General features: G+C 54.1%; 60 protein-coding genes, 1 tRNA gene and 1 pseudogene (1 of these 62 only partly in view). 40 read left to right on the top strand and 22 right to left on the bottom strand.

Annotation, left to right across the window (positions count from 1 at the left end):
- Positions 1-60, bottom strand: the 5' portion of a protein-coding gene (gene fabD / locus Q0683_RS00630) for an ACP S-malonyltransferase (RefSeq protein WP_298612235.1). The gene continues 831 nt to the left of window position 1, outside the view; 60 of the gene's 891 nt are visible here — the first part of the coding sequence; the start codon lies at positions 58-60; its stop codon lies beyond the left edge, outside the window.
- 106 nt (positions 61-166) lie between these two features.
- On the opposite strand from fabD, the gene rpsP reads away from it, so the two are divergent.
- From rpsP to Q0683_RS00610, 4 genes are read left to right on the top strand one after another with little or no spacing between them, the layout of a single operon-like run.
- The gene (gene rpsP, locus Q0683_RS00625; RefSeq protein WP_298612238.1) at positions 167-418 is read left to right on the top strand and encodes a 30S ribosomal protein S16; all 252 of its coding nucleotides are present in this window, start codon (positions 167-169) and stop codon (positions 416-418) included.
- A 3-nt stretch (positions 419-421) separates the two neighbouring features.
- Positions 422-775, top strand: a complete 354-nt coding sequence (locus Q0683_RS00620) for a KH domain-containing protein (RefSeq protein ID WP_298612241.1) — start codon at positions 422-424, stop codon at positions 773-775.
- Positions 776-778: 3 nt separating this feature from the next.
- Entirely contained in the window at positions 779-952 is a 174-nt protein-coding gene (gene rpsU / locus Q0683_RS00615; RefSeq protein ID WP_298612244.1) for a 30S ribosomal protein S21, read from the top strand.
- Between the two features lie 9 nt (positions 953-961).
- Positions 962-1,984 carry a PhoH family protein gene (locus Q0683_RS00610; RefSeq protein WP_298617229.1) on the top strand — a complete coding sequence of 341 codons (1,023 nt, stop codon included), beginning with the start codon at positions 962-964 and terminating at the stop codon, positions 1,982-1,984.
- On the opposite strand, the gene Q0683_RS00605 is transcribed toward Q0683_RS00610, so the two are convergent.
- From Q0683_RS00605 to Q0683_RS00590, 4 genes are all read right to left on the bottom strand, one after another.
- Positions 1,926-2,651, bottom strand: coding sequence for a superoxide dismutase (locus Q0683_RS00605; RefSeq protein WP_298617231.1), 726 nt, complete (start codon positions 2,649-2,651; stop codon positions 1,926-1,928). The genes Q0683_RS00610 and Q0683_RS00605 overlap by 59 nt on opposite strands.
- Positions 2,652-2,697: 46 nt before the next feature.
- Positions 2,698-2,853 (bottom strand): hypothetical protein, encoded by a 156-nt coding sequence (locus Q0683_RS00600; RefSeq protein ID WP_298975706.1) that lies wholly within the window; start codon positions 2,851-2,853, stop codon positions 2,698-2,700.
- Positions 2,854-2,882: 29 nt separating this feature from the next.
- The gene (gene ruvA / locus Q0683_RS00595; protein WP_366142498.1) at positions 2,883-3,530 is read right to left on the bottom strand and encodes a Holliday junction branch migration protein RuvA; all 648 of its coding nucleotides are present in this window, start codon (positions 3,528-3,530) and stop codon (positions 2,883-2,885) included.
- Between the two features lie 41 nt (positions 3,531-3,571).
- A tRNA-Thr gene (locus Q0683_RS00590) sits at positions 3,572-3,643 on the bottom strand.
- Between the two features lie 142 nt (positions 3,644-3,785).
- Between Q0683_RS00590 and Q0683_RS00585 the strand changes: the two genes are divergently transcribed.
- The 3 genes from Q0683_RS00585 to Q0683_RS00575 are packed head-to-tail and all read left to right on the top strand — an operon-like array spanning position 3,786 to position 6,976.
- Complete coding sequence (locus Q0683_RS00585) at positions 3,786-5,129, top strand: adenylosuccinate synthase (protein WP_298612261.1); 1,344 nt, start codon at positions 3,786-3,788, stop codon at positions 5,127-5,129.
- A 23-nt stretch (positions 5,130-5,152) separates the two neighbouring features.
- Positions 5,153-5,458: a 50S ribosomal protein L25 gene (rplY, locus tag Q0683_RS00580; RefSeq protein ID WP_298612264.1), complete on the top strand. Its 306-nt coding sequence runs from the start codon at positions 5,153-5,155 to the stop codon at positions 5,456-5,458.
- A 51-nt stretch (positions 5,459-5,509) separates the two neighbouring features.
- Positions 5,510-6,976, top strand: coding sequence for a TldD/PmbA family protein (locus Q0683_RS00575; protein WP_298612267.1), 1,467 nt, complete (start codon positions 5,510-5,512; stop codon positions 6,974-6,976).
- 230 nt (positions 6,977-7,206) lie between these two features.
- Here the strand turns inward: Q0683_RS00575 and ftsH4 are convergent, their stop codons facing one another.
- The gene (gene ftsH4 / locus Q0683_RS00570) at positions 7,207-9,063 is read right to left on the bottom strand and encodes an ATP-dependent zinc metalloprotease FtsH4 (RefSeq protein WP_298612270.1); all 1,857 of its coding nucleotides are present in this window, start codon (positions 9,061-9,063) and stop codon (positions 7,207-7,209) included.
- Positions 9,064-9,256: 193 nt separating this feature from the next.
- Here ftsH4 and prfB point away from each other — a divergent pair.
- A protein-coding gene (gene prfB, locus Q0683_RS00565; protein ID WP_298612273.1) for a peptide chain release factor 2 occupies positions 9,257-10,370 on the top strand; the annotation gives its coding sequence in 2 pieces (ribosomal slippage) (positions 9,257-9,331 and positions 9,333-10,370; 1,113 coding nt in all).
- 64 nt (positions 10,371-10,434) lie between these two features.
- Here prfB and atpC read toward each other — a convergent pair.
- From atpC to Q0683_RS00550, 3 genes are all read right to left on the bottom strand, one after another.
- Complete coding sequence (atpC, locus tag Q0683_RS00560; RefSeq protein WP_298612276.1) at positions 10,435-10,851, bottom strand: ATP synthase F1 subunit epsilon; 417 nt, start codon at positions 10,849-10,851, stop codon at positions 10,435-10,437.
- Between the two features lie 69 nt (positions 10,852-10,920).
- On the bottom strand, positions 10,921-12,369 hold the full coding sequence (atpD, locus tag Q0683_RS00555; RefSeq protein ID WP_298612279.1) for a F0F1 ATP synthase subunit beta: 1,449 nt from the start codon (positions 12,367-12,369) through the stop codon (positions 10,921-10,923).
- A 227-nt stretch (positions 12,370-12,596) separates the two neighbouring features.
- The gene (locus Q0683_RS00550; RefSeq protein ID WP_149817325.1) at positions 12,597-12,791 is read right to left on the bottom strand and encodes a DUF2862 domain-containing protein; all 195 of its coding nucleotides are present in this window, start codon (positions 12,789-12,791) and stop codon (positions 12,597-12,599) included.
- Positions 12,792-12,863: 72 nt separating this feature from the next.
- Between Q0683_RS00550 and Q0683_RS00545 the strand changes: the two genes are divergently transcribed.
- The 8 genes from Q0683_RS00545 to Q0683_RS00515 all read left to right on the top strand — a co-directional run bounded on the left by Q0683_RS00545 (position 12,864) and on the right by Q0683_RS00515 (position 20,110).
- A complete protein-coding gene (locus Q0683_RS00545; protein ID WP_298617236.1) occupies positions 12,864-13,895 on the top strand; it encodes a D-alanine--D-alanine ligase family protein in 1,032 nt (343 codons plus the stop codon).
- A 208-nt stretch (positions 13,896-14,103) separates the two neighbouring features.
- Positions 14,104-14,196 carry a 4Fe-4S binding protein gene (locus Q0683_RS10985; protein ID WP_366142710.1) on the top strand — a complete coding sequence of 31 codons (93 nt, stop codon included), beginning with the start codon at positions 14,104-14,106 and terminating at the stop codon, positions 14,194-14,196.
- On the top strand, positions 14,180-14,302 hold the full coding sequence (locus tag Q0683_RS00540) for a hypothetical protein (RefSeq protein ID WP_298975697.1): 123 nt from the start codon (positions 14,180-14,182) through the stop codon (positions 14,300-14,302). Before Q0683_RS10985 ends, Q0683_RS00540 begins: the two co-directional genes overlap by 17 nt.
- Entirely contained in the window at positions 14,303-14,533 is a 231-nt protein-coding gene (locus Q0683_RS00535) for a 4Fe-4S binding protein (protein ID WP_298975694.1), read from the top strand.
- A gap of 32 nt (positions 14,534-14,565) precedes the next feature.
- Positions 14,566-15,060 carry an isoprenylcysteine carboxylmethyltransferase family protein gene (locus Q0683_RS00530; protein WP_298612289.1) on the top strand — a complete coding sequence of 165 codons (495 nt, stop codon included), beginning with the start codon at positions 14,566-14,568 and terminating at the stop codon, positions 15,058-15,060.
- An 85-nt stretch (positions 15,061-15,145) separates the two neighbouring features.
- Positions 15,146-17,899, top strand: coding sequence for a CBS domain-containing protein (locus Q0683_RS00525; RefSeq protein ID WP_298975690.1), 2,754 nt, complete (start codon positions 15,146-15,148; stop codon positions 17,897-17,899).
- Positions 17,896-18,831, top strand: coding sequence for a DNA polymerase III subunit delta' (locus Q0683_RS00520; RefSeq protein WP_298612295.1), 936 nt, complete (start codon positions 17,896-17,898; stop codon positions 18,829-18,831). The genes Q0683_RS00525 and Q0683_RS00520 overlap by 4 nt, the downstream gene beginning before the upstream one ends.
- 25 nt (positions 18,832-18,856) lie before the next feature.
- The gene (locus Q0683_RS00515) at positions 18,857-20,110 is read left to right on the top strand and encodes an efflux RND transporter periplasmic adaptor subunit (protein WP_298975686.1); all 1,254 of its coding nucleotides are present in this window, start codon (positions 18,857-18,859) and stop codon (positions 20,108-20,110) included.
- A gap of 8 nt (positions 20,111-20,118) precedes the next feature.
- On the opposite strand, the gene Q0683_RS00510 is transcribed toward Q0683_RS00515, so the two are convergent.
- A complete protein-coding gene (locus Q0683_RS00510; protein WP_298975683.1) occupies positions 20,119-21,633 on the bottom strand; it encodes a pyruvate kinase in 1,515 nt (504 codons plus the stop codon).
- A gap of 389 nt (positions 21,634-22,022) precedes the next feature.
- On the opposite strand from Q0683_RS00510, the gene Q0683_RS00505 reads away from it, so the two are divergent.
- The 5 genes from Q0683_RS00505 (at position 22,023) to Q0683_RS00485 (ending at position 25,498) form a co-directional block, all read left to right on the top strand.
- A complete protein-coding gene (locus tag Q0683_RS00505) occupies positions 22,023-22,355 on the top strand; it encodes a hypothetical protein (protein WP_298975680.1) in 333 nt (110 codons plus the stop codon).
- Between the two features lie 112 nt (positions 22,356-22,467).
- On the top strand, positions 22,468-22,764 hold the full coding sequence (locus tag Q0683_RS00500) for a hypothetical protein (protein WP_298612307.1): 297 nt from the start codon (positions 22,468-22,470) through the stop codon (positions 22,762-22,764).
- Between the two features lie 80 nt (positions 22,765-22,844).
- Positions 22,845-23,915 (top strand): Fe(3+) ABC transporter substrate-binding protein, encoded by a 1,071-nt coding sequence (locus tag Q0683_RS00495; RefSeq protein ID WP_298617359.1) that lies wholly within the window; start codon positions 22,845-22,847, stop codon positions 23,913-23,915.
- Between the two features lie 38 nt (positions 23,916-23,953).
- Positions 23,954-24,949: an adenosylcobinamide-phosphate synthase CbiB gene (cbiB, locus tag Q0683_RS00490; protein ID WP_298975675.1), complete on the top strand. Its 996-nt coding sequence runs from the start codon at positions 23,954-23,956 to the stop codon at positions 24,947-24,949.
- 102 nt (positions 24,950-25,051) lie between these two features.
- Positions 25,052-25,498, top strand: a complete 447-nt coding sequence (locus Q0683_RS00485; RefSeq protein ID WP_298975672.1) for a hypothetical protein — start codon at positions 25,052-25,054, stop codon at positions 25,496-25,498.
- 29 nt (positions 25,499-25,527) lie between these two features.
- Here the strand turns inward: Q0683_RS00485 and Q0683_RS00480 are convergent, their stop codons facing one another.
- The gene (locus tag Q0683_RS00480; protein WP_298614864.1) at positions 25,528-25,725 is read right to left on the bottom strand and encodes a DUF2949 domain-containing protein; all 198 of its coding nucleotides are present in this window, start codon (positions 25,723-25,725) and stop codon (positions 25,528-25,530) included.
- A gap of 320 nt (positions 25,726-26,045) precedes the next feature.
- Here Q0683_RS00480 and Q0683_RS00475 point away from each other — a divergent pair, with 320 nt between their 5' ends.
- Positions 26,046-26,879: a fatty acid desaturase gene (locus Q0683_RS00475; RefSeq protein WP_298617363.1), complete on the top strand. Its 834-nt coding sequence runs from the start codon at positions 26,046-26,048 to the stop codon at positions 26,877-26,879.
- 6 nt (positions 26,880-26,885) lie between these two features.
- The gene (locus Q0683_RS00470) at positions 26,886-27,752 is read left to right on the top strand and encodes an SDR family oxidoreductase (RefSeq protein WP_298614862.1); all 867 of its coding nucleotides are present in this window, start codon (positions 26,886-26,888) and stop codon (positions 27,750-27,752) included.
- 42 nt (positions 27,753-27,794) lie between these two features.
- On the opposite strand, the gene ftsZ is transcribed toward Q0683_RS00470, so the two are convergent.
- Both ftsZ and Q0683_RS00460 read right to left on the bottom strand, forming a co-directional pair.
- Positions 27,795-29,057: a cell division protein FtsZ gene (gene ftsZ / locus Q0683_RS00465; RefSeq protein WP_298975667.1), complete on the bottom strand. Its 1,263-nt coding sequence runs from the start codon at positions 29,055-29,057 to the stop codon at positions 27,795-27,797.
- A 74-nt stretch (positions 29,058-29,131) separates the two neighbouring features.
- Positions 29,132-29,977: a metal ABC transporter permease gene (locus tag Q0683_RS00460; RefSeq protein ID WP_298614858.1), complete on the bottom strand. Its 846-nt coding sequence runs from the start codon at positions 29,975-29,977 to the stop codon at positions 29,132-29,134.
- 22 nt (positions 29,978-29,999) lie between these two features.
- Here Q0683_RS00460 and Q0683_RS00455 point away from each other — a divergent pair, with 22 nt between their 5' ends.
- The 12 genes from Q0683_RS00455 to Q0683_RS00400 all read left to right on the top strand — a co-directional run bounded on the left by Q0683_RS00455 (position 30,000) and on the right by Q0683_RS00400 (position 43,569).
- Entirely contained in the window at positions 30,000-30,782 is a 783-nt protein-coding gene (locus Q0683_RS00455) for a TIGR00297 family protein (protein WP_366142497.1), read from the top strand.
- Complete coding sequence (locus Q0683_RS00450) at positions 30,769-31,824, top strand: glycosyltransferase family 10 domain-containing protein (RefSeq protein ID WP_298975663.1); 1,056 nt, start codon at positions 30,769-30,771, stop codon at positions 31,822-31,824. The genes Q0683_RS00455 and Q0683_RS00450 overlap by 14 nt, the downstream gene beginning before the upstream one ends.
- Before the next feature lie 15 nt (positions 31,825-31,839).
- Positions 31,840-32,724 carry an alpha-1,2-fucosyltransferase gene (locus Q0683_RS00445; RefSeq protein ID WP_298975660.1) on the top strand — a complete coding sequence of 295 codons (885 nt, stop codon included), beginning with the start codon at positions 31,840-31,842 and terminating at the stop codon, positions 32,722-32,724.
- A 4-nt stretch (positions 32,725-32,728) separates the two neighbouring features.
- The gene (locus tag Q0683_RS00440; protein WP_298975658.1) at positions 32,729-33,634 is read left to right on the top strand and encodes a glycosyltransferase family 2 protein; all 906 of its coding nucleotides are present in this window, start codon (positions 32,729-32,731) and stop codon (positions 33,632-33,634) included.
- A complete protein-coding gene (locus Q0683_RS00435; protein ID WP_298614843.1) occupies positions 33,625-34,584 on the top strand; it encodes a glycosyltransferase family 2 protein in 960 nt (319 codons plus the stop codon). Before Q0683_RS00440 ends, Q0683_RS00435 begins: the two co-directional genes overlap by 10 nt.
- A 14-nt stretch (positions 34,585-34,598) precedes the next feature.
- Positions 34,599-35,636: a tRNA dihydrouridine synthase DusB gene (gene dusB / locus Q0683_RS00430; protein ID WP_298614840.1), complete on the top strand. Its 1,038-nt coding sequence runs from the start codon at positions 34,599-34,601 to the stop codon at positions 35,634-35,636.
- Positions 35,637-35,949: 313 nt separating this feature from the next.
- The gene (gene pflB / locus Q0683_RS00425; protein WP_298614838.1) at positions 35,950-38,205 is read left to right on the top strand and encodes a formate C-acetyltransferase; all 2,256 of its coding nucleotides are present in this window, start codon (positions 35,950-35,952) and stop codon (positions 38,203-38,205) included.
- A gap of 15 nt (positions 38,206-38,220) precedes the next feature.
- Entirely contained in the window at positions 38,221-39,069 is an 849-nt protein-coding gene (locus Q0683_RS00420) for a carboxylesterase (RefSeq protein ID WP_298975655.1), read from the top strand.
- 24 nt (positions 39,070-39,093) lie between these two features.
- Positions 39,094-39,315: a sulfurtransferase TusA family protein gene (locus tag Q0683_RS00415; RefSeq protein ID WP_149817527.1), complete on the top strand. Its 222-nt coding sequence runs from the start codon at positions 39,094-39,096 to the stop codon at positions 39,313-39,315.
- On the top strand, positions 39,312-40,358 hold the full coding sequence (gene rsgA / locus Q0683_RS00410) for a small ribosomal subunit biogenesis GTPase RsgA (protein WP_298975652.1): 1,047 nt from the start codon (positions 39,312-39,314) through the stop codon (positions 40,356-40,358). The genes Q0683_RS00415 and rsgA overlap by 4 nt, the downstream gene beginning before the upstream one ends.
- Positions 40,358-41,536 carry a glycosyltransferase gene (locus Q0683_RS00405; protein WP_298975648.1) on the top strand — a complete coding sequence of 393 codons (1,179 nt, stop codon included), beginning with the start codon at positions 40,358-40,360 and terminating at the stop codon, positions 41,534-41,536. Before rsgA ends, Q0683_RS00405 begins: the two co-directional genes overlap by 1 nt.
- A gap of 692 nt (positions 41,537-42,228) precedes the next feature.
- On the top strand, positions 42,229-43,569 hold the full coding sequence (locus Q0683_RS00400) for a hemolysin family protein (protein ID WP_298975645.1): 1,341 nt from the start codon (positions 42,229-42,231) through the stop codon (positions 43,567-43,569).
- A gap of 12 nt (positions 43,570-43,581) precedes the next feature.
- On the opposite strand, the gene Q0683_RS00395 is transcribed toward Q0683_RS00400, so the two are convergent.
- The 3 genes from Q0683_RS00395 to thrC all read right to left on the bottom strand — a co-directional run bounded on the left by Q0683_RS00395 (position 43,582) and on the right by thrC (position 47,678).
- Positions 43,582-45,861 carry a DUF3488 and DUF4129 domain-containing transglutaminase family protein gene (locus Q0683_RS00395; protein WP_298613315.1) on the bottom strand — a complete coding sequence of 760 codons (2,280 nt, stop codon included), beginning with the start codon at positions 45,859-45,861 and terminating at the stop codon, positions 43,582-43,584.
- Positions 45,862-46,059: 198 nt separating this feature from the next.
- A complete protein-coding gene (locus Q0683_RS00390) occupies positions 46,060-46,335 on the bottom strand; it encodes a MoaD/ThiS family protein (protein WP_298613318.1) in 276 nt (91 codons plus the stop codon).
- Between the two features lie 44 nt (positions 46,336-46,379).
- Positions 46,380-47,678, bottom strand: a complete 1,299-nt coding sequence (gene thrC / locus Q0683_RS00385; RefSeq protein WP_298975641.1) for a threonine synthase — start codon at positions 47,676-47,678, stop codon at positions 46,380-46,382.
- A 215-nt stretch (positions 47,679-47,893) separates the two neighbouring features.
- Between thrC and Q0683_RS00380 the strand changes: the two genes are divergently transcribed.
- Positions 47,894-48,454 (top strand): 5-formyltetrahydrofolate cyclo-ligase, encoded by a 561-nt coding sequence (locus Q0683_RS00380; protein WP_298613324.1) that lies wholly within the window; start codon positions 47,894-47,896, stop codon positions 48,452-48,454.
- A 99-nt stretch (positions 48,455-48,553) separates the two neighbouring features.
- Here the strand turns inward: Q0683_RS00380 and Q0683_RS00375 are convergent, their stop codons facing one another.
- On the bottom strand, positions 48,554-48,739 hold the full coding sequence (locus tag Q0683_RS00375) for a hypothetical protein (RefSeq protein ID WP_298613327.1): 186 nt from the start codon (positions 48,737-48,739) through the stop codon (positions 48,554-48,556).
- 209 nt (positions 48,740-48,948) lie between these two features.
- Here Q0683_RS00375 and metK point away from each other — a divergent pair, with 209 nt between their 5' ends.
- Positions 48,949-50,199, top strand: a complete 1,251-nt coding sequence (gene metK, locus Q0683_RS00370) for a methionine adenosyltransferase (protein WP_298617208.1) — start codon at positions 48,949-48,951, stop codon at positions 50,197-50,199.
- A gap of 31 nt (positions 50,200-50,230) precedes the next feature.
- Here metK and Q0683_RS00365 read toward each other — a convergent pair whose 3' ends face one another.
- Positions 50,231-50,554 carry a hypothetical protein gene (locus Q0683_RS00365; RefSeq protein ID WP_298612473.1) on the bottom strand — a complete coding sequence of 108 codons (324 nt, stop codon included), beginning with the start codon at positions 50,552-50,554 and terminating at the stop codon, positions 50,231-50,233.
- Between the two features lie 183 nt (positions 50,555-50,737).
- Here Q0683_RS00365 and Q0683_RS00360 point away from each other — a divergent pair, with 183 nt between their 5' ends.
- Genes Q0683_RS00360 through Q0683_RS00350 form a run of 3 tightly spaced genes read left to right on the top strand, consistent with a single transcriptional unit; the run spans position 50,738 to position 53,215 of the window.
- Entirely contained in the window at positions 50,738-50,983 is a 246-nt protein-coding gene (locus Q0683_RS00360; RefSeq protein ID WP_298612470.1) for a DUF3134 domain-containing protein, read from the top strand.
- A 45-nt stretch (positions 50,984-51,028) separates the two neighbouring features.
- Entirely contained in the window at positions 51,029-52,147 is a 1,119-nt protein-coding gene (gene mraY, locus Q0683_RS00355; protein ID WP_298612467.1) for a phospho-N-acetylmuramoyl-pentapeptide-transferase, read from the top strand.
- An 18-nt stretch (positions 52,148-52,165) separates the two neighbouring features.
- Positions 52,166-53,215 carry a zinc-binding dehydrogenase gene (locus Q0683_RS00350; RefSeq protein ID WP_298975634.1) on the top strand — a complete coding sequence of 350 codons (1,050 nt, stop codon included), beginning with the start codon at positions 52,166-52,168 and terminating at the stop codon, positions 53,213-53,215.
- Here the strand turns inward: Q0683_RS00350 and Q0683_RS00340 are convergent.
- From Q0683_RS00340 to Q0683_RS00325, 4 genes and pseudogenes are all read right to left on the bottom strand, one after another.
- Positions 53,216-54,388: pseudogene (locus tag Q0683_RS00340) on the bottom strand (MltA domain-containing protein).
- 5 nt (positions 54,389-54,393) lie between these two features.
- A complete protein-coding gene (locus Q0683_RS00335) occupies positions 54,394-54,648 on the bottom strand; it encodes a hypothetical protein (protein ID WP_298612458.1) in 255 nt (84 codons plus the stop codon).
- A gap of 74 nt (positions 54,649-54,722) precedes the next feature.
- A complete protein-coding gene (locus Q0683_RS00330; protein WP_298612456.1) occupies positions 54,723-55,319 on the bottom strand; it encodes a tetratricopeptide repeat protein in 597 nt (198 codons plus the stop codon).
- A gap of 285 nt (positions 55,320-55,604) precedes the next feature.
- Positions 55,605-55,770, bottom strand: a 166-nt coding sequence (locus Q0683_RS00325) for a triose-phosphate isomerase (RefSeq protein WP_298975720.1), incomplete at its 5' end; no start/stop codon positions are given.

The following is a 55,770-nucleotide window of genomic DNA, read 5'->3' as shown; positions in this document are numbered from 1 at the left end:
CGCCATCATCTCTGGATGTTGCGACCCTTGGCCGGGAAATAACCATGCTGTCTTCGTCATCGGCAGTGCTCAACTCGAACCGCAATCTACTTTACCCGATTTGGCATGTCCGTTATACTGGAAAATTGTCGAGAAAAAGCTGCCCCTTCTATCTCCATAGGCTGACATGATTAAACTGCGTCTTAAGCGCTACGGCAAAAAACGGAACGCCACCTACCGAATTGTGGCCATGAATAATAGCGATCGCCGCGATGGGCGTGCCCTTGAGGAATTGGGCTTCTACGATCCGATCCGGGATGAAGTGCGCCTCAACGAAGAGGCGATTAAGCGGCGTTTGGCGCAGGGCGCACAGCCCACAGATACCGTGCGGCGGCTCTTTGTCAAAGCTAATCTTCTCCCCGAAACTGCCAAAAAATAGGCAATGACCGAGTCGGCTGCTCCCAACTACGCTGCCCTCATTCGTTTCCTGCTTGAGCCGTTTATGGAGGCTCCAGAAACTCTGAGGCTGCATGCAGAGTTTTCCCCTGCCAATTCTCGCATTTGGGTACGCCTTGCCTTTGCCGGTGAAGACAAGGGGCGGGTCTATGGCCGTGGCGGTCGTAATCTCCATGCCGTTCGAGCAGTTCTCCAGGCTGCCGCTCAAGCTGCCGGTCAGCAGGTTTACCTAGATGTTTACGACGATGCCAAAAGTACGCCTAAAATAGATCATCAAGGGGGCGATCGCCCGCGGCGATCCCGTCGTCGTTCCTATCCATCATCAAGGAGGCAAAGTTAGCGCGTGACTGAAGTGCGTTTAGGTGAAAACGAATCCATTGAGTCCGCCCTACGGCGATTCAAGAAAAAAATCCAAAAGGCGGGCATTCTTTCGGAAGTCAAACGGCGTGAACGTTACGAAAAACCCAGCCTACGCCGTAAGCGCAAACAGGAGGCCGCCCGCAAGCGCAACCGCTAAGTTTGAGGTATGACCACGAGGGAAAGCCTCACGATTGATCTTCATAGCCCGGAGAGCGCGATCGCCCTTGTCGGTGAGCAAGAAGCCAATTTACGCATCTTTGCCGCTCAAACAGGGGCGACCCTCGTGTTAAGGGGGCGCGATCTGTGCATCACGGGCACCCCTGCACAAATCCAACTCTGCCAACAACTCATTCAAGACCTCGGTACCCTCTGGCGTGAGGGACGGCCAGTGTCGGGGGTAGATATTCTCACCGTCCGCCAGGCCTACGATACCCAACAGCGGGAAGCCCTCCAAGAGCTGCAACAGGATATTCTGGCTCGCACCCGTCGCGGTGATATTATTCGCGCCAAAACCTTTCGCCAGCGCCAGTATGTGCAAGCGATTCGCAGTCATACGCTGACCTTTGGCATTGGGCCGGCGGGAACCGGCAAAACATTCTTGGCCACCGTCTTGGCGGTTCAGGCGTTGCTCGCGGGTACCTATGAGCGGTTAATCTTGACGCGGCCTGCAGTGGAAGCAGGGGAGCGACTGGGCTTTTTGCCGGGGGATCTGCAGCAAAAAATTGATCCCTATTTGCGCCCTCTCTACGATGCCCTTTACGAACTGGTGGAGCCGGAGAAAATTAGTAACCTGATGCAGCGAGGGGTGATTGAAGTGGCGCCCTTGGCCTACATGCGGGGGCGTACCCTGAATAATGCCTTTGTCATTCTTGATGAGGCACAGAACACCACCCCTGCCCAAATGAAAATGGTATTGACCCGCATTGGTTTTAACTCCTGCTTGGTGGTGACCGGAGACCTGACGCAAACGGATTTACCAGACCATCAAACCTCCGGCCTCAGTGTGGCCACAAAAGTTCTCAAGGACGTAGAAGGGGTTGCCTTTTGCTATTTAACCAAGGGGGATGTGATTCGCCATCCCCTTGTGGAGCGGATTATTGATGCCTACGATCGCCATGAGCAGGCCTTGCTCACGAAGCCAAAAGAGCGCGCATCTGGGCGTAGCGATCGCTCAACCAAGGCCAATTAACCACCTGCCACCAAGCCTCTAGGTATTGATCGCGGCGGTTGCGATACGTTAGGTAGTAGGCATGTTCCCACAGATCATTGCCCAAGATGGGCAGTTGCCCCTGCATCAGCGGAGAATCTTGGTTCAGCGTGGTGGTAATTTCTAGATTCCCTTGGGGCGTGAGCACAAGCCAGACCCAGCCACTGCCAAAGTGCCGCAGACCCGCCTCCTGAAACTGAGTTTGAAACTCCGAGAAAGAACCAAATGTGGCCGCAATTGCTGTGGCCAAGTCCCCGGTGGGTTCACCGCCACCCTGCGGCGCCATACTTTGCCAAAAGAGGGAATGGTTGGCATGGCCACCCCCATGGTTGCGTACGGCTTGTTGGATGGCAGTGGGTAGTTGGCGAATGCGGCGTAGGAGGTCTTCAATAGCCAGCCCATGCCATTGGCGGTAGGGTGTCAGGACCTTGTTCAGTGTCTTCACATAGGCCGCATGGTGTTTATCGTGGTGCAGGTGCATCGTCTCCGCATCAATGACCGGCTCCAGGGCGTCGTAGGCATAGGGCAAGGGGGGCAGCCCATAAATTTCTAACGGCTCACCTTGAGCCACGGCGGGACGCGATCGCAACCAGAGGGTAGCAGCACTGCCGACAAGGAGGCCGAGGGTTTGACGACGGGTTAGGGGCATACTGAGTACGTGAGATGTTCCCGCTAATAGTTTAAGCCCCTCAGAATTATCTTTGGCACAGCAGCAGTTGTTGGGCTTGACGGGGGGGTAGTCCCTCCAGGAGCGATCGCAAATCATTCCCTTGGAAACCTTGGGTCAAAAGCTGCAAGCTGTATTGTCTCAGATGACGGCGGGGAGGATGGCTCTTTGACAGTGTGGTCACTCATTACAAAGCCTTTATTAGCCCTATCTTCAAATTGAATTGGTATAGGTATTAGCACTTAGCCAGGTGATGGTTTCCCGCAGCCATGCCTCTGGATCACTACTGTTGGCGAGAGTACCCATTTGACCGACGGCGGTGAGGGCAGCTTCAATTTCGCGATCGCTATAGCCCAGAGCCAAAAGAGTCAACTCCAGTTCTTCACGCAGCGCTGCGGTGGGCACGCCAGCGGGAGCGGTTGTTAACCCTGTTTCCTCTCGCCAAGCACTCAATGCAGCTTTGAGTTCAAGGGCAATCCGTTCAGCGGTTTTATTGCCCACCCCTGGCGCGCGGCTTAGACGACGGGCATTACCACTCACGATTGCCTGCACTAGTTCCGGCAGAGGCAGGGTATCCAGCAACGATAGCGCCATCTGCGGCCCAACCCCATTGACACGGATTAAACGCCCAAAGAGATCCCGCTCCGCTGCCGAGGCAAAGCCATAGAGGAGCATCTGGTCTTCACGGACACTGAGATGGGTAAAAATCTGCACCACCTCAGCACTTGGTGGGTATTGCCGCAAAAGATGGGAGGTGACTAGCAAGCGATACCCCACCCCATTTACCTCTAGGATGAGGGCAGAGCGATGACCACCCTCGGATTGATGGGCAACAACAGTTCCTTTGAGGTAGGCAAACACAGTCGGTTTCTGCTCGCGGATTCTTGGCAATAGAGTAGCCAAGCCGATGATGAGATTCGAACTCATGACCGCTCGATTACGAATCGAGTGCTCTACCGCTGAGCTACATCGGCATTCAAGGCATTACTTATGCTAGCACGATCGCCCCGAGAACGGGCAGGGCAGTGGAAAAATTTTTGCGATTGCGCGCTTGTGTCCATCTGCCCCAAGGGTTACAATAGACGATTGTGTTAATTAACGAGTTAAGAAAATCACTTGGCAAACGTCGTCGTTGTTGGTGCCCAGTGGGGCGATGAAGGTAAGGGCAAAATCACCGATCTCCTGAGCAAGTCTGCCGATGTGGTAGTTCGCTATCAGGGCGGTGTTAACGCAGGTCACACGATTGTCGTCAAGGACCAAACCCTGAAATTGCACCTGATTCCGTCGGGGATTCTCTACCCCGATACCCAGTGCATCATTGGGGCGGGAACAGTGGTAGATCCCAAGGTACTCCTTGAGGAACTGGAGCAACTGGAACAGTTGGGGGTGAGCACGGAGAATCTGCTGATTGCAGAAACCGCCCATGTGACGATGCCCTACCACCGCCAGTTGGATATTGCCGCTGAGGAGCGGCGGGGCGCCCACCGCATTGGTACGACGGGACGGGGAATTGGCCCCACCTATGCCGATAAATCGGAGCGCGTGGGCATCCGTATGCTGGATTTGCTGGATGCAGAGCAGTTGGCTGCCAAGCTGGAGTGGGCGATCGCCCAAAAGAATTTGATCCTCGAAAAACTTTATGGACTTGCTCCCCTCGAACCCCAGCCGATCATTGAAGAATACTGTGCCTACGGTGAGCGCCTGCGATCGCACATCGTGGATGGTTCCCTCGTGCTCGATGATGCCATCCGTCGGCGGCGCAACATTCTCTTTGAAGGTGCCCAAGGTACCCTCTTAGACCTCGATCACGGCACCTATCCCTACGTCACCTCCTCAAACCCTGTGGCCGGGGGTGCCTGTGTCGGAGCCGGCATTGGGCCGACGATGATTGACCGCGTCATTGGTGTGGCCAAAGCCTATACCACTCGGGTTGGCGAAGGGCCTTTTCCAACAGAACTCTTGGATGAGGTGGGCGAACTCTTGGGCAATCGCGGTGCTGAATTTGGCACCACGACTGGGCGACGCCGTCGCTGTGGCTGGTTTGATGCAGTAATCGGCCGCTACGCTGTGCGCATCAATGGTCTGGATTGCTTGGCCATTACAAAGCTGGATGTTTTGGATGAATTGCCAGAAATCAAGGTGTGCGTTGCCTACGATATTGACGGTGAGCGGTGCGAACACTTTCCCAGCAATGCCCTCAAGTTTGCCCGCTGTCGTCCCATCTATGAAACCCTGCCGGGGTGGCAGCAATCCACCCGTCATTGCCGCTCCCTCGATGATCTGCCCAAGGCGGCATTGAACTATCTGAAGTTTTTGGCTGAAATTATGTCTGTTCCCATTGCAATTGTCTCCTTGGGAGCAGAGCGCAGCCAAACCATCATTGTTGAGGATCCGATTCACGGCCCCAAACGGGCACTCCTCAAAGATGATGGCACCCAAGTCCATCCCGTTTTATCTTAGTAATCCTAGTTGGAGTTGCAGCAATGTCTCGTTCCTTAACCATCGAGGGGCAACTACGCCCTGCCAATGCTAAGCCCAATGCCCTGCGGCGTGAGGGCAAAACCCCTGCTGTCCTCTATGGCCCTGCCATTGCATCCTCCGTTGCCTTGGTGGTGGATAGCCATGCCGCCGAACTTTTGGTGCGGGATGCTCGTCCTCAGAAAACCCCCATTCAGCTTTCCGTGCCCGAGCTGCCGTGGCAGGGAACAGTGGTGCTTCAGGAGGTGCAAACCCACCCCGCCAGGGATACCCTCTACCACCTCTCCTTTTTAGCCAAAGCTGAAAACTAGTCTCTGAGGGGGAATTTGCTATAGTGGGGATATGTTAAGTGATTGTTAACAATGCCAGCCACGCTACTTCGTTCTGCGGATTTTGCCCATCTTAACTATTCCCCCCAAGGCGATCGCTTTGATGGCTCTTGGGAATCTCTCCTAGCCACTCTCTTGGGACTGGGACGGGCGGCTGGCGCTGATTTTGTTGAGATTTTCTTAGAGCGCAACCACTACCTCAGTACCCTTGTGGAGGACGATCGCCTCACGAGTGTCTCGCCTCGCCTGAGTTTAGGGGCAGGGATTCGCGTTTTTCGGGGTACCAGCGATTGCTATGTGAGCACCAATGACCTGAGCTTCCAAGGGCTGCGGGCGGCTCTCGAGAAAGCCCTTGGCCTAATGGGCTTGCTCTTACCCAGTCCCCAAGCCTATGTGCCTGAAGTTCACCTTGAACCACTGCGGGACTATGCCCAAGGCCGCAAGGAAGGCTGGCTGGCCACCTGTAGTTCGATTGCTGAAGTGGCAGATATTCTCCTGGCGGGGAGCGATCGCCTGCGCCAGAAAACTCAGCATCTGCAATCCCGTCGTCTCAGTTATTTTCGCGATTGGCAAGAGGTGATGGTGGCCGCCAGCGATGGCACGTTTGGGCGCGATATTCGCCTCACCCAGTCGGCAGTGGCCTCGGTTCTCTGTGCCGACGGGGAACACCGCGCCTCCATTGGTGAGCGCCATGGCGATACCAGTAACCCCGACTTTTTGCGCCAGTGGGACTACACTGCCTTGACTGACACTGTTGCTGAAGCAGCCGGCAAAATGCTCTATGCCGACTACGTGGAATCGGGTACCTATCCCGTAATCATGGCCAACCAATTTGGCGGTGTGATCTTCCATGAAGCCTGTGGTCACCTCTTGGAAACCACCCAAATTGAGCGGGGCACCACCCCCTTTGCCGACAAAAAAGGGGAAAAAATTGCCCATGAAAACTTGACGGCCTGGGATGAGGGCATGACCCCCGGCGCCTTTGGCAGCATTGACATGGACGATGAGGGGATGCCGGCACAGCGCACATTGCTGATTGAAAATGGCGTCCTCAAGAATTTCTTGAGCGATCGCGCCGGTTCGATGCGTACAGGGCACCCGCGCACGGGCAGTGGCCGCCGCCAAAGTTATAGCTATGCGGCCGCTTCGCGGATGCGCAATACCTATATTGCTCCCGGCGAGTACACAGTTGAGGACTTAATTGCTTCTGTGGATCGCGGCATTTACTGCAAACGCATGGGAGGTGGCAGCGTCGGCGCCACAGGTCAATTTAACTTTGCCGTTGAGGAGGCCTACTGGATTGAAAATGGCCAACTCAAACACCCCCTCAAAGGAGCCACACTGATTGGCGAAGCCAAAGAAATTCTGCAGCGAATTTCTATGTCTGCTAACGATCTCGCCCTTGCCCCCGGCTTCTGTGGCTCGATTAGTGGTAGCATTTACGTCACTGTCGGTCAGCCCCATATCAAAGTGGACGCTATTACCGTGGGTGGCCGCTAAACTGATTACCTGCGGTTATGGGTTTGAGTAGAAATACCTAAAGATTTTATATGTGAATTTTTGTGACTTTGGCTACATTATCATAGAAAAAGAAGGGAAGGAAAGGCAGTGCAGCTTTTTAATCGCCCTCACCGCCTGGTGGGTGCCTTAACTTCTCTTCGGAGACAAAACATTGGACTGAATGACCAGTGCTTACTGGTCTTTTTTTTGCTTTTTTAAGCCGCCCTCGCCTAGGCGGCGGCTGGAGTTTTCACTTGAGCAAGAAGTTCCTGGAGTTCTTCACCCTCAATTACTTCTTTCTCTAGGAGTTTTTGGGCGATCGCTTCGAGAAGGTCACGGTTTTCCTTGAGAATGCTGAGCGCCTGCTGGTGGGCTGACTCGACAATTTCCTTGACCTCGCGATCAATGGCTTGAGCGGTTTCTTCACTCACTGCCCGCAACATCATGCCATTGGTCGTTAAAAAGCTGGACTGTTTTTGCTCAAAGGCAAGGGGACCCAGGACTTTGCTCATACCGTAACTGCGCACCATCCGCTCCGCCAAATCCGTTGCCCGTTGCAGATCATTGGCTGCCCCAGTGGTGATGGTGCCAAAGACAATCTCCTCTGCCGATCGCCCCCCCAGCAATGTGGCAATTTGAGCACGCAACTCCTGCTCATCAAGAAGGAAGCGATCCTCTGTTGGCAACTGCAACGTATAACCAAGGGCGGCCATGCCACGGGGCACAATCGAGATTTTCTCTACACGACCGCTCCCCGGCAGGGCACAGCCAACAAGGGCATGCCCCACTTCGTGGTAGGCGACAATTTTCTTCTCCTTCTCGTTGAGGACGCGGCTTTTCTTCTCAAGACCGGCCACAATGCGTTCAATTGCTTCGGCAAAGTCCTGTTGGGTCACCACTTCCCGTTGATTGCGAGCCGCGAGTAGGGCGGCCTCATTGACCAAGTTGGCCAAATCTGCGCCGGCAAACCCCGGTGTACGGGCGGCGATCGCGTGCAGATCCACTTCAGGGGCTAGTTTTACCTTTTTGGCATGGATTTTCAAAATTGCCTCCCGCCCACTCAAATCGGGGCGATCCACCAACACTTGGCGGTCAAACCGTCCAGGTCGCAGTAGGGCTGGATCAAGGGTTTCCGGTCGGTTGGTTGCTGCTAAAACAATGACCGTTGCCCCTGTGGCATCAAAGCCATCCATTTCCGTCAGCAGTTGGTTCAGAGTTTGTTCCCGCTCATCATTTCCGCCATAGAAGCCAGCGCTGGAACGCGATTTACCAATGGCATCCAACTCATCAATAAAGACAATACAGGGGGCTTGCTTTTTCGCCTGCTCAAAGAGATCCCGCACACGGGCAGACCCTACACCCACAAATAGCTCCACAAATTCCGATCCGGAAATTGAGAAAAAGGGCACATTGGCTTCGCCGGCAACCGCTTTAGCCAGTAGGGTTTTCCCTGTTCCCGGTGGCCCGACGAGCAGCACGCCTTTGGGAATGCGAGCACCAATTTGAATATAACGCTGGGGATTTTTTAGGAAATCAACAATCTCGACGAGTTCAGCCTTGGCTTCCTCAACCCCGGCGACATCGTCGAAGCGAATTCCTGTGTTTGCACCTTCAACGTAAACCTTGGCACGGCTTTTACTGATGGAGAGAACGCCCTGTGGCCCGCCCGCTTGGCGACTGGCAAAGAATTGAAAGATTAACACAAACACAATCGGGGGAATTACCCAGCCGAGGATGTTCAACACCCAACTATTGCGGGGTGGGGGTGCCGCTGCAAATTCCACTCCCTGAGCTTCCAGTCGCTTGGGTAGCTCTAAGTCAAAGATGGGGGTGGTGGCCAACACTTGGGCAGGGCGATCGCCTTTGGGTTTGAGTTGGTAAAGAATCTCGTCTTGACTGATATAGACGCGGTTCACCTCCCCTTCTTCCACTTGGTGGATAAACACACTATAGGGAACTTGAGGTGGGCGCGGTGAGAACAACTGCGGGAAGAACAGATTCAGTAGAAGAAAGCCTACCCCCAGCAATAGTAAAAAATTACCAATTTGACGGCTCCGCGGTGCTTGCGGTGAGTCTTTAATGGCCATAACAAACGCTCCCCAGCGGGTACTTACTGTCCATAGTGACACTTGGGAGGAATGGAGGGCAAGGGTCAGAACTTTAAGATTAATTCACCTCCGCCGTTGGCGAGTTGAGCAAGGCCCAGTAACCTCGGAAAGATGGTTAAGCTTTTGCTATACTAGAGTATTGTCCTTTGATCTAACCTTTTTGCATCGTAGCATGGTTGACCTAAGTAGCCTCAGACGCGATTTTTCCCTCTTGCGCGATCGCCTGGGTCATGCCCAGGACTATCTTTGACCCGGCTGCATTGAGGGCAAAAATTCATGACCTTGAGCACACGGCGGCTCAACCCGACTTCTGGAATCATCCGGCAACCGCCCAAGCTACGCTACAGCAGCTCACTGAAACTAAGGACACCCTCAGCCAACTCCAGGATTGGCAAAAAAAACTTGAGCACGTGGAAACTGCTCTGGAGCTTCTTGAATTAGAAGCAGATCAATCTTTGCTAGCAGAAGCCACAACCCTGCTGAAAGACCTAGGAACCCAGTTGAGCCGCTGGGAACTGGAGCAGCTCCTGAAGGGACCCTACGACAAAAATAACGCCATCCTAACAATCAATGCCGGCGCCGGCGGCACTGACGCTCAAGACTGGGCAGAAATGTTACTGCGCATGTACACCCGCTGGGCAGAACGTCACGGTTACCAAACCCATCTGGCGGAACTGTCGGAAGGAGAGGAAGCGGGTATAAAGTCGGCCACCCTAGAGATTCGCGGCCGCTATGCCTACGGTTATCTGCGCTCGGAAAAGGGCACCCACCGCCTGGTGCGCATTTCTCCCTTTAATGCCAATGGTAAGCGGCAGACGAGTTTTGCCGGCGTGGATGTGATGCCAGAGCTAGATCAATCCGTTACAGTGGAAATTCCCGAGAGCGATTTGGAGATTACCACCTCCCGCAGTGGCGGCAAGGGCGGCCAAAACGTCAACAAGGTGGAAACGGCAGTGCGCATTGTCCACAAGCCAACAGGCTTAGCCGTCCGCTGCACCCAAGAGCGATCGCAACTGCAAAACAAGGAAAAAGCCCTTGCCATTCTCAAAGCAAAGCTATTGGTGATTGCCCAAGAGCAAAAAGCAAAGGAAATTGCCGATATTCGTGGCGATGCCGTTGAGGCGGCTTGGGGGAACCAAATTCGTAACTATGTCTTCCATCCCTACCAACTGGTGAAAGACCTACGCACCGACGTGGAAACTACAGCCGTTCAGGACGTGATGGACGGTGACCTCGATCCTTTTATCCAGGCCTATCTCCGTCAGCAAACAGAGGAGTCCCGCTAAATAAAAAACCTCCCCCTAAAGGGTTGGGGAGGTCTTGACAAAAGTTCAGCCAATGAAAGAGAACCTAAATCTCCACCACACCCCCTGCAGCCTGCAGGCGAGCACGGGCACGGCGAAAGGCTTGGGTGGCTTGAATTTTGGCTTGTTTGGATTCTCCCTGTTCAGCTTTGGCAAGGGCAGCCTGGGCTTCAGCAAATTCGGCCTTGGCTTTTTCTAGGTCAATTTTGTCGCCGCGCTCAGCCCCGTTGACAAGGATGGTCACTTCGTTGTTTTCCACCTCCGCAAAGCCCCCCATGAGGGCGATCGCCACCCATTCGCGGTTCTGGCGCACCCGCATGACACCTATTTCTAAGGCAGTTAAGAGGGGGGCATGATTGGAAAGAATGCCCAACTGCCCCGTCGTACTGGGCAAAATGACTTCTTCGGCGGGGGCATCCCAAACAGTTTTATCGGGCGCAATTACCCGAACAGTCATCACCATAACGCTTCCTTTGCCACTCAATCGGAATCTCAGGGTGGGTTGCCCCACCCTCTATTACTTCTGCAAAACCTAGGCTTTCAGTTTTTCAGCTTTGGCTTTTGCTTCTTCGATATTGCCCACCATGTAGAAGGCTTGCTCTGGCAGATCATCCAGCTCACCGCTGAGGATCATCTGGAAGCCTTTGATGGTTTCTGGAAGGGGGACATACTTCCCAGGGGCACCGGTAAAGACCTCGGCCACAAAGAAGGGCTGCGACAGGAAACGCTCAATTTTCCGTGCCCGTGCCACCGTGAGGCGGTCTTCTTCAGAGAGTTCATCAAGACCCAAAATGGCGATAATGTCTTGCAGCTCTTTGTAGCGCTGTAGTGTAGCTTGGACGGCGCGTGCTGTTTGATAGTGTTCTTCACCGACAATGTCTGGCTGCAGCATATTGGAAGTGGAGCCAAGGGGATCTACCGCAGGGTAAATCCCTTTAGCAGCCAGACTGCGGGAGAGCACGGTGGTACCATCCAAGTGAGCAAAGGTGGTTGCCGGCGCAGGGTCAGTTAAGTCGTCCGCAGGCACATAAACCGCTTGAATTGAGGTAATCGAACCTTCGGTGGTCGAGGTAATCCGCTCCTGCAGTGCCCCCACATCTGTACCAAGGGTAGGCTGGTATCCCACCGCAGAGGGCATCCGACCCAACAGTGCCGACACCTCTGAACCTGCCTGGACAAAGCGGAAGATGTTATCAATAAACAGCAGAACATCCTGCTTGTTGACATCGCGGAAGTATTCGGCCATTGTCAACCCCGACAGACCTACGCGCATCCGGGCACCGGGGGGTTCGTTCATTTGACCGTACACAAGGGCAATTTTTGATTTGCTGGGATCGTCTTTATTGATGACACCCGATTCAATCATCTCGTTATAGAGGTCATTGCCTTCGCGGGTACGCTCACCCACCCCGGCAAACACTGAGACACCGCCGTGTTGGGTGGCAATGTTGTTGATAAGCTCCATCATGATCACGGTCTTGCCCACACCGGCACCACCAAAGAGGCCGATTTTACCGCCACGGCGATAGGGGGTGAGTAGGTCAATCACCTTGATGCCCGTTTCAAACACCGAGGGCTTAGTTTCCAATTGCGTAAAGCTGGGGGCAGGACGGTGAATAGGCAGGGTTTCAGTGGCATTGACGGCACCTTTTTCGTCCACGGGTTCACCCAGCACATTGAAGATGCGGCCAAGGGTAGCCGTCCCGACGGGCACGCTGATGGGGGCACCGGTGTCAACAACTTCCATTCCCCGCACTAAGCCATCGGTGCTGCTCATGGCAACGGCACGGACGCGGTTATCGCCTAGCAGTTGTTGCACTTCGCAGGTAACTGCCACGTCTAGGCCGGCCTCGTTTTTGCCTTGAATCCGCAGGGCGTTGTAAATGGCGGGCATTTTGCCGCTGGGAAATTCAATGTCAACGACAGGGCCAATGACCTGAGTAATAAAGCCTACATTGGTTCGTTCTGCTGATATGACCATGGACGTTTGCCTACTGTCTAGGTAAATTCATTTGCGTTTTTTAGAGGGCGATCGCTCGCCAAGGGGCACAACGATCGCGATTGAAAGTGGAATGCAGCGCTTGGTGCAAGCGCACCACAATACAACGTACCACTAATGCGGCCTTTTTCTATCGGATTCGGTCGGATCCAAGTTTGGAGTCTCATTGACCCAGCGCAGTTGCTGCGAAAAAGGCGGCAGGGCAGAAATTAGCCAACGACTTCAATTTCGTCCTCAAAAAACCAAGTGCTGGAGCGGTCGTCAAAGGTGACAATAACGCCAACCCCACTGCCATCGGTCATCTTAAAACCGGTAATTTGACCCACTTGGCCGAGTTTTTGAATGATGTCTTGGGCGACGCGATCGCGAATTCGACAGACGCGCACTTTTTGCCCCACGTCCATAGCAACTCCCAAACTTTGTATAATCCTTGAAAATCCTACCAAGAAACCGTCACATTCACACGGGTTTACACTATGGGTCGTCTGCGGGTTGGGCTACTGTTTGGGGGACGCTCACGGGAGCATGAGGTTTCAGTGGCCTCGGCAGCAGCGATCGCCCAAGCCTTTGCCGAAGGCGACAATCGCGATCGCTATGAAGTGGTGCCCATCTATATTCAAAAAGATGGTTACTGGCGCTTGACAGACCGCGTTGGCATCCCCGCTGAGCCAGCACCAGAGGCGTCCCTCTGGCAATTTCCTACGGTTGCTGAAACCATTGACGTTTGGTTCCCAATGCTCCACGGCCCCAACGGTGAGGATGGCACCATTCAAGGCCTGCTGCAATTGATGCAACGCCCCTATGTGGGTTCAGGGGTGGCCGCCTCGGCCATTGGTATGGACAAAATTCTGATGAAAACGGTCTTTGGCGCGGTGGGCTTACCCCAGGTGCGCTACGTAGCCCTTCAGCGCAGTGACCTCTGGTCGGATCCCTGTCGTTACCACCATTTGTGCGATCGCATTGAAACCGAACTGGGCTATCCCTGCTTTGTGAAACCCGCCAACCTTGGTTCCTCAGTGGGCATTACCAAGGCAAAAAATCGCCAACAACTCACAACTGCCCTTGAGGCCGCTGCTGAATTGGATCGCCGCATTATTGTTGAAGCAGGTGTAGTTGCCCGTGAGCTAGAATGCGCTGTGCTCGGCAATGACAAACCCCAAGCCTCGGTGGTGGGGGAAATTACCTACAACAGTGAGTTTTACGACTACGAAACGAAATATACCGAGGGTCGCGCCCAACTCCATATCCCTGCGGACATTCCCCCCGCAGTGAGTGAGCAGATCCGCAGCCTGTCCCTACAGGCTTTTCAAGCCCTTGATGCCGCCGGCCTTGCCCGCTTTGATTTCTTCTATCTCCCAAGCACAGGGGAAGTGTTGATGAACGAAGTGAATACCCTGCCGGGGTTTACAGCCCTGAGTATGTACCCGCAACTGTGGGCGGCCAGTGGCGTGCCTTTTCCAGAGTTAGTTCATCGCTTGGTGCAGTTGGCGCTAGAACGGCACGGCTAGGGACTTCCCCCTTATGTGAAGAACAATAAAGGCAGCGAATCAAGGTCTTGACTTATTCCACTAAATAACTCTATAGCCATATAAGACTATATGGCTAGGCATGTTATGAAACAATCCTTGCGGAGCAAGTCCAGTCAATGGGCAACAATTTGGCTATTTTTTCTTGATTGCGATTGGGGGTCTTTGGTAGCCGTGGCTCGGCTACCTCATGCTGGGTATTCCCGTGCTGGCCTATTTTCGTAGCCGCTACTGGTGTAGTAACCTCTGCCTTCGGGGCGCCTTCTTTGATTTATCACTTTAGCCCCCACCGTCCCTATCCCAAACTCTTCAAAAAACAGCGTTTCCGCTGGGCTGTCTTTCGCTTGACCATTTTTGCCATTCGCATGACCTTGGCATGGAGCAATTAGATGGCGGTGGGGGGTCTCTTTGTGAATCTGTGTGTCGTCACATCCATTGTGGCAATTCTCTTAGGGGTGATTTTTAATCAGCGGGCGTGGTGTGCCATTTGCCCCATGGGAACTCTCCAAGAATCACTGGGCAAGCTCGGCAGTGGGCGAACGAAAGCCAAAAAGCCAGTGCTAAAGCCACAAAATTATTGCTGCCTGTGGAGTAAGCAGGCGATCGCTAGCATTCACTAGAATTAAGGTATCCACCGAAGACAGCAACCAACGTGAGTAAACTGCAGGAGTGGGGATTCAGTAAAGACTGGTGGCGCAACCAACGGGGAGAATTTTGGGTCATTGGCCAAGCGGTGCTCAGTATTGGCTTTATTCTCTTGCCGGTGGTACGAGTGGTGAGCTTGCCCTTGTCGGTGCGCCTAGGACTGACCCTTGGCTTGGGGCTGATTGGCCTTGGCCTGGGGATTGCTGGCCTGTTTCACCTAGGGAATAACTTGACGCCCCTCCCCCATCCTAAGGAAGACAGTCAATTAGTGACCACGGGGGTTTATGGGTGGGTGCGCCATCCGATCTATAGCAGTGTCATCTTTTTGGCCTTGGCTTATACGGCTTGGCAAATGAGCCTTTCCCACGGGCTGGGGGCGATCGCCCTCTTCATTTTCTTTGACCGCAAGGCGGCTCAAGAGGAGCAGTGGCTAGCGGCTAAGTTTGAGGACTACGCCAGTTATCGGCAGGCGGTGAAAAAACTGATTCCCTTCCTTTACTGATTTCCGTTCTTTTGCTGGTTTGGCTGGAACACAACTTGCCGCAGACTGGATACAGGGTAGCTACCGTCCCCTTATCGAAGCTCTCATGGATGTTGTCCTTTGCCATCAAATTGCCGATTTTGATACCCTAGGGGCAGCCGTAGGTCTGGCGCGTCTGTATCCGGGTACCAAAATTGTCCTGACGGGGGGGACGCACCCCAAGGTGGGGGAGTTTTTGGCCTATCACCGCGATGAGTATCCCCTCATTGAAGCAAGAGCCGTTGACCCTAGCCAATTGCGGCAAATTTGGGTAGTGGATACGCAGTGGCGCCGCCAGTTGGGGCAAGCCGCAGGATGGCTAGACCAGCCCCACGTCCGAATTGGTCTATACGATCACCATTTAGAGGTAACAGGGGACATTGTGCCGCAGCAGCAATGGTTAGAACCCGTTGGCGCCACCAGCACGATTCTCTGTGAACAGTTGCAGGCTAAAAAAATTACCCTTTCCCCGACAGAAGCAACGGTGCTGGCGTTGGGCATTCATGCCGATACGGGTTCTTTGACCTTTGAGCAAACCACAGTGCGGGATGTGCAGGCCCTGGCTTGGCTGTTGAACCAAGGGGCAAATCAGCGGGCGATCGCCACCTATTCCGAGGCTGGCTTGAGTGCAGAGCTGCAACCCTATCTGCGGCAGGCGTGGGCGAATCTCCAGCAAGTAGTTCATCACGGCTACCGACTGGGCTGGGTACTGCTGCACACAGCGGACTATCTCCCTGGACTCTCACGGTTAGTCAGCCAATTGGCGGATCTCAGTGAGTGCGATGCCCTGCTCCTTGGGCATCAGTATCGGCAACATCATCTTGCGATTATTGCCCGCAGCCGCATTCCTAGGGTCAATGTTGCCCATTTGCTGACTCCCCTGGGGGGGGGTGGCCATGCCCAAGCTGCCGCAGTAACCGTTACCACAGACCATCCAGAGGCGCTGCTCGAAAAGCTGTTTGAGACCCTCAAAGAACAAATTCCCCGTCCGCCAACCGCAGCAGAACTCATGTCCTCGCCTGTGCGCACTGTCCGCCCAGAGACCTCCATTGCCGATGCCCACCGCATCTTGCTGCGCTATGGCCATTCCGGGCTGTCGGTGGTGAGTGCAGAAGGGGAACTTCAAGGGATCATTTCACGGCGGGATTTAGATGTGGCGCTGCACCATGGGTTTGCCCATGCGCCGGTCAAAGGCTATATGAAAGCACCGGTGCGCACGGTTTCGCCCACGACACCGTTACCGGAGATTCAAGCCCTGATGGTGCAGTACGATATTGGGCGGTTACCCGTGGTGAATGATCAGGGTGACCTTGTGGGGATTGTTACCCGTACCGATGTGTTGCGCCATCTCTATGCCCTTAGCCGCGAAACGGAAACCGTGTGCCCTTTGCCAGCCTTAAATCTTTACGAAGCTTTACAGGAACGGCTGCCGGAGGCACTGTGGGCACTGCTACAACGGGCGGCGGCGATCGCCAAGGAACAGGGCTGGCAACTTTACCTTGTGGGAGGCGCCGTGCGGGATCTGCTGCTGGCGATCGCCCAGGGGAATTGCCCCTTACCCACACGGGAGTTTGATTTAGTTGTAGATGGGGTGCAACAGGAGGAGGCGGCCGGGGTGCATTTGGCGCAAGCGCTCCATGACCTCTACCCCGAGACGGATTTACAGATCTACGGTCAGTTTCAAACCGCTGCGCTCCACTGGCCGAAGACGTCGGCCCTGGCAGGGTTTGCCGTAGATATTGCCACTGCCCGCAGTGAGTTTTATCCCTATCCGGCAGCGCATCCGGAAGTGGCAGCCAGTTCGATTCGCCAAGATCTCTACCGCCGCGACTTTACCATCAATGCCCTGGCCATGCGCCTTACCCCACCGCGCCACGGCGAGATTCTGGATTTCTTTGGGGGGCAGGAGGATTTGCAGCGGCGGTTGATTCGGGTGCTTCACCCCAACAGTTTTATTGAAGACCCGACACGGATTTTTCGGGCGGTGCGTTTTGCGGTGCGCCTTGGCTTTGACCTAGAGCCGCAAACCCGCCAGTACATCGAATATGCCCTGACAAGCGGTGTTTTTGCCGGCCGCGATCGCCATTTAGGCGCGCCCCGAGGGGGCGATCGCTCCACCTCAAAACGGCCTTCCCTCCAGAGTCGGCTGCGCAATGAACTGCGCTATATTCTGGAACTCCCCCTTGCCCCTGGCGAACACTTTGGCGGTGAGCGTGCCTTAACAATGCTGGCGGAGTTGGGTGCCCTCGAGTGTTTAGATCGCCAAGTCACCTTTGATGCAGCAGCTAAAGAACGCCTAAAATTGGTTTGGGAGTGGTGGCCAGAGGTTCCTGAGCGGCGGGAGTGGCAAAGCTTTCCCCTGTGGGAGCTAGAACTCTTGGCACTGATTGTGACGGTTCCCACCGCAGGGGCGATCGCCCGTCAACTGCAACTGGGGGAGCAGATCTGGGAGTGGCTCGACACTTTTCCTAACTTTCAAGAGACATGGCAGACATTGCGGCAGAGCCAGCAACCCCGCAGTTGCTACTGCAACTTTTTAGAACATCAGCCCCTCCCTCTAATTGTGCTGTTGGCAGCGGTGCAGCAGGCAAAGGGGAGTGAAGCAGCGTTGTCGGATGTGACCCTCTTGCGGGAATATCTCTGGCAGTGGCGGTTGCAAAAGCCCCCCTTGAATGGCCACGACCTGCAGCAGTTGGGCTATGCCCGTGGACCGCAATTACGGCAGATTCTCCTTGCCCTGCGCTCAGCAATGCTCGATGGCCTTGTCAGCGATCGCCCCAGTGCCATTGCCTATGTTGAAGCCCATTTTCCGAGGTCATGAATTGGTTTCAACCGGTTATTGGTCAGCCAACCGCCGTACAACTGTTAACCCATGCCCTTGAGCGCCAGCGCCTAGCACCCGCCTACCTTTTTGTGGGTCCTGAAGGCGTCGGCCGTGCCCTCACTGCCCGCTGCTTCCTCCACGCCATTCTCGAAGAGGACAGTGACCTTAGCAACCACCCCGATGTCCTCTGGCTAGAACCCACCTACAGTGTGCAAGGGACGCTCTACACCCGTCGCCAACTGCTTGCGGCAAATAAGGAGATTCCCCGCAGCCCGCCTCAACTGCGCTTGGAGCAAATTCGCCAACTCAGCCGTCACCTCAGCCAACCGCCTATGCGCGCCCCGCGATCGCTGGTGGTTTTAACCCAAGCCGAAACCATGAATGAAGCCGCTGGCAATGCCCTGCTGAAAACCCTTGAGGAACCGGGGCGTGCCACGCTAATTCTCATTGCCCCCAGTCCATCGGCTTTATTGAATACAATTGTTTCCCGCTGTCAGCACATTCCCTTCTATCCCCTTAATCGTCAGGATATGGAACAGGTACTGGCACAGGTGGCTCCCCCTGAGTTTTGGCATCAAGTCACTCCCGCCCTGCTGGCTTTGGGAGCAGGGTCGCCGGGGGCAATTCTGCAAGCCTGGCAAACATGGCAAGAAATTCCTGAGGCGTTTCGCCACCTTGGTGAACAACTGACTGCCCCCCTACCTCTACAAACTGCTTTGGAATTGGCACGGGACATCAGCCAGTCCCTAGATGTGGAACGGCAGCTGTGGCTTCTGAGTCTAATGCAGCAGCAACTGTGGCAAGGGGGAGAGTTTCCCCGGTGTGTTTCAATGCTTCAGGAATTGGAGCGTGCCCGCCAGTATTTGCAGCAGTACGTTCAGCCTCGCCTTGTTTGGGAGGTATTACTAATGCAGTGGGGGAGAGTGTGATAGGCTATCAGCAGCAGTTGGAAAAATGACAGGGTCAATCATGGTAAAGCACCAATGGCTGGGAGCCATCGCGATCGCGGTGCTCCTAGGGGGATGCCGGTCGGCCATGGGTCGCTTAGAATCACCGGCAGTTGCCCGTCCAGACCGTGAAGGGGTCAACGCCGATGTGGCTGTGGCACGGTTGGCGCCCTTGGAAGCGGGGGCAACTCTGACGGGTACCACACGCCCCTATCGTGAAGTGATGCTGCGTTCTCAAGTAGAAGGTCAAGTGATTCGCCTTGGGGTCGATGTGGGCGATCGCGTGCAATTGGGGCAATTGCTGGCGGAGGTGGATCCGGTTGTCCTCAAAAACGCGGTTTTTCAAGCAGAGGCTGAACTTGCCGCCCGCCGCAGTGAAGTGATTCAAGCCCAAGCCGCCGTCAACCGTGCCCGTACCGCCGTCGAAGAAGCCCGTCTTACCCTCCAGCAAGCAGAAAGCGATGCCCGCCGCCTTGAAACCCTAGGGCGGGAGGGTGCCGTCTCAGCGCAAGCAGTGGAACAAGCCCGCACAACGGCCCAAAGGGCACGGCAGGTACTGCGCTCCCGCGAAGCAGAAGTGGTGACCGTTCAACAGGGGGTGGCCGTTGCCCAGGGACGGGTGCAAGCCCAAATAGCCCTTGTTCAACAGGCACGGGCACGCCTAAATCAAGCCCTTGTGCGATCGCCCCTGAATGGGGTGGTGCTGGAGCGACTCACCGAAGTGGGCAACCTGCTGCAGCCGGGGGGAGAGATCCTGCGCCTTGGGGATATTCGTCAACTTAAGGTGGTGGTGGAGGTCTCAGAACGGGAACTGGCCAGATTAGCCCCCGCTCAAGGGGCAACCATCACCTTTGATGCCGTTCCCAATCGCACCTACCAAGGTCGGATTATCCGCATTTCACCCGCTGCTGCCGCTGCTCGCCTGATTCCTGTGGAAGTGGGGATTGACAATGCCGATGAACGCTTAGGCAGCGGTTTGCTGGCACGGGTAACTTTCCAAAGAGCCGATGCACCACGCTTGATAATTCCTCAGTCGGCTCTCAGTGGCTTTGAAGAAGGGCGGCTGTCCTCACGCCAGGGCAGTGTTTTTGTGGTGGTGGGCGATCGCGTGCAAGAACGGCCGGTTACTCTCGGCCAACGGCGCGGGGACAAGGTGGAGGTTCTCGGGGGGTTGAACCCCGGCGAGCGCTATGTCGTGCGCGCCAGTCGCCCCCTGCGGGACGGCGATAAAATTCGCCCCAGTATCCTCTCGGAGGGTTAATTGCAGGTTTATTGGCGCACGATCGCCGCTGTTTCATAGGGCTGCCACGAGTGCAATGCCCGCAGCTGGGGGGTTTTCTTCTGCTGGTGAGCTTCCATGCGGACAAGGACATCGTCGAGAATATCCACTGCCAATCCCACATAGGGACCTTTGTTGAGCATGACGCATTCCGCTCGCTCAGCCATGGCCGCATCGGTAATTTCCGCCCGCGAGGGCACGCCTTTTTTCACCAAGTTTTCAAGGACTTGGGTGGCCCACACCACCGGCACATGGGCAGCTTCACACAGCCAGAGGATTTCCTCCTGCATTTCCGCCAAACGTTGGTAGCCGATTTCAACGGCGAGATCCCCCCGCGCAATCATGACCCCAAAGGGTTGCTGCCCCGCTGCTTGGATGATCATTTCTGGCAGTGCCCGAATGGCTTTCGGAGTCTCAATTTTGGCAATGATGCCCATCTGGTCGGCGCGATCGCCACAGTAGTTTTCCAACGCCCGTTGCAGTAGCACAATGTCCTCAGCAGACTGAACGTAGGAGTAGCCAATGATGTCGGCATGGCGGCAAGCAAAGGCCAGATGCGCGCGATCGCTTTCCGTTAGAGGACACAGGCGCAAATCACTGTCGGGGAAGTTCAAGCCCTTGGCCACTTTGAGGCGTTGCCCCTCCTTGCAGTGGGTAACCGTGAGTTCAACCCCTTGCTCATCTTTGTGAATGATTTGGCCGCCAATGTGGCCATCGTCAATCCAGACCCGCTGTCCCACCGCCAACTGGGGCAAAATTTCCGGCAAGGAGCAGGTAAATTGCGGGATTTCTGTGGCTTCAAGGCAAATTTGCCTCGTCAAGCGCAGGCGATCGCCCCGATGGAGACGCACCATTTCAGGGGCAATTTCCGCAATGCGCGGTTTGGGACCGCCTAAATCCATGAGAATCTTACAGGGTTGACCCGTTAGCTGACTGGCCGCTCGCAGGTGGCCAATCATTGCCTCCCAAGTGGCGGGGTCATCGTGGGCACAGTTGATGCGCGCACAGTTCATCCCCTTGCGCAGGAGTGTAATACTCCATTGCGGATCCGTGGCCGCCTGCGTGGGGAGGGTCACCATAATGCGCACATGGCGTTTGCCGCGAATGGGACCAAAGAGTTCCTCGGTCTGGCGGCGCAGTTGGCGATCGCCCGCAAAAAAAGCCTCTAGGGGGGGGCGAGGGGGCAATGCCTCATGGGTATGGCAAAGGGCGCCTAGGGTGTTAATCACCGCATCCAAATTGGGTAACACCCGTGACTCAATGCGTCCCAAGGAGGATAGTCCCCAGGGCATCAACGCCATTTGAATTGCCCGCAGATCCCGCCAGCGCAAGGCTAAATAGTAGGCAAGATTGCGGGCACTAGGTATAAATTCGGATCGCTTAATTTTTGAGTACCACTGTTGAAAACGGGCTTCCCCCTCTTTAGTAATTTCCTGCCGCAGTTCTAATAGGCTATGGAGCAAGGTAAGAGGTGAAATTGGTACCGTCGGTGCCTCCAGCAACATGACCGCCTCCTGGATAGTTTTTAAGGGATTTCATGATTGGGTTAGGCTCATTGCCCAGCAAGGTTTCATAAGGGTTTGCAGGAATTTTAATGATTGTTGAAAACCCTGGATTGGTGGCTTAACAATACTCCTCACCGAAAAATCTAAATAAACACTTCTTTACATTAACGAGCTGCAATCGAGCTGAAATGAGTAGTTGTGTAGGAACCCTCGTGTTTTCTGACGCTACTCTATCTATTTTCCAGTATATCTACCGACTTCTTTAGGAGAATCTTAATTTTCTCTGAAGCTAAAGGATTAAGAGTTACTACAAGCGTTGCAAACAGATTTCTCAGTTCTGTTATGTTCTCAATAGAGATGTTGATTGTCTTGCCCTGACCAGTGCCCCTATGGATCGTTATCCCTCGTTACAGTTAGTCAAATACTCCTATGAGTCCGCAGTGGCCTGGTGCCAAGAGCACGGCTGGACAGATCTTTTTATTGAGCAGTACCAGTATTGGGCATTTCCACCGGGGGGAGCGATGCCCTTGCCTTTGCCTGCTGAGGGGCTGCAATTCATCGAACTGCCGGTTGCCCTATCAGCACAGCAACGCCGCCTGCAGATGTTGGCTCTGGCGATCGCTTTGATGACCACAGGCTTGAGTGGCTGGCTTCAGTCTTTGTTTCCACTTGTCGTTGGCTTTAGCTGCTGTACCCTTTTGATGGCGGCACAGGAACCCTAAGGAGAATTCCTGATACACTAAAAAGCCGGCCTGCATGCTAGCGCATCCCTTTGATTCATTCAAGCGCATCCCTTTGATTCATTCATCTTTAGCAATAGAACCGCCACCTGTTTTGGCAAGCGGGACTCAACTTCACAGTCCCGGTTACTCCTTTAGCTACGAAGTGGTGGGCCCCTGTTGTCGCCTTTTTGATCGCGAGCAGTTGCCGTGGCCCTGTTGTCGCATTGCGTGGCGCAGCAAAGAACCCAGTTGGCGGCGCATTGGCCGGCGGCTTGTCCTCGATAACGCCACAAAACGGCATCCCAGCTATTGGGTACGTCACATTGAAACGGGCGCCATGATGGTAATCACCCTCTATTGGGTGGAGTTAAGCCCTAGCGATCGCCGGTGGTGGTACGGTAAGGGCTAAACTTATTGGGAAGAAATTGCAAAAGCTGACTTGTGGTTTTAGAATATTTGTCAGCTTGAAATTAGGAGAAATTCTCAACTATGCAGAAAGTAAGTCGCCGTGTTTTCCTGGGCATGGGCGCTGCAGCGACCGCCTATGTTGCCCATTCCCTCTGGAATCAAGACGCCGAATCCAGCTATGCTCAGCAGAGACAAACAGGGGAGGTCATCAATGTCTATTCGGCGCGACACTACGACACCGACAAAGCCCTCTACAGCGGCTTTACCCAGCAGACGGGCATCCGGGTGAACATTATTGAAGCGGAAGCGGATGCTCTAATTGAACGGATTCGCAGTGAAGGCAGCCGAACTCCTGCTGATGTGTTAATTACAGTGGATGCAGGTCGGCTGTGGCGCGCCCAAGAGGCAGGAATTTTACAGCCCATTCAGTCCAGGGTTCTCAACAGCGTTGTGCCGGCCAACCTACGGGAGCCGCAAGGACATTGGTTCGGCCTTTCGCGGCGAGTACGGGTTCTCATTTACGATAAAGCCAAAGTGAATCCCGACCAACTCTCCAGCTATGAGGATCTCGCTAATCCCAAGTGGCGGCGGCAGATTCTGACTCGCAGTTCCAGCAATATCTATAATCAATCCCTGACAGGGTCATTGTTGGCGATTCACGGGGCCAAGAAAACGGAAGAATGGGCGCGGGGGCTGGTGCAGAACTTTGCCCGACCGCCGGAGGGAAATGATACCGCACAAATTCGCGCTTGTGCCGCAGGAGTGGGCACTGTCGCAATTGCAAATCACTATTATTTAGCACGCTTAATTGCCTCAGATAAAGCAGAAGACCGGGCAGTTGCTGAGAAAGTGGGCTTATTTTTCCCCAATCAGCGCGATCGCGGTGCCCACGTGAATATCTGTGGTGCCGGTGTGGTGGCGGGGGCCCCCAATCGTCAGGCAGCCATCCGCTTTTTGGAGTACCTCGTCAGTCCCAAGGCTCAGGAAATGTTTGCTATGGCCAACTTTGAGTATCCCGTGCGCTCAGGGGTACCCTTGCATCCGATTGTGCAGCGGTTTGGCAACTTCCGGGGACAGAATGTCAATGCAGCGGTTTTTGGCCGCAATAATGCCGAGGCCCTGCGGATTATGGATCGGGCTGGGTGGCGCTAAGGCTCTAAAATGAGCGATCGCCGCCGTTGCTCCTGCCTGTGTCCTGTCAAGTTATTGCCTACACAATTCTTGTTGGTGCTGCTCTCCTTGACTTTGGCCTTGGCGATCCGTGGGGCTGGCCGCATCCAGTGCGCTGGATGGGAGCGTATATTCAAACCCTCAGCAACACATTCAACTATGGCCAAGGCTGGCCCTTCTGGGGACAACGGTTGGGGGGGGCAGTCCTTGCACTCAGTTTAATCACGGGGTCTGCCCTCATTAGCTGGGGATTGGTCACCTTGGGAATGAGAATCTCGCCCCTTTTGGGCTGGGGAATTGCGGTGGTGGGCACTGCCAGTGGCTTTGCCGGTCGCAGTTTGCGGGATGCAGCAACGGAGGTACTTGAACCTTTGGCTGCTGGCAATCTTGAGGGGGCACGCCAGTCCTTGGCTAAATATGTGGGACGTGAGACTGCTCAGCTAGAGGCGCCGGAGATTCTGCGGGCGGTTCTGGAAACCGTGAGTGAAAATGCCACCGATGGCATGATGGCGCCGCTTTTTTATGGGGCGATCGCCACCCTTATGAGTCCTCAACTCACGCCTCTGCCCCTTGTCATGGCCTATAAAGCCGCCAGTACACTGGATTCCATGATTGGTTACCGCGAGCCGCCCTATACTCATTGGGGCTGGTTTGCTGCCAAAACTGAGGATGTTCTCACCTGGTTGCCCTGTCGGTTGTTAGTTTTTCTGGTTGCCCTCTGTTCCGGGCAGTGGCAGCGGGTATGGCAGTGGTGTTGTCGGGATGCCCCCAAAGATCCCAGTCCCAATTCCGGCTGGAGTGAGTGTGCCTATGCGGCTGCTTTGGGCATCCGTTTGGGGGGCACAAATACTTATCGCGGCACGGTGAAAGTGAAACCCTTTTTGGGAGAACCGCTGCAACCGATTGATCAAACCACCGTGAGGACTGCCCTTCATTTGAGTCGTTGCGTATATTTAATCACTCTCATGATCACAGGGGGGCTGGCTTTGGTGATGAGCGTCATCTATTGCCGGTGAGAACCACTACAGGAGTCCTTAGTCAGCTCCTCTACGATAAGAGTATTCAGCCCATAGGGGCTAGAGAAAACTGTTCTCTCCACTCACACCAAGGGCACCTAAATGCTAAATCAAAAAGGTTTACTCCTCGCTGTTGCTCTCAACCCCGCTGTGGGTCGTGCTGTACCTGTAGCTTCCACCCCGATCAGGCAATTACAATCCCCAAGTAATGTACGGGTGCGCCCTACGATTATCGGTAAGGTCAATAAATCTCCTTCCATCTCCTGCGATGAGATTGTAATTAATGCCACACTGCATCCCCCCGGCGGCTTTCCAATGGGTGGTGCTACCGCTACTCTGTCCTCTGCTGGTAATAAGGGTTGTAGTTATAAAATTACCGTTCCCCCTGAGCTACTGGGTAAGAAAGTTTACCTCTGGGGAACCTTCAAAAATCCTTCGCCCCTGTTGTCAATTCAATCCGTGGGATGGCAAAGTCCAATCTCTTTACCTCAGCAGTTAGGAATTTCCCAGAGTTATGACTTTGTAGCTAAGGAAACAGTCATTCATTAAGTCTTAATAAAAGAATTCTGAGAGCGTCACTAGAACTGAGTGGTTTCTAGCCAGTCGAAGATGCGGTCAAGCTGTTCGAGGCTGACCAAGCCATACTGCCAGAGAACAACGGGTAACAAGTTCACCTGCTTATCGCAGTGCTTGAGGCCAAAGTCAATGGCAGCGGTGGGCAGTGCCATCTCCCGCTGCAGGAAGTCAATGAGTCGTGTCCAACGTGGCGTTTTCATAATTCCTAATATCTACCACCCCTTACCCTATATCCTAGGGATTAATCTGAGAAAATGCAACATTTCGTTACAAAGCCACAGAAAACGAAATAATCAGCCTGCTATTCGGTATCCTACCCGGCATTTTGGGGGACACTCTTCCAAAAGACTTCCCCCGCCCGAGGGAACTTAGAGAGCGGATTGCTGAATTATTCGTCGTGGGAAAAACACGCTAAGTAAAGATACTCAACCATCGCTCGCTATACTAAACTCTGATGATTGTTGTTCAAGCTCAGCCCAGAGAGAACAGCAGCCTACTCAGTTGTTTTGCGGATGTGTTCATGACCCAAGCCACCGTTGCCAAACCCCCCATTGCCTGGCCTACGGCGACCTTTATTATTTTTGTTCACCTCGGTGCCCTCCTTGCTTTTTTACCCGGTATGTTTAGCTGGAAAGCAGTCCTGCTGGCGCTTGTGCTTCACTGGCTGACTGCGGGGATTGGGATTACCCTTGGCTGGCACCGTCTTGTCAGTCATCGCAGCTTCCAAGTGCCCAAATGGTTAGAGTATTTCTTGGTTTTTTGTGGCACGCTCTCAATGCAAGGGGGGCCGATTTGGTGGGTTGGACTGCACCGCCATCACCATCTCTACTCAGATCAACCGAATGATCACCACGATTCCCGTAAGGGCTTTTGGTGGAGTCATATTGAATGGATGTTTCGTGAGGTGCCGGCGGAGGCTGAGATTCCCCGTTTCACCAAAGATATTGCCGGGGATCCTGTCTATCAGTTTCTTGACAAGTACTTTCTGCCGATTCAGGTGGTCTTGGCCATTGTCCTTTACCTCTGGGGCGGCTGGCCATTCGTGATTTGGGGCATTTTTGTGCGCCTTGTAACGGTCTATCACACCACTTGGCTGGTCAACAGTGCCACCCATACCTTTGGCTATCGCACGTTTGAAACTACGGATCACTCAACCAATTGCTGGTGGGTAGCTCTGTTAACCTTTGGGGAGGGTTGGCACAATAACCACCATGCCCATCAGTACTCCGCACGCCATGGCTTGCAGTGGTGGGAATTGGATCTAACGTGGCTCACGATTCGCTTTTTGCAAGTGCTGGGCTTGGCCACAAAGGTGCGTTTGGTGGATGCACCGGCAGCCTCTTCCCAAGACTAGAGGGCAATGCGGGTTCTCATTCTCGGTTGCGGTTATACGGGAACGTGGTTGGCGCGATCGCTCCAAGCCCAAGGCATTGATGTGGTCATCACCAATCGTCGGGGAGAGGCGCCACCAGAACTCAGCACTGTTCCCTGTTTTCCCTTTGCATGGGAGCAGCAGGGGGAGCAAGTTCCCTTAGCCCCGATCGCCCTTGAGGGAGTCACTCACATCCTCCACAGTATTCCTCCGGATCGCCAAGGGGAGGATGCGGTTGTGCTGGCACTGTTGCCCCAGTTAGAGCAACTCAATCTGCACTGGTTTGGTTATCTTTCGACCACAGGGGTCTATGGCGATCGCCAAGGGGGTTGGGTGGATGAAACCACGCCGGTCAATCCCCAAAATTTGCGCTCACAACACCGCGTCAGAATTGAGCAAACCCTTCTCAACTCGAATCTGCCCACCCATATCTTTCGACTTCCCGGCATCTATGGCCCCGGCGAAGGGCGCAATCCCCTCGCTCGTATTCTCAAGGGCGATGTCCAACTCATTGACAAACCGGGGCACTACTTTTGCCGAATTCATGTGGCGGATATTGTCCAAACCCTCCAGCGATCGCTGGTTCAACCCACGCCCGGCGAAATTTACAACCTCAGTGATGATCAGCCTTCAGAGTCGCTTCCTGTTTTCCTTGAGGCCTATCGTCTTTTGGGTCGCCCCGCCCCGCCAGCTATCCCCTTAGAGGCCGCCAACTTAAGTCCCATGGCTCAGTCTTTCTGGCGCGAATCCCGCCGCGTGCGCAATGAGAAAATCAAGAAAGTTTTAGGGGTTAAGCTCTACTATCCTTCCTACCGCGAGGGGTTAATGGCGATCGCCCGCGAATTAGGTCTTTGAGGTGACTTGCTAGCCCCTTTTAGGGATGGGTACCTTGAATAGCTAGGGGTTCGGTCGCCGTCGCTGGAGAAACTCCGGAATGTCCAGCTTGGGCTTGGCTTCAACCTCTGGTGGTGGCACAGGTGTCTCAGGAGGGGGAGGTGCTGTTGTTAAGGGGCGATTCGTCAGGGGCGTTGTTTTGGCTGTGGCACGGGTGCGGTTTATGGGTTCCCCACTAAATCCGGTAGCAATCACCGTAACTTGAACTTCCCCCTGCATTTGGGGATCAATGACGGCACCGAAGATGATATTGGCGTTGGCATCGGCCACATTATAAATGACCTCTGCAGCAGCATTAACCTCATGGAGGGTGAGATCTGTGCCTCCCGTAATGTTAAAGACCACACCCTTGGCACCCTCGATAGACCCCTCCAGTAGGGGTGAAGAAATTGCACTGACAGCGGCTTCAGTGGCGCGTGACTTGCCAGAGGCAATGCCAATGCCCATCATGGCAGAACCAGCATCGGCCATCACAGAACGAATATCGGCGAAATCCACATTAATCAGCCCTGGCAAGTTAATAATATCGGAAATCCCCTGCACCCCTTGGCGCAGCACATCATCGGCAACGCGAAATGCATCCTGAACCGAGGTTTGCTCGGAAATAACTGAAAGGATGCGGTCATTGGGAATCACAATTAGGGTGTCCACCCGACTTTGGAGGGCTTCAATCCCTTCATCGGCTTGACTGGCGCGCCGCCGCCCCTCAAACGTAAAGGGGCGGGTAACAACGGCAACAGTTAGGGCGCCCTGTTCCTTGGCCACTTCCGCCACAATTGGCGCAGCGCCGGTGCCGGTACCTCCCCCCATGCCACAGGTAATGAAGATCAAATCGGCGTCTTTGAGCGCCGCAGCAAGATCCTCACGGGATTCTTCAGCCGCTTTTTGACCAATCGCAGGATTGCCACCGGCTCCTAAACCACGGGTGAGTTTTTGGCCAATTTGTAGGCAGCGATGGGCTTGGGATTGAGCAAGCGCTTGGGCATCGGTATTCACACACCAGAACTCAACACCGGCGACGTTACTGGCAATCATGCGGTTTACTGCATTGCCGCCGGCACCACCGACACCGATCACTTTGATGCGCGCTGCTGAAGTTTCCACCAAGCTGTCATAACTCCTTAACACATCGGTTGGTGCGCCATGACCATCGTCGTCAGATGCAATGCCTACCTCTCTCTGAACAAAGGAGGTGGAGGCTTCAGAGGGAACCCGTTCTGTAGGCCAGGGTTGATCTGACTCCATAACGCAACTGTCTTCACCCATGATAAATATGGGGCAACTATATCATGAACTCTAGCAAAGGCATCGGCAATACCCCACAAAGATAATTCATGAACCTAACTTAGAGGAGAGCGGGCTTTGGCCAAGAGACCATGCTTCGGCGCAAAAATCATCACCAGCAAAAAAATCACTGTTTGTAGGACAACAATACAGCCACCAGTTGACGCATCTAGATAGTAACTAATATAGGTTCCCAGTAAACTGCCGAGGCCGCCCACCCCAAGGGCGATGAGCACCATCACGCCAAAGCGATCGCTCAGCAAGTAGGCGGTTGCCCCCGGTGTAATTAGCATCCCTACGACAAGAATGATACCTACGGTTTGTAGGGCAGCCACAGTGGTTAGGGACAGCAGAGCCAAAAGGAGATAGTATAGCAGCGTCGTATTCAGGCCAATGGTGCGGGCGTGGGTGGGGTCAAAGCAAAAGAGGATGAAATCCCGATGCCGCAGGACAATCGTGATCAGTGTGACGAGGCTTACAATCACGGTTTGCCAGAGGTCGCGATCGCTAATCCCCAAAACATTTCCGAAGAGGATATGCATGAGGTCAACGCTGCTGGCAGTTTTCGAGAGCAACACCAGCCCCAAGGCAAAAAAGCCTGTGAAGACTAGACCGATGACTGTATCCTCTTTAACTCGCGTTTGCTGCTGAATAAATCCAATAAGGGTAACTGCCATCAGACCGAAGAGAAAAGCACCTAGGGCAAAAGGCAGTCCCAGCCAGTAGGCCAAAACTACGCCGGGGAGTACCGCATGGGATACCGCATCTCCCATCAAGGCCCAGCCCTTCAGGGTTAAAAAACAAGACAATACGGCACACACACAGCCCACAAGGGTACTTACCCCCAGCGCCTTGACCATAAATGCGTGTTGCAGTGGCTCCAGTAGCCAAGTGATCATCATTTGTCCCCTAGGCCTGAAAAGTATGATAAGGTGCTGCCAGTACACTCGGAGGGCAGTTCTCGTGGATGGCATTCTGTGGCTGAACCCTTGGTGGACGGGGGTGTTGGTGAATACCTTCCTTGGGGCGATCGCCCTCTTGGTGCGGCAAAAATTACTTACCCTAGCAGGACTCTTCCATGCGTGGCTCTTGGGGGTGCTGATTTGGGGCACATTGGGCTGGCAGGGCTATCTCATTGTCATGGTCTATTTCTTGGTCGGTTCAGCCGTCACCCGCCTCGGCATGGCAGAAAAAGAGGCCGCAGGCATTGCCGAAAAACGCTCAGGGGCACGGGGACCGGAGAACGTCTGGGGGTCAGCCTTCACAGGCACCGTCTGTGCACTCCTTGTTCTGTTGTTTCCCCAATGGCGGGAGTTATTTTGGGTGGGGTTTGTGGCTAGTTTTAGCACTAAGCTCTCGGACACCTGTGCCAGTGAGGTGGGCAAAGCCTATGGCCAACGCACCTTTCTCATCACTACCCTAAAGCCCGTGCCGCGAGGGACAGAGGGCGCCGTCAGTCTTGAGGGAACCTTGGCGGGGATTGGCGGTGCAGCGGTTATTGCTGTGCTAGGCTGGGGTGTGGGCTTGATGGGGGCGATCGCCATCCCCATTTGTATCCTTGCTGCTTTTCTAGCCAATCTTGTGGAGAGTCTAGTGGGAGCAACCCTTCAAGAACGCTATCCTTGGTTAAGCAATGAGGTCGTGAACATCATCAACACAACTGTGGGGGCGTTGGGAGCGATGGGAGTCGTTTTTGCAGGTTCGTAAGCAGATTACTGACACTTGGGGGTTTATGACAAAGCGAAAATTAACTGGTCTTTTTGTCTATCCTGATATTCCGACAGCACAGTTTTTTGATCCGAATGCGTCTCCAGATGGATTGACACAACCTTGGGTTGCTCTGCGGGAGAGGTTTCGTGTTCAAGGCGTTGAACTAGTTGGCCTCGACGAAGGGTGTGACGAGCCGGATTTTGAACTCCATTTGAATGTCCAGTTTCCACACTCCGATGCTCCAAAATTTGTAATTCTTACTGAACATCCATTGATCCATCCAGCCAATGGGCAGAAATGCTTATTGCAGCGCTATCAAACTGTCTTCACTTGGAACCCCGACATAACCATCAAACAGGCTCAGCGAATTCAATTACCTCACCCATTAAAGGTAACAGGTGGTGTAGATGGTTATGGAGAGCGGTCTCAGCTAGTGGTTTTAATTAACAGCAACAAGGCTCTAGCTTGGTGGGCACCCCATCGAGATCTGTACCGCGAGCGAGTTAGAGCGATTCGCTGGTTTGAGCGCTATGCACCACAGGACTTTGCCCTGTATGGTTATGGTTGGGATCGATCAGCCCGACAGCCGGTGGTTGGGGGGATCATTCACGCCCTAGAAAAACGGCGGTTCCGCCGACCATCCCCTCCGTTTCCATCTTGGCGGGGCGTTGCACCTACAAAAGCTGAAGTGTTGAGGCAGTCCCGCTTCTCCATTGTTTACGAAAACGCCATTTTTCGCGGTTATGTCACAGAGAAAATCTTTGATGCCTTTTGTGCCGGCAACGTGCCGATCTATTGGGGGGCACCAGACATTACCGAGTACATTCCTAAGGCCTGTTTTATTGACCGCAGAGATTTTTCTTCCTACAAATCTTTATACAACTTTCTTAAAACAATGTCAGAAGAAACCTATAGAGGCTACCAGCAGGGGATTTGGGATTTTTTGCACTCTCCTCAAGCAGAACGGTTTTCCATTGCTTACTTTGTGGAGACCATCGTTTGCAGCATTTTGGCTCAAGTCAGCGCTATTCATAAATAGTCAACAGTCGAAATAATGATCATCGTCAATCTGATAGGCGGCTTAGGCAACCAAATGTTTCAGTATGCTGTGGCAAGGTCGCTGGCAATCCGCAAGAAAGTCCCTCTGTATCTGGATATTTCCCCCTACAGAACCTATAAAAAGCATCAGGGATTTGAGCTAAAGCGCATTTTCAACTGTGCTGGCGAAATTGCTACTGCTGCCCACATTCGATCAGTGTTGGGGTGGTGTGCCCTGCCAGGGATGGGAGGACTTGCCCAACAGCAGTCTGCCATCCGCCGTTTTCTATGTCCGCAACTGATTGTTGAACCCCATTTTCATTACTGGCCCAAAATTTGGGAGATTCCCGACAAAGCCTATCTTGTTGGTTACTGGCAGTCAGAAAAATACTTTCAGGAAATTGCTGCCACTCTGCGCCAAGACTTTACTTTTTGCCAGCCCCTTTCTGAGGTAAATCAAGATTGGCTCCAAAGAATCAAAGCCTGCAATGCCGTAAGCATCCACATCCGCCGTGGTGACTACGCTTCAGAAAAAGTAACGCGGAACGTGCATGGCCTGTTACCCTTGACCTATTACCACAGGGCAATTAGATACTTGACAGAGCAACTGGAGGAGCCAACCTTTTTTATCTTCTCCGATGAAATTACTTGGGCAAAGGAACACCTCCGCCTTCCGGCTTCTCACTACTTTGTGGAGCACAATTGTGGCGGTGAAAGTTATAATGACCTGCGACTTATGAGTGCTTGCAAACACCATATCATTGCCAACAGTACCTTTAGCTGGTGGGGGGCTTGGCTAAACTCTTTCACCAACAAAATAGTCATTGCTCCTCAGCAGTGGTTTGCCGTCGAAGGACGGAATACTGAGGATTTGATTCCTAACACTTGGTTAAGGATGTAGTCTGATGGCACCTACAGTCTCGGTAATCTTGCCAGTTTATAATCAAGCTCGGTACATCGGAGCAGCTGTTCAGTCAATTCTTCAGCAAACCTACCAAGATTTTGAACTCTTGATTCTGGATGATGGTTCAACGGATGGCTCTGCCGAGGTGATTGCCGCTCATATTCAAGGCAACCCCAAGGTGACGTTTCTGAGTCGTGACCACCAAGGGCTGGTGCCGACACTCCACGAACTTCTTGCCCAAGCAAAAGGAGACTATGTTGCCCGCATGGACGGGGATGACATTGCCCACCCTGAACGTCTAGAGAAACAATTAAAGTGGATTCACCAATATCAATTGGATATTTGTGGAACATTTCTTACCCTCACCGGACAGGGGCGAGGACTGTGGCGCTATCCAATTTCCCATGAAGGTTGTGAGGTGGAGCTGCTATTTGGTGTCCCTTTTGGTCATCCTTCTGTGGTTGCTAAAAAAGAAATACTCAACTCCCTGCAGTATCTTCAAGATTTTCTTTGTCAAGACTACGACCTATGGCAGCGAGCGTGGGCAGCAGGCGCCAAGATGGGCAATGTTCCAGAACCTCTCCTGATGTATCGGATTCATCACAGACAGAGATCGCGATCTGATCGCAGCACTAGGATTTACCAATCCAGTTGCATTCGACATCGTCATTGGCAAGCTTTATTACAGAAAAAGTTAGGCTGGTCGGCAGAGCAGGCAAGAGTGACCAATGCTCACCCTTGGACATGGTGGCGTGCTGCTCAGTTGCTAAGGCAGGCCTGTCAAGATCCTGAAGCCAGAAAGCGTTTAGGAACAGCGGGGCTGTTTCGCTGGTGTGCTCATGAACTGGAGCTTGCTCTAACACGGCTTGGATCACCTTTGGCAAAAGGCGTTTCCCGATGTTTCTAAGTGTGATTATTCCAACCTACAATCGGTTACCCATTCTCCAGAAGTGTGTTAAGGCAATTACAGAACAGACTTGGACAGAGGATATTGGCCTGAGGGGCTATGAGGTGATTGTCGTGGACGATGGCTCGACGGATGGCACACTGGCATGGCTTCAGGTAACTACTGCCTCACTGCCCCATTTGAAATACCTGCAACAGGAGCACTGCGGTCCAGCAGCGGCGCGCAATTTAGGTCTGCAACATGCACAAGGGGAATGGATTATTTTTATTGATAGTGACTTGGTGGTCACTGCAGGCTTTATTGAGGCACATCTGCGACGGCTGCTTGAGGAAAAGAAACGTTTGGGCATTGCCGATCTGCTGGCTGTTCCTGCTTTTTCCTATGGTCGCGTGATTAATACCTGTAATTTTGAAGAACCAACTTCAGAGCCATATAAGATCACTGATTTTTCAGCGGCTTATTTTGCGACAGGGAATGTAGCGATCGCCCGCCATTGGCTAGAAGAGGCAGGTTTGTTCGACACTCAGTTTCAACTTTACGGCTGGGAAGACTTGGAACTAGGGGTTCGCCTAAAGCAATTGGGGTTGCGACTACTCAAATGCCCTAAGGCCGTCGGCTACCACTGGCATCCCCCCTTTACTCTCGATCAGGTTCCGGCGCTAATTCAAAAAGAAATCGAAAGGGGAAAAATGGCCGTTTTATTCTACAAAAAACATCCCACTTGGGAAGTCAGGCTCATGATTCAAATGACCCCCTTTCACTATTTCCTCTGGGCAGTTTTATCCCTATGGGGAATCCTCAATGAAAAAACAATGGCTCCCCTTCTTCAATGGCTTATCCGCAATAATCGCCCCCGAGCTGCCCTTGAAGTGGCTCGCATCTTTTTGAATTGGTATAATGTGCAGGCAGTTTATTCAGCCTATCGAGAGCAAGTACTTGGGCACCACTGAACCTGTGTGCAGAGATGCTAACCCTCTCCCCTGAGCTAAAAGCCCGCGTGGCACCCCCTTTACAGATTGGGTCTCTCACCCTGCACAGTCGGGTGTTTCAGTCTCCTTTAGCGGGGGTAACTGACTTGGTGTTTCGGCGCCTGGTGCGCCGCTATGCCCCGCACTCAATGATGTACACAGAGATGGTCAGTGCTTCCGGGTTGCACTATCTGAAAACACTGCCCCGGATTATGGAAGTGGATGCTAATGAGCACCCCATTAGTATTCAGCTCTTTGACTGCCGGCCAGATTTTTTGGCAGAGGCAGCCCTCAAGGCCGTGGCCGAAGGTGCCGATACCGTGGACATTAACATGGGATGTCCTGTGAATAAAATTACTAAGAACGGCGGCGGTTCCTCCCTGCTGCGGGATGTGAAACTAGCAGCCACGATTGTGCGCACCGTCTCAGAAGCTGTACCAGTACCGGTTACTGTGAAAACGCGGATTGGCTGGAGCGACGAGGAGATTAATATTCTCGATTTTGCCAAAGCAATGGAAGACGCTGGCGCAGCCATGATTACGGTTCATGGGCGCACTCGTGCCCAAGGCTTTAACGGCCCCGCCCGCTGGGAGTGGATTGCACGAGTGAAAGAGTGCGTCAGGATTCCCGTGATTGCCAACGGTGATATTTTCTCCGTAGAGGCGGCGGTGCGCTGCTTGGAGCAAACGGGGGCGGATGGAGTGATGTGCTCGCGGGGAACAATGGGCTATCCTTTCTTGGTGGGGGAAATTGATCACTTTTTGAAAACCGGGGAACTGCGGCCTGCGCCAACGGTGGTGGAGCGTCTGCAATGTGCGCGGGATCATCTTATTGCCCTTTGGGAATACAAGGGGGAACGGGGCATTCGGCAGGCGCGTAAACATCTGACGTGGTACGCCAAGGGCTTTGCGGATGCCGCAGAACTGCGGAGTGAACTCTGTCGGATTGAAACTCTAGAAGCGGGTTTAGCCTTACTCGATGCAGCAATTGAGCGCTTGCAGAGATCTGCAGAAAGGGAGGCGATCGCCGCCTAAACTAACCTAAACTCGTGAGAAAAAATTTTGATTTTTGTAAAGACTTCATAAAAACTTTCTAGAAATCAGCCTCCAGGACTCAGGGGGTATAATGAAAATGAAGGTGTAGGTGTAAGCACCGCAAAAAAGCTGAGGGGGCTGAGCCTACAAGAATATAGCTGAGTGTGGCTTATGAGCCAAGCTTTCTAGGTGTAAGTTTTTCATCCGTTTACAGTTTTGCAGTTAGTAGGTTCTTGCGAGTTAGAAATCGCGATCGCGAGAAGGAAAAGGCGATCGCTAAACAGTGCTGCATGCTTAATTGAGGAATACGCTTATGAACTGTACACGTTACACAGAACTGCCCGAAGTGGCATGGGAAGGATTTATAGGGGGCGATTGGGTTAAACGCATTGATGTGCGCGACTTTATTCAACGCAACTATACCCCCTACACGGGGGATGGCTCTTTCCTCGTAGGGGCGAGCGATCGCACCCAGCAACTCTGGGCAAAAGTGCGCGACCTGATGGCACAGGAGCGAGAAAAAGGTGTCTTGGATGCCGATACCAGCGTCCCCTCTTCGATTACAGCCCACGCACCGGGCTACATCGATCGCGAATTAGAGCAAATCGTTGGTCTGCAAACCGATAAGCCCCTGAAACGAGCCATCATGCCCTTTGGTGGCATTCGCGTGGTGGAAACCGCCCTCAAGGCCTATGGCTATGAGTTAGATCCGCGCACGAAGGAAATCTTCACCAAATATCGTAAAACCCACAACGATGGGGTCTTTGATGCCTATACTCCCGAAATGCGCCGCTGCCGTAAATCGGGGATCATTACAGGCCTGCCGGATGCCTATGGTCGGGGTCGGATTATTGGCGACTATCGCCGCGTCGCTCTCTATGGGGTGGATCGCCTAATTGCCGACAAACAGGCTCAGCAGGCCTCCCTAGAAGTGGATGTCATGGACGAAGAAACCATCCGCCTGCGGGAAGAACTTTCTGAGCAAATCAAAGCCCTCAAGGAACTCAAGGAAATGGCCGCCAGCTATGGCTTTGATATTTCGCGGCCTGCGGCCAATGGCAAAGAGGCGGTACAGTGGCTCTACTTTGGCTACCTGGCTGCTGTCAAAGAACAAAATGGCGCCGCCATGTCCCTGGGACGGGTTTCAACCTTCCTTGACATCTACTTTGAACGGGATTTGCGCCGTGGCACTGCCACAGAAGCCGACATCCAAGAGTGGATTGACCACTTTGTGATGAAACTGCGGATGGTACGCTTCCTGCGCACGCCGGAGTACAATGAACTCTTCTCTGGCGATCCCACCTGGGTCACGGAATCCATTGCGGGAATGGGGCTGGACGGTCGCCCGTTGGTGACGAAAACCAGTTTTCGCATCCTCAATACCCTCTACACCCTAGGTCCTGCTCCTGAACCCAACTTGACGGTGCTGTGGTCGGAAAACTTGCCGGAGGCCTTCAAACGCTTCTGTGCCCAAGTTTCGATTGACACCAGCTCCATCCAGTACGAAAACGATGACTTGATGCGTCCTTACTGGGGCGATGACTATGCGATCGCCTGCTGCGTGTCAGCAATGCGGGTCGGCAAACAGATGCAGTTCTTCGGGGCACGGGTGAACCTCGCCAAAGCTCTCCTCTATGCCATTAACGGCGGCCGGGATGAAATCTCAGGTGAGCAAGTGGCGCCCATGTTTGCGCCGATTACCGCTGACACGCTGAAGTGGGAGGAAGTGCTGCCGCGCTTTGAGCAAGTGATGGCGTGGTTGGCGAAGGTATATGTGAATACCCTCAACGTCATCCACTACATGCACGATAAGTATTGCTACGAGCGGCTAGAAATGGCACTCCACGATCGCGATGTCTTCCGCACAATGGCCTGTGGGGTGGCGGGTCTGTCGGTGGTGGCGGATGCCCTCTCGGCCATCAAGTACGCCGAGGTGAAAGTGATTCGCAATGCCGAGGGACTGGCGGTGGACTACGAGATCAAGGGTGATTTCCCCAAATATGGCAACAACGACGATCGCGTGGATAGCCTTGCGGTATGGGTGGTGGAAACCTTCATGAATGAAATCCGCAAACACAAAACCTACCGCAACGCTGTGCCCACCCAATCCATCCTCACGATTACCTCTAACGTGGTCTATGGCAAGAAAACGGGGAATACCCCCGATGGGCGCAAAGCGGGTCAGCCGTTTGCTCCGGGAGCTAACCCCATGCATGGTCGGGACACGAAAGGGGCGATCGCCTCACTGGCCTCGGTGGCCAAGCTGCCCTATGTCCATGCCCAAGATGGCATCTCCAACACGTTCTCCATCGTGCCCAGTGCCCTTGGCAAGACGCGGGAAGATCAAATCAGCAACTTGGTGAATCTGCTGGACGGGTACATCCACGATCAGGGCTTCCACATCAACGTCAACGTGTTAAACCGTGAAATGTTGTTGGATGCCATGGATCACCCTGAACTGTACCCGCAACTCACCATCCGTGTCTCCGGTTATGCGGTAAACTTCATTAAACTCACCCGCGAACAACAGTTGGATGTGATTAACCGCACGTTCCATGAACGCTTTTAGGCTCACTACGCCTAAATGAACGTCGCGTCCTCTACCTCGGTTGCTCTGGCGATCGGGGTAGATTTTTATGGTGGTAACGTATGGTGCTCGAGTGCATTGGTAACACTGCTTAATCTTCCCTTTTTCTATGATCACGCCGAGGGCGATCGCGCCTGTTTGCTTCTCCATGGCTTGGGGGGCGGCACGTATGAACTGCAACCTCTGGCACAGGTTCTCCACAAAGCGGGCTGGACTGTTGAGGGCATCCTCTATCCGGGGCACGATCGCCGCCGCGCCCCCATGCCTGCCTCGACTTGGCAGCAGTGGTATGAGGCCGTTGTCACCGCTTTTCAGGCTCTGCGAGACCGCTACCCTAAGGTGGTGGTGATTGGCTTTTCCACAGGGGGAACCCTAGCTCTGCATCTGGCCTGTCACTTTGCCGTTGATGCCTTGGTGCTTCTTGCCCCATTTTTGCGGATCTATCGGCCTTGGTTTTGTCCCGTTGCTCCAGAGAAGCTTGTGCAGTCCCTTGGGCGGTGGATTCCTTGGTTGCCGCGGCGGCACCTGCCGATTCGGGATCGCGCCCTGCGCCAAGCGGCGGAAGCGGCCTGTTTTTTCAAAAGTTTTAACCTCCAAGCCGTGCGCAGTGCCCTCGACCTCATTGCCCAAGTGGAACAGGAATTGCCGAGGATCACCATCCCCACACTCATTCTCCAAAGCCGTGGTGACACCGTCGTGGCTCCCCAAGGCGCCCAAATCATCTACGACCAACTGGGCGGCTCCCAAAAGGAATTGCACTGGCTTAAGGATTCAGATCATTTGCTACCCCTAGATGTGGAGCGGGAGCAGGTATTCGCCAAGGTGGTCGCCTTTTTGGGAAGATAGTTGCAGTTGGTTACTTGCCTTGCCATGGAAACATTGGATCTACGGGGAACACCCTGTCCTTTGAACTTTGTGCGCACAAAACTGCGCCTGCAACAGTTGCCCCCCCAGCAGCCCCTTGAGGTGTGGTTGGATGCGGGAGAACCCATTGAGCAGGTGCCGGATAGTTTGCGGATGGCGGGCTACGATGTCCTTGGGATTGAGCCGCGACAGGACTATTTTGCCCTTCAGGTGCAGCGTCCCGCATGAGTGATCTGGTGGGCTTGGTGCGAGCCGTTCAGGCCAATTACTACCGTGTCCGCCTGCGGGAACCCGTCAATGGCATTGAGGAGCTACTGTGTGTGCGTCGCGCCCGCCTAAAAAAGATGGGGCAACAGGTGTGCGTGGGGGATTGGGTTGTCATGAGCCATCCCGACTGGCAAGGACAGCGGGGAGCGATCGCCGAGATTTTGCCTCGCCGCAATCAATTGCACCGACCGGCGATCGCCAATGTGGATCAAATCCTGCTCTTATTTGCCTTGGCTGATCCCCCTGCCGATGTGCATCAAATCACCCGATTTCTCTTGACCGCCGAGGGACTGAAGGTTGAGATCCACGTGGTTTTCACCAAAGCGGATTTAGTGTCGCCGCAGGTGCAACAGCAGTGGCGCGATCGCCTGCAGCAATGGGGCTACAGTTGTGATGTTATTTGCCTCACTGCGGGGAACAGTTGGCAGTGCCTACAACCGCGTCTGGCCCACAAAATCACTGTTGTCTGTGGCCCGTCGGGCGTAGGCAAAAGTAGCCTGATCCGCCAGCTTCTCCCTTGGGAGGCAATTCGGGTGGGCGCGGTCTCCGATCACTGGCACCGCGGGCGGCACACCACTCGCCATGTGGAACTGTTTCCCCTGCCAGAGGGGGGCTGGATTGCCGATACGCCGGGCTTTAATCAGCCCGAACTACCCCCAGACCCTCAGCAACTGGCGGCAGCTTTTCCAGAGATTCGCCAACGCCTCAGCAAGGGTCAGTGCCTCTTTGATAACTGTCGCCACGATCAGGAGCCGGGCTGCTGTGTACGCGGTGATTGGGAACGCTATCCCCTCTACCTTGAGTATTTGCATGAGCTAGAAGCAACGGCCAGTTCAGAGCCATCCCTAGGAAATACGCCCCGCGTCAAGGCCAAGAGTGACAGCCAAGGTCAGCAGCGCCTTGAACCCCTTTTAGATCCGAAAAAATATCGCCGCCGATCGCGCCGACAGCAACATCAGCATCTTCATCCCATGGCTGAAGAAGTCCTCGATAGCGAACTGTGATGACCATGCCTCCTGTGTTCACCTTACTTCTGTTGGGTCTAACGGGTCTTGCCCTCCTGATCTGGCTAGTCCTGCTGCTCTTTTGGGGACAGTTTTGGCGCCTAGATCAACGACTCCAAGGAGGAGACCTCAGGGATTGGCCAACGGTTGTTGCCGTGGTTCCGGCCCGCAACGAAGCAGCCGTCATTGGTGCCAGTGTGCGATCGCTCCTAGAACAGGACTACCCAGGAACTCTGCACCTGATTGTGGTGGACGATCAAAGCGCGGATGGCACAGAGGAGATTGCCCGCCAAACGGCTCTGGAACTGGGGAAGGGCGATCGCCTGACGGTGCTGCAAGGTGCCCCCCTCCCTAGGGGTTGGTCTGGCAAGCTCTGGGCACTGTCCCAAGGCATTGAGGCAGCCCGTGCCTTTGCCCCCGATTACTTGCTCCTCACCGATGCCGACATTGCCCATGATCGCCAAAATTTGCGCCAATTGGTCGCCCACGCCCGTCAGCAACAGTGCGCCCTTGTCTCCCTGATGGTGAAACTGCGCTGCCAAAGTGTCTGGGAAAAATTACTCATTCCTGCCTTTGTCTTCTTCTTTGCCAAGCTTTATCCATTCCGCTGGGTCAACGATCCGCAGCGCTCCACGGCTGCCGCTGCCGGCGGTTGTATTTTGATCGATCCTGTGGCGCTGGATAAGATTGGTGGCATGGCCTGTATTCGCGATGCCCTGATTGACGATTGTGCTTTGGCCACCGCTGTGAAGCAAGCGGGCTACCGCATTTGGTTGGGGCTAACACCGACCACCGTGAGTCTGCGAGCCTACAATACCCTCGGCAGTATTTGGCAGATGGTGGCGCGCACCGCCTATACGCAGTTGTCCTATTCCCCCCTCTGGCTGGCGGGAACCGTGATTGGCATGACAGTGGTGTATTTGTGGCCTCCCCTTGCCCTTGGTATTGGTCTCATTAGTCAATCGCTGCCTTTGGCCGCCATGGGGGGACTCACCTGGGGGGGGATGGCGATCGCCTACGGGCCAACGGTTCGTTTCTATGGCCTCAATAGCACTTGGGCACTCACACTACCCGTGATTGCCTTCCTCTATACGCTAATGACACTGGATTCGGCTCGTCGCCACTGGCAAGGTCAAGGGGGTGCTTGGAAAGGACGGGTTTATCCGCATAAGTCATAGATGGATAGATGGGGCGATAGGCCATGACAATGAGCGGGTCACGGGGGTCAAGCGCCTGAAAGGCCGTGGGAGGAGGGGTGAGCAGCACTTCTTGAGTGTGGCAGTGACCCCCCACCAGGAGCACTGGATTGTCGGAATGACCGCTGCTGGACTCACTGACCCCAGCACTAACGGCAGGAAATGAGAGGCCATAGAGGGTTAGTGCCTTGGCTCAATCTTGGCTCAATAAAGTAGAACTCAAGAACTCATTGATCTGGTCAGAGTGGGTCAGCAGTTGACCGGGGTGCCTCCTCGCTCCAAAGAAAAGCAACAATCAACAGCACCAGAATCGCGATCGCCCCTAGGGTAAGGAAGCGTTGAAGCCGCTCGTGGATTGGCTAGCTAGGGAAACATCCCGTCTATTCTGAGATTCCCTGAGTGCCCCTCTCCCCCTTGTAGAGTCTCCCAGATTCCAGTATCCTGACTGCTATACAGCCCCTTGGAATAGGCTGGCACAGCCTGAAAACAGCCACAACTGCCTGATGACGGAATTACATTCCCCCCACAGGTTAATACCACTGACAGAGGAGCAATCTATTTAGCATCATGGAAACAACATCGGCAGTAAAGGAGCAGTCTCTTGAATCAGCCTGACGACCGACGATGCCAACCAAGACTGTATATCTGGGGTTACCCCTAGAAGCATAGCTGCAATGTCTGCCGCTGCCTTAGAAATTTTATTTGTGCTGCTGCTGATCATCGCCAATGGCATTTTTGCTGGTGCTGAAATCGCAGTGGTCTCTGCTCGCAAAGTCCGCCTCGAACAACTGGCAAAACGGGGTAAACGCAAAGCCAGAGCGGCACTGAAATTAGCCAACTCTCCCAATAGTTTTCTCTCCACTATTCAAATTGGAATTACCCTCATTGGTATTCTGAGTGGGGCAGTGGGGGGAGCAACCTTGGCGCAGCGCTTACAGGCAGTTCTCAGTTCTGTACCTTGGCTAGGGCAGTACAGTCAGCCCCTCAGTATTGCCCTGGTGGTGACGGGTATCACTTATCTTTCCCTTGTGATTGGCGAACTAGTCCCAAAGCGCATTGCCATGACGTATCCGGAGGCGATCGCCTGCAACATTGCCAAACCGATGACATGGCTGACGAGATTAGCAGCCCCGGTTGTGCATTTACTCAGTGTTTCCACAGATACCATCCTGCAACTCCTGGGGATTGCTCCCAGCGCAGAACAAACCGTCACGGAGGATGAAATTAAAGTTTTGATTGAGCAGGGGGCACGGGCAGGTCTCTTTGAGGTGGCCGAGCAGGACATGGTGGCGCGCATCTTTAACTTGGGCGATCGCCCGATTCAGTCTATCATGACCCCCCGTACCGATATTGTCTGGCTAGATATTGAATCTCCCCTTGAGGAAATTGAAGCGGAGATTCTGGCCAGTTCCCACTCCCGCTTTCCCGTGGCTGAAGAAACGATTGATCACTGCTTGGGGATTATTTCCGCCAAGGACTTTTTAGCTGCCCGCTTAACGCAGCAACCCATTGATCTCCGCCAGCTTTTACAACCAGCGCTGTTTGTCCCTGAAGGTCTACCGGCCCTCGATGTCCTTGAACTCTTTCGCCAATCGAGTCAGCACATGGCTCTAATTACCGACGAGTATGGAGGAATTGAAGGGCTGGTGACCCTCAACGATCTCACAGAAGCAATTATTGGCACGTTGCCCGATGAGGAAGGGGAAGAACCACAAATCATTCAGCGGGAGGATGGGTCTTGGCTATTGGATGGTCTGCTGTCCACCTATGAACTCAAGGAGTTGCTGCGGCGGGAAACCTTGCCCGAGGAGGACACGGCAAACTACCACACCCTTGGCGGTCTAATCATTACCCTTTTTGGCCGCATTCCCCAGTCGGGAGATTACATTGAAACCGATGGACTGCGCTTTGAAGTGGTGGATATGGATGGCAATCGTGTCGATAAAGTACTCGTGACCGAACTGGTGAGCTATGATACCCTCGCCGATGAGGGCAACCCAAAGGACAAGGATTGACAAAAACCAGAATTAACGACGGCGAAAACCGACTATCGTGCGTTGTAGCGATCGCCAGCGCTGTTGTCGCAGTTGATTTAGAGCGCGCTTCAAGGGAGCCAAGGGAGGCTGCTCACCCCCATAGCGCCAAGCCACGTAGGCCTGTGTCAAGGTTTCCATGGCGCGTTGACTAACCGCATCCAGACGGCCACAGGTTTGCAGCGATCGCGCGTATTCCCAAGGAGTTTGATTGGATCGCTTGGGTAAGCCTTGCTGTGCCAGACCGTCGAGCATTTGCACATAGAGGCGGGCAATCGGCGGCAGTTTTTGCAACCGTTGACGGTATTGCCACGTATGGAGAGCGTACCATAGGCCCCAAACAACAATGATGCCGCCAAAGAGAATTAAAATTCCTTGGACAATGCCCCCTAGTCCTTGACTAAACAGATCAAAGAATTTTTGCAGGGCAGTTTCCAGCGTCGCAAAGAGGGTACCCAAGAACCCCGTCACGGGTGTGGGCAACCAAGCGGTCACCCACTGCCAAAACTGCTGCAGAACGCTAAAGGTTTGATCCACCTCTAGGGTTGCTGGATAGAGATCGTGCCCCGGAATCGGATCAAAGAGAAACCAGCCCAAATTGGGGAAGTAGGCCTCTGCGAGGGCATAGGCATCGGTGTTGCGAACCACATATAAACCCGTAAAAGGGTTAAATTCTCCCGTTCCGAGTCCCGTGACCAGGCGGGTGGGAATGCCAATACTGCGCAACAGCAGCGTCAATGCACTAGAAAAGTGATCGGGATAGCCCCCGCGCCATTCAAAAAGAAAGGCCTCGACCAAATCTTGATCTTTGCCCAATTCAGGAATATCGGTTTTTAGGGCATAGGACTGCTTCAGAGCTTGGGTAAGGTAAAGAGCTTGCTCATAGGGTTCGGGAATCGGGCGATCGGCCTTGGCAAGGAGGTCTTGGGCTAACGCCTGCAGGCGCGGCTTTAGGTCAGGGGGCACGTCAAGGTAGCGCTGATAACCCAGGGAATGGTTGATTTTGGGGGCTTTACGCAACAGGGAGCGATCGCGCACGGGCACTTGGGAAATCACCGAATAGGTTAACCCCTGCGGCAGCGGTACAGGCGCGCGCAGCCCCCCATCGGGATCGCGGGCAATTTCACGGGTTGGGAAATAGAGTTCGCGGGGTTCGTAGAGGTGGGGAATCAGGTTACTAAACTCAGAAACAATCGTGTAGGTCTGAATCACTTCCCGTGTGGTCAGTTGGGAGAGTTGTTGCTGCAGCAACAAATAGCGAAAACTCCAAGGGGAGCGCCGCAGCACTTCTGCCTCATCGTTGCGACTAATCCGCCAGCCGCGCCCTGTATATTGATCAAAGGCAAGGACACGCCAGAAGCCGGGGGCTTGGGAGCGCACCCGCATGAGTTCCCGCGGCACCATTGGCAAGCCAAAGGTCTGATCTATTTCGCTGTTAAAACCGTAATAAAAATTACTGTCAAAAGTTTCAGAAGGGCGATCGCTGCCCCTGTCTGCAAATGTTTGATTGGCCAGCTCCTCACCCCTACCCCCACGGCTACGGCCACTGACATAGCCGGGATTGATCACGCGAGCTTGGTCAAACTCCCCTTCCACCTGAATGTCGGCACTAACGGGCAGAGTGCGAATTTGATAGCCGGGGAAGCGCGGCAGCAGCAGAAAGACCAGCATCCCCAAGCCGAGAATCAGGGCAAAAAGTCCAACCCATTGCCGCCAGGGCAAGCGCAGCGATTTCAGGGGAGTGGAGAGCAGGCCGAGGCGCGAGCGGTAGTCGAGAACAAGTACAGGTAGGGCGATCGCCAGAAAGATCAAAAGAAACAGCCCAAAGGTCATGGTTTGGCTGAGGGTGGCGGCCACACTGATTAAAATGAGGGCAATCACCATCGAGTAGCCCAAGTCCTTGCGGCGAGGCAAGTCAAAGCTATGGAGCACTTGCAGTTGAATTAAGAGTTCCGTCAGCAGAATTCGCGAATCTTGGTTGAGCGTTGCCAGTCGTCCTAAAAAGATGGCCAATGCCATCAACATGCCAGTGGCGATCACTAGCTTCGCCACAACATTTCTTTGCCGCCGCGCCCACCAACTCCAAGCAAACCCGACCATGGAGAGGGGAACTGCCCAGAAACTATTGGCAGTCTCTGCTGCAACATCCGTGGCCACCAAGCCAACAATTACCATGCCCAAGACGCCGAGCCGCAGCAGCAGCGAGTCTTCGACGTTTTTGGCGGCAGCCAGCATCGGAGAATTGGCAATTGGTTGCAACCAAGACTGAAACATTGGAGGACAGCGGCAAACAGTGCCCTGATCCTATCAAATCTCTGCCCCGGAACTGGTAGATAGGTTTCGCCCCCTTTGGGAAGTTCTCTACCAGCCTTTTCGGGATGATGTGAAAAATATTTGAATAAGAGCCTAATGCTCCTGGGATCACCATTCAATCATCGCCACAGGAACAAGCTATGCTCCCTAGGCTGTGCCTTAGCCCCCAGCGATCGCGGGAATGATGCTGACTTCGTCGCCATCCTTGAGGGGCGTTTCAAGGCCATTCAGGAAACGAATATCCTCATTGTTGACATAGAAATTCACGAATCGCCGCAGTTGACCCCTTTCATCACAGAGGCGCCCTTTGATGCCAGGGCAGTCCTGTTCTAACTTTTCGAGCAGCTCAGCGATCGATTGGGCTTGGCACTCCAGCGTGGCCTGATCGCGGGTGAGTTTTTGCAAGGGGGTAGGAATCAAAACGGTAACAGCCATAGACTTCTCGAAACCCTCAATCAACTTCAAAAGAACCAGAAAACCTAGACCAAGACCGGTTGCCAATCTAACCGTTCCAGCGTGCGCGATCGCTCTAGGGCACGCTCAAAGCTAGCCAATTTGGGTTCAATCCTCAGGGGTTGGCCAATGTCGTTTTGCACCGCCTCTTGGGTTTTCAGGCCATTGCCCGTGATATAGACAACCGTCACCTCTTCCGGGTCAATAGTGCCGGCTTCCACCAGCTTTTTGAGCACGGCAATGGTTGTGCCGCCCGCGGTTTCGGTAAAAATACCCTCTGTTTCGGCCAGGAGCTTAATCCCGGCCACAATTTCTTCATCGGTGGCCGCCGCGATCGCCCCATTGGTTTTGCGGGCAATGTCTAGGGCATAGACCCCATCGGCGGGGTTGCCAATGGCAATGGACTTAGCAATCGTGTTGGGCTTCACGGGTGCCACAAAGTCCCGCCCTTCGGCATAGGCTTGGGCAATGGGAGAGCAACCTGCGGCTTGAGCACCACTACAGCGCACCGGCTTGTCGGGCACAAGACCCACTTCCACAAATTCGCGGAAGCCTTTGTAAATTTTTGTGAACAAAGAACCGGAGGCCAAAGGAGCCACAATGTGGTCAGGGAGCTGCCAGCCCAACTGTTCAATCACCTCATAACCAAGCGTCTTTGACCCTTCCGAGTAGTAGGGACGCAAATTGATATTGACAAACCCCCACCCATGGGTATTGGCCACTTCCGAGCAGAGGCGGTTCACTTGGTCATAGTTGCCCTCCACAGCCATCACCATTGGCCCATAGATGAGCGTGCCCAAGACCTTGCCTGCTTCCAGATCCGCGGGAATAAAGACACAGCAATCTAGCCCGGCGTGGGCGGCAATTGCCGCTGTTGAATTCGCCAAGTTGCCGGTACTGGCACAGGAGACCGTCGTAAACCCCAGTTCCCGCGCCCGTGTCAACGCCACCGAAACCACCCGATCCTTGAAGCTGAGGGTAGGCATATTCACTGCATCGTTTTTGATATACAGATGCTTGAGTCCGAGGCGGCGCCCCAGCCGCTGGGCTTTGAGGAGGGGCGTCATCCCCGTCCCCACGTCAATGGGGTTTGCCGAAGTCACCGGCAAAAAGGCACGGTAGCGCCAAATGGACTTCGGACCTGCCTCAATCGTGCTGCGAGTCACGGCTGCCGCCAATCGGTTGAGGTCGTACTTCACCTCAAGGGGGCCAAAGCAGTATTCGCAAACATGAATGGCTTGGGGTTCGTACTCTGCCCCACACTCTTTGCATTTGAGGTGGGTAAAGTAGGTGGTTTCGGGAGTGGAGGTCAAGGTTGCGGTCATGGGTCTTAGACTGCCTCAGACAAGTTGTTGACCATCTTAGCAGGGGGCGATCGCCCTGTCAAATATATCCGACTATTTTTATCGGGATTTGAGTGCCCCCAAGAATCTTCCCTGTTTTCCTTGGGGGATATGTTACCGACCATCCGTTGACGCAATCCTGAGACTTTTTGTGATTTTATATATTCACTGGCAGCCGCGGTGCTCACACAACCAATATGGATGACGCAAAAACCAACCTGCGACAACAGTATCTCCAATGGCGGCAGCACTTGAGCGATCGCGAGTGGCAAAATCGCAGTCAGCGCATTTGTCAGCACTTGCTTAGTCATCCCCAGTTTCAACGGGCGACCACAGTTTTGGCCTACGTGCCCCATCGGCGGGAACCCGATTTGCGCTCCCTCTGGCCACTGCCTAAACAGTGGGGCTTGCCCCGCATCGTGGGTCGGGATTTGCAGTGGCATTGTTTTGGTGGCAAAGAAGACTCTCTCCAGCAAGGACGTTATGGCATTTGGCAACCTGCTGCTAACGCTCCGCTCATCGATCTAAAGGTGGTTGATCTGTGTTTGGTTCCTGCGGTTGCCTGCGATCGCCAAGGCTACCGTCTCGGCTATGGCGGCGGTTTTTTTGATCGTCTCTTCGCCCACCCTGACTGGCAACATGTGTGTCGCTGGGGCATTGTGTTTGAGTCAGCGGTGGTAGAAGAATTGCCCCGTGACCCATGGGATCAGCCCCTCCAAGCGATTTGCACCGAATCAGGCATCTTTGAGGTCACCTAAAGCCCCGGCGTTGCTAAGACTGGCTGGGTCGAGACTATGGGTTTCTTCAGGCTCACTACCTCAAATATCTGCGCCATCGAGGTGGGGGGAATCGGGTAATTAAAGGGGAGTCTCCCTTGGGCACACAGGAAACAACAGCCGTAAAACGCAGCGCAGCGAAGTCCCGTGGGGGGACGACTCCACAGGCTCTATGGTCAACAGGGGAGCGATCGCCCGCGTTGAGGGATTTGTGTAATTTAATTTAATTCGATTCACGACAGGCGTCTTGAGCCACACAACCGGCATAGTCGGCATCCCGTGAAGCAGACATACAGTTTGAAAGGCCTAAAATTTGCCTCTAGTCTGGCCAATTCTTGCATTCACCCGGGCGTCTTGCCGCTCAGGTATAATCCTAGGATTTAGAAAAGGGTTCTTGTTTTTTAGTCAAAAGCCCCTGCTGCTGCAGACAAACTTATTGCATCTCTTTCAATTATTCATGTCATAGGAGTGCTATCTTGCGTTACTTATTTAGTTCGGAATCCGTCACCGAAGGTCACCCCGATAAAATCTGCGACCAAATTGCCGATGCCATTCTGGATGCTTTACTCACCCAAGACCCCCAGAGTCGCGTTGCCGCTGAGGTCGTTGTGAATACGGGTCTCGTGTTGATTACGGGGGAAATTACCACCAAAGCACAGGTCAACTACGTCAACTTGGCACGGCAGAAAATCCGTGAAATTGGCTATACCGACGCTGAAAATGGCTTTGCTGCCAATAGCTGTGCTGTCATCGTTGCCCTTGATGAGCAATCTCCCGACATTGCCCGAGGGGTGGACACCGCCCAAGAAGCACGGGAACACCTGAGTGATGCCGAATTAGATCGCGTTGGAGCGGGCGATCAAGGCATTATGTTTGGCTATGCCTGTAACGAAACCCCTGAGTATATGCCCCTGCCCATTAGCTTGGCTCACCGCATGGCACGTCGCTTGGCCGCCGTCCGCAAAACGGGTCAACTCCCTTACCTGCGTCCCGATGGCAAAACCCAAGTTACCGTCATCTACGAAGATGGCAAGCCCGTGGGCATTGATACAATTCTGATTTCCACCCAACACACGGCCACCATTGGTGACATTAGCGACGAAGCCGCCGTTCAAGAAAAGATCAAAGCCGACCTGCGGGAAGCAGTGGTCAACCCCGTCTTTGCAGATCTGGCCATCAAACCCGATGACAAGACTCGCTTTCTCGTCAATCCCACGGGCAAATTTGTCATTGGTGGCCCCCAAGGGGATTCGGGACTGACAGGACGCAAGCTCGTTGTCGATACCTACGGTGGCTATGCCCGCCACGGCGGCGGCGCCTTTTCCGGTAAAGACCCCACCAAGGTGGATCGCAGTGCCGCCTACATGGCTCGCTACATCGCCAAAAACATTGTTGCCGCAGGGCTGGCCGATAAATGCGAGTTACAGATTAGCTATGCCATTGGCGTTGCTCGCCCCGTGAGCCTGTTTGTGGATACCTTTGGCACGGGTAAACTCGCTCCAGAGCAATTACTGGAGTTGATTAAGAGCCACTTTGATCTGCGCCCTGCTGCCATCATCCAAACCTTCGGCCTGTGTCACCTGCCCCAAGATCGCGGCGGTCGCTTCTACCAAGATGTAGCTGCCTATGGCCACTTTGGCCGAAGTGACCTCGACTTACCTTGGGAAAAACTCGATAAAGTTGCAGAGCTGCAAGCGGCAGCCGCTCAGTTTCTCAGCACAGTCTAGGCAACCAATTGGGGGGAGTGGCTCCCCCCTCTTACCGAGTAATTCGTTGCAGGCAGGTTTGTGCCGTTTTAGTAAGCATCTGGCGCACTTCTGGGGTCACATTGGTCTGGACATCTTCACCGATTGCCTGAAACTGGGCTAAGGTCAGTGACGATTGCAATTCATTGATCACACAGCTACAGTAAGCGTTACCGTACTGTGCCATTTGCGGCACCTGTTGTTGCAGAGCAGTCGTACATTCACTCGTAAATCGGGAAACTACTTCTGGGGGATAAGGAGCAGCGATCGCCCCCCCCGCGAGGGACACTGCACTCAAAACAGCAAAGGCGATGGATGATTTCTTTGGTAAAGACATGCTTTTTATCCCTCGTGTGTCAAATGTTGAATGTCCATTCACTCTTTAATGACTTCTCCAGTGTAGGCAGGTTCCAAGGAATGTGTCACCTTAAGCGATCGCCACAGGCTGAAGATTTACATTCCTGTAGCCAGACGTTACACTTAAGGATTGGACTACCACAACCCTGTCTAGCCTAGCCCTATGACCCTATACAACCCCTCCTTGTACGAAGAACCCATTTCCCAAAAGAACTTAACAGCGGCGGGGCGTTCAGATCGCTCCATTTTGGAATGGTTACAGCAAACGGGTCGATTGATTGCTCGCGATGGCAATGAGGCAGATCCCCTTCTAGATAGCGCCCTTGATGATATGGGTGAAATTGAAGAGTTTGTTGGTGACTCCTTGGGGGATTACGACGAAGAAGAGGACCTAGGGCTTGAGGAGTAGCGCACGGATGCCCCTATTATCGGAGTGACGTGCTGTAAGATTCCCATGCCCTCGCCCAAAACCACCGCCACAGTTAAAGCCACTTGGCTCACAGGACAGCGACTTTTTGGCCTTCTTGCCATTGCCCTGCTCATGGCAAGTCTTGCCTACGACACCAAGGCAACTCAGTGGCGGCAGCCGCTGCAAACCTTAACGGTGCCTTGGGTGGTGGGTTTTGCTGTCGTTGCGGTTCTCGGGATGGCTGTGGTGCCCATCCTACGGCGACTAAAGACAGGGCAAATTATTCGCGAAGATGGCCCGCAATCCCACCTACAAAAATCGGGCACACCGACGATGGGGGGAATCTTTTTTGTGCCAACGGGGTTGGGTCTGGCACTCCTGTGGACGGGACTGGTTCAGGGGAAACTATCGGCAACAGTGGGGGCGATCGCCCTGTTGGTGCTCTGGTATGCCACCATTGGCTGGTGGGATGACTGGCAAGTGCTGCGGCGCAAATCCAATAAAGGCTTATCGGCTCGGCTGCGGCTCCTCCTAGAGGGTATGGGGGCAGCGCTCTTCTGTGCTTGGCTAGTGGGTAGTGATCCCGCTGCAACCATTGTCACTGCTCCGTGGGGATGGGTCTGGCCGCTGGGAATAGGCTTTATTCCCCTGGCAATTTTTGTGCCGATGGCGGAAGGGAATGCCCTAAATCTCACCGATGGCCTAGATGGCCTAGCAGCCGGCACCGCAGCGATCGCCCTGTTGGTTCTGGGAATGATTCTCACTCCCCATCCTGATTTGCAAATTTTGGCGGCGGTCATGAGTGGTGCCTGCCTTGGCTTTCTCGGGCACAATTACCATCCGGCGCGGGTATTTATGGGGGATACGGGTTCCCTGGCGCTTGGGGCGCTCCTAGCGGGCATTGGCTTGGCGAGTCACCACCTTTGGGAGCTGTTGATTGTTAGCGGTCTTTTTTTTGTGGAGTCGCTCTCAGTGATTGCCCAGGTGCTCTACTACAAAGCCACAAAGGGACCTGACGGTGTGGGCAAACGACTACTGCGGATGGCTCCCCTGCACCATCACTTTGAATTGGGCGGCTGGTCAGAACTGCGGGTTGTGAGTACATTCTACGGGGTGGTTGCCCTCTTGGGGGTGCTCTGTGGCTTCCTGAAATGGCTGACCTAAGTCTGGCGGGGAATCTCGATGAAAGCAGCAGTGCTCTACGGCAAAGAAGATGTGCGCATCGAAAGCGTGGCCGATCCCACGCCGGGGCCGGGGGAAGTGGTGATTCGGGTGCGGGCAGCAACCACCTGTGGCACTGACTTAAAGGTGTGGCAGCGGGGAGGTCATGCGCGGATGCTGACGCCGCCCATTCTCTTTGGCCATGAAGCAGCAGGAGAAATTGTGGCCTTAGGAGCGGGGGTGACCGGATGGCAGGTGGGCGATCGCGTAGTGGCCAATAATTCTGCCCCCTGTGGCCAATGTTTTTACTGCCAGCGACAGGCCTTTTCCCTCTGCCCTCACCTAGAGTTCAACAATGGCACCTTTGCCGAATATCTAAAAATTCCCGCCAGCATTGTCCGCCAGAATCTGCTGCCCATTCCCGAGTCCCTCTCCTTTGCCTTGGCGGCGCTCACAGAACCCCTTGCCTGTGTTCTCCACGGTGTGGCTCGCTCTGGGTTTGACCCCGCCATGGTTGAGCAGTGGCCCAGTCCACCGCAAATTGTTGTCCTTGGCGATGGTGCCATTGGTTTGATGTTCATTGGTGTTCTGGCTCAGCAGGGAGCGCGGGTCTTCGCCTTTGGCGGTTCTGATCAGCGGCTGGGGATCGCCGGTACTTTTGGGGCAGAGCAGACCATCAATCATCACCAGTGCAGCGATATTCCCGCTGTCGTCCGAGATTGGACAGAGGGGCGCGGCGCCGATATTGTCATTGAAGCCACTGGGGTTCCCGAAGTCTGGGAAACGGCGATCGCCTGTGGTCGCCCCGGTGCCACGATTAACCTCTTTGGCGGCTGCCCGCGGCAAACCGCCATCCGCGTGGACACTGAGCGCCTGCACTACGAAGAATTGACTCTCAAGGGAGTCTTTCACAACACGCCCACCTTTGTCCGCCAAGCTCTAGAGTTAATTGCCAGTGGCACGCTCCCCTTCGAGAAACTGATTAGTGGCCAAGCCCCCCTAACGGAGATTGAAAGCGTCCTCCAAGCAATGAAGGCGCGCCAAGTGATTAAAGTAGCGCTGCACCCCTAGCTATTCCCGCAGGAGCAAATAGTACAACTGCCCCGGCGTATTGATCAGACCCGCCCGCGCCTTGGCTACATCTCCTGTGCCCATGAAAATATCCACACGCCCCGGCCCGCGAATGGCACTGCCTGTATCCTGATCCAAGACAAAACGGCTGACGGGAGTTGGCTGCCATTGACCTTGGGCTTTGAGGGGAATTTTCGTGTCGATCACGGCCAAGGCACCCGGTGGCATCAAGGCCTTATCGGTGGCGATCGACCGCTCTGGGGTCACGGGTGTGGAGAGACTGCCGGTGGGTGGCCGACCTTGGGTGTATTCAAAGAAAACAAAGCTGGCGTTGCGGGGCAAATAGCGATCTAGCTCAGCAGGGTTGGCCTTAAAGTAGGCAACAAGCCGCGGCAGGGTCAGTTCCTCGCGGGCAATTTTGCCATCGCGAATAAGTTCTTGGCCAATACTGGTGTAGGGGTGATTGGTTTTGGCGGCATAGCCGACGGTAAAGCGGCGACCGTTGGGCAGTTGCAGTTCCGCAGACCCTTAGACGTGAACCAGAAAAGCCTCTAGGCGATCGCGCAAATAGACCAGTTCCAGACCCCGCAAAGGCCCTTTGCGCCACTGCAGACCATCCGCCCCTTCCAGTTCCAAGCGGGTTGGGTGGGGTTGTGGCCACTGCTCCAAATTGGGGGGACGCCGAAACAGGGGATAGCGGTACTCGGCGGTGGGCACTAAACTAGCGCGGTAGGTGGGTGCATAGTAGCCTGTAAACTCCACTCGCCCTTGGCCATCGCTACCAATGGATTGGTAAAACACAAATTCCCGCTTCACCGCTGCTTGGAGTTCTGCCGCAGAGCGATGGATGTGTACCAAATGGCGAAAGCGTTCCAGGGAGCGAATCACCCGCTGATGCAGATTGGATCCTAGGGCTGCCCCTGGCTGGCCGGGAGCGGTGTAGGCGGCATAGTCTCGGCGTCCTTTCTCGCTGCGCAGGTAGCGCAAACTGTGCTCAATGGCTTGCAGAAGTCGTGCCCGCTCACGGGAGGATTCCCCCAGAGTTGTATCCAGGGCAACCGTCGGCGGGAGTTGGCTTTGGCGGATTAAGGGAGCAACGGTTGGGGCGGTGGCGATCGCGCCCATTGCCAGGATGACGACCCCCTGAATCCACCCAGTGAATAAACCCGCCATCGGCTTTAGACAAACCGATCCACACTAGAGGTAAACACCGGTTCCACCCGAATGGCAAGCACCTTCGAGGGACGCACCACCATGTATTCCCCTTGAATATTTTTAATAGGAACGGAAATAAAGTCGTTGGAATTTGCTTTGGCCGCTAACTCATTGCTGTACCACTTCTGGAAGTCTTGAATGGTGGGGAAGCGCACCTCCTCACGGTGACCGCCATCCAGAAATAAATGAACCGCAAATTCAGACGGGGTTCTGGGCATAGGCGCGATCGCTCATCCTTATCCTGCACATTATATTATCGCCCTATTATCGCCCTCCTTGGTGGCTTCAGGTGCTAAGGTCCTCCAGTGAGGGGACGGGGGGCGCGATCGTAGTACTGAGCCGTCATTGTTGGGTTGAGTGCCCGCGCCCGCGCATAGTCCCGTTGCGCCAATTCCACATTGCCGCTGTCGAAGTAAGCCATACCCCGACTGTAGTAGGCGGCAACAAATTGGGGATCCCGTGCTAGAGCAGCATCAAAGTCCGCAATCGCCGCTGTATAGTTTCGCAGGGCGAGATAGGCCATGCCTCGGTTGTAGTAGGCGGCAATAAACTGTGGGTCATTGCGCACTGCCGTAGTAAAGTCGGCGATCGCCCGCTGCATATCCCCTTGGTCGTAGTAGGCCATGCCACGAGCAAAGTAGTAATCGGCGCTAGGGTTGAGTCTGATTGCTTGGCTAAAGGCTTCAATGGCAGCATCTAGATTACCAGTCCCTTGGTGCATCAACCCTATGTTGTAGTAGTCCTCAGCACTGCGGGGTACCAGTCGTTGTAGCTCCTGAAGTTCAGGTGTGGTCAAGGTGGCGATCGCCATCGGCTGTGCTACAGCAGCCCTGCTGAGACCAACAAAAGCAGCTAAAACTATCAAAGTACTGAAGAGTGGTTGGCGCATCGTTGGCCTCCTTTCGGCATCACTCAGCCCTACTTCGATCCTAAAAGAAAATGAAGAAATCGCCCAGTAGACGATAAGAGCTGTAATGAACCACTGGGTACGACCCTTTCCCTAAAATATGGAGTACGCAGAAAATACCGTCATATAGCAGTTGTGACTGTTTTAATTCCATCCTTGGGAAAAGGACTGTCTGTTGATATCTTTGTGTTTGGCCACCACTCAGCAGTGCTCCATCTCTTGGCTCAGGCGGGATCTAGGGCACTGGGGCGGAACTCAGTGTGATATTCAAAGGGGATTGTAATTAACAATGCGCCCAAAACTCTCCGGCTGCAAACTGGCGCCACCCACAAGAACCCCATCAATTTCTGGCTGTGCCATAATCGCATCAATGTTGGTGGCATTGACCGAGCCACCGTACTGAATGGGGACATCGGGATTCTGCAACTTGCTG

The organism is uncultured Thermosynechococcus sp., from assembly GCF_938074695.1.
Classification (GTDB): domain Bacteria; phylum Cyanobacteriota; class Cyanobacteriia; order Thermosynechococcales; family Thermosynechococcaceae; genus Thermosynechococcus.
The sequence above is the reverse complement of the archived record's forward strand: the minus strand, read 5'-3'. Positions and strand labels throughout refer to the sequence as shown.

Coding starts and splice junctions, on each gene's coding strand:
- Q0683_RS00545 (WP_298617236.1), top strand. CDS start 12,864: ATGGGTCGTCTGCGGGTTGGGCTACTGTTTGGGGGACGCTCACGGGAG.
- Q0683_RS00550 (WP_149817325.1), bottom strand. CDS start 12,791: ATGGACGTGGGGCAAAAAGTGCGCGTCTGTCGAATTCGCGATCGCGTC.
- Q0683_RS00415 (WP_149817527.1), top strand. CDS start 39,094: ATGGAAACATTGGATCTACGGGGAACACCCTGTCCTTTGAACTTTGTG.
- Q0683_RS00525 (WP_298975690.1), top strand. CDS start 15,146: ATGGATGTTGTCCTTTGCCATCAAATTGCCGATTTTGATACCCTAGGG.
- mraY (WP_298612467.1), top strand. CDS start 51,029: ATGCCCTCGCCCAAAACCACCGCCACAGTTAAAGCCACTTGGCTCACA.
- Q0683_RS00515 (WP_298975686.1), top strand. CDS start 18,857: ATGACAGGGTCAATCATGGTAAAGCACCAATGGCTGGGAGCCATCGCG.
- rplY (WP_298612264.1), top strand. CDS start 5,153: ATGTCTCGTTCCTTAACCATCGAGGGGCAACTACGCCCTGCCAATGCT.
- Q0683_RS00620 (WP_298612241.1), top strand. CDS start 422: ATGACCGAGTCGGCTGCTCCCAACTACGCTGCCCTCATTCGTTTCCTG.
- Q0683_RS00485 (WP_298975672.1), top strand. CDS start 25,052: ATGCTAAATCAAAAAGGTTTACTCCTCGCTGTTGCTCTCAACCCCGCT.
- Q0683_RS00405 (WP_298975648.1), top strand. CDS start 40,358: ATGACCATGCCTCCTGTGTTCACCTTACTTCTGTTGGGTCTAACGGGT.
- Q0683_RS00395 (WP_298613315.1), bottom strand. CDS start 45,861: ATGTTTCAGTCTTGGTTGCAACCAATTGCCAATTCTCCGATGCTGGCT.
- Q0683_RS00495 (WP_298617359.1), top strand. CDS start 22,845: ATGCAGAAAGTAAGTCGCCGTGTTTTCCTGGGCATGGGCGCTGCAGCG.
- Q0683_RS00390 (WP_298613318.1), bottom strand. CDS start 46,335: ATGGCTGTTACCGTTTTGATTCCTACCCCCTTGCAAAAACTCACCCGC.
- pflB (WP_298614838.1), top strand. CDS start 35,950: ATGAACTGTACACGTTACACAGAACTGCCCGAAGTGGCATGGGAAGGA.
- Q0683_RS00455 (WP_366142497.1), top strand. CDS start 30,000: ATGATAAGGTGCTGCCAGTACACTCGGAGGGCAGTTCTCGTGGATGGC.
- Q0683_RS00475 (WP_298617363.1), top strand. CDS start 26,046: ATGACCCAAGCCACCGTTGCCAAACCCCCCATTGCCTGGCCTACGGCG.
- Q0683_RS00365 (WP_298612473.1), bottom strand. CDS start 50,554: ATGTCTTTACCAAAGAAATCATCCATCGCCTTTGCTGTTTTGAGTGCA.
- Q0683_RS00535 (WP_298975694.1), top strand. CDS start 14,303: ATGGCGGTGGGGGGTCTCTTTGTGAATCTGTGTGTCGTCACATCCATT.
- Q0683_RS00420 (WP_298975655.1), top strand. CDS start 38,221: ATGAACGTCGCGTCCTCTACCTCGGTTGCTCTGGCGATCGGGGTAGAT.
- Q0683_RS00330 (WP_298612456.1), bottom strand. CDS start 55,319: ATGCGCCAACCACTCTTCAGTACTTTGATAGTTTTAGCTGCTTTTGTT.
- rpsP (WP_298612238.1), top strand. CDS start 167: ATGATTAAACTGCGTCTTAAGCGCTACGGCAAAAAACGGAACGCCACC.
- Q0683_RS00575 (WP_298612267.1), top strand. CDS start 5,510: ATGCCAGCCACGCTACTTCGTTCTGCGGATTTTGCCCATCTTAACTAT.
- Q0683_RS00510 (WP_298975683.1), bottom strand. CDS start 21,633: ATGTTGCTGGAGGCACCGACGGTACCAATTTCACCTCTTACCTTGCTC.
- Q0683_RS00605 (WP_298617231.1), bottom strand. CDS start 2,651: ATGCCCCTAACCCGTCGTCAAACCCTCGGCCTCCTTGTCGGCAGTGCT.
- ftsZ (WP_298975667.1), bottom strand. CDS start 29,057: ATGGGTGAAGACAGTTGCGTTATGGAGTCAGATCAACCCTGGCCTACA.
- Q0683_RS00440 (WP_298975658.1), top strand. CDS start 32,729: ATGGCACCTACAGTCTCGGTAATCTTGCCAGTTTATAATCAAGCTCGG.
- Q0683_RS00335 (WP_298612458.1), bottom strand. CDS start 54,648: ATGCCCAGAACCCCGTCTGAATTTGCGGTTCATTTATTTCTGGATGGC.
- ftsH4 (WP_298612270.1), bottom strand. CDS start 9,063: ATGGCCATTAAAGACTCACCGCAAGCACCGCGGAGCCGTCAAATTGGT.
- rsgA (WP_298975652.1), top strand. CDS start 39,312: ATGAGTGATCTGGTGGGCTTGGTGCGAGCCGTTCAGGCCAATTACTAC.
- Q0683_RS00480 (WP_298614864.1), bottom strand. CDS start 25,725: ATGAAAACGCCACGTTGGACACGACTCATTGACTTCCTGCAGCGGGAG.
- thrC (WP_298975641.1), bottom strand. CDS start 47,678: ATGACCGCAACCTTGACCTCCACTCCCGAAACCACCTACTTTACCCAC.
- dusB (WP_298614840.1), top strand. CDS start 34,599: ATGCTAACCCTCTCCCCTGAGCTAAAAGCCCGCGTGGCACCCCCTTTA.
- Q0683_RS00520 (WP_298612295.1), top strand. CDS start 17,896: ATGAATTGGTTTCAACCGGTTATTGGTCAGCCAACCGCCGTACAACTG.
- Q0683_RS00610 (WP_298617229.1), top strand. CDS start 962: ATGACCACGAGGGAAAGCCTCACGATTGATCTTCATAGCCCGGAGAGC.
- Q0683_RS00445 (WP_298975660.1), top strand. CDS start 31,840: ATGATCATCGTCAATCTGATAGGCGGCTTAGGCAACCAAATGTTTCAG.
- Q0683_RS00505 (WP_298975680.1), top strand. CDS start 22,023: ATGGATCGTTATCCCTCGTTACAGTTAGTCAAATACTCCTATGAGTCC.
- Q0683_RS00380 (WP_298613324.1), top strand. CDS start 47,894: ATGGATGACGCAAAAACCAACCTGCGACAACAGTATCTCCAATGGCGG.
- Q0683_RS00375 (WP_298613327.1), bottom strand. CDS start 48,739: ATGCCGGTTGTGTGGCTCAAGACGCCTGTCGTGAATCGAATTAAATTA.
- Q0683_RS00470 (WP_298614862.1), top strand. CDS start 26,886: ATGCGGGTTCTCATTCTCGGTTGCGGTTATACGGGAACGTGGTTGGCG.
- atpC (WP_298612276.1), bottom strand. CDS start 10,851: ATGGTGATGACTGTTCGGGTAATTGCGCCCGATAAAACTGTTTGGGAT.
- Q0683_RS00435 (WP_298614843.1), top strand. CDS start 33,625: ATGTTTCTAAGTGTGATTATTCCAACCTACAATCGGTTACCCATTCTC.
- Q0683_RS10985 (WP_366142710.1), top strand. CDS start 14,104: ATGCTGGGTATTCCCGTGCTGGCCTATTTTCGTAGCCGCTACTGGTGT.
- Q0683_RS00360 (WP_298612470.1), top strand. CDS start 50,738: ATGACCCTATACAACCCCTCCTTGTACGAAGAACCCATTTCCCAAAAG.
- Q0683_RS00400 (WP_298975645.1), top strand. CDS start 42,229: ATGTCTGCCGCTGCCTTAGAAATTTTATTTGTGCTGCTGCTGATCATC.
- Q0683_RS00350 (WP_298975634.1), top strand. CDS start 52,166: ATGAAAGCAGCAGTGCTCTACGGCAAAGAAGATGTGCGCATCGAAAGC.
- Q0683_RS00460 (WP_298614858.1), bottom strand. CDS start 29,977: ATGATGATCACTTGGCTACTGGAGCCACTGCAACACGCATTTATGGTC.
- atpD (WP_298612279.1), bottom strand. CDS start 12,369: ATGGTCATATCAGCAGAACGAACCAATGTAGGCTTTATTACTCAGGTC.